Consider the following 57,671-nt stretch of genomic DNA (forward strand, 5'->3'; position numbering starts at 1 on the left):
GTGCGTGTGCTTCCGCTGCCCGGTGCTATAACGAAGTGCATCGAAGCGGGGTTTTCGCCGTCGCACGTCATCGGCATGCAGGGGCCCTTCACCCGCGAGCTCAATGAGGCGATGCTTCGGCAGGTGGGCGCCCAGTGGCTTGTGACCAAGGACTCGGGAACCGTAGGCGGCATGGCCGAGAAGATCGCCTCCGCGCGCGACGTGGGAGTGCGCTGTATCGTGGTCGCCCGTCCCGCCGAGGGAGGCGGGGCCCTTTCGCTTCGGGAAGTGGAAGACGCGCTCTTACGGGAGTTCGCGCGCTAGGCGCTCGCCGCGCCTGCGCGCCCTCCCGCCCGCGAGGAGGAGCGCCCCGAGCAAGCTCGACCCGTACAAGCCCGTCATCCGCCAATAGCTCGAGGACGACGCCCTGGAACTGGCGCAAACAGCCCTTCAATAAGTTGCGGTGAAATAGTGTCTGTTTGCTGCTAGATAGCATATTTAGTCCCTAATTCACCGCAACTTGTTGGTGGTGGCTTACTGGTAGCGTAGGCACTCCACCGGGTTGAGCTTTGCCGCGCGTCGAGCGGGGTAGAAGCCAAAGATTACGCCGATGCCGACCGATACGGCAAACGCGATCAACACTGTCGTAATGGAGAAGCTTGGCGTGATCGTCCCGGTAGCTCCAAACTCGCTCATGATGCCCGAGCTTGCGGCAAAGAACGTGAGTCCCCATGCCAGCAGATAGCCAATCAGGACACCCAGCAGACCGCCGGTGATGCACAATGCCGAAGACTCGGCCAAAAACTGCGCGGTGATATCGCGACGACTGGCGCCCAGAGCACGGCGAATACCGATCTCGCGGATGCGCTCAGTCACGTTGGTGAGCATCATATTCATAATGCCGATACCGCCGACAAGCAGCGAGATGCTGGCGACAGCGCCCATGATGAGCGAGAACGCGCCCATAAAGGAGTTGAGTGCATCGATGGCGCTTTTCATGGAGGTCGCCGATACACTGTCGTACTCATCATCCTCCGCGATGCCCTTCATTGCGCGCACCTTGGACTCGATGGTCTTACAAAGCTCGTCCATGTCTGTGCCCTCGGCGGCAAGAGCCGTCACGCTGGGGAATGAAGGATTTTCGTCGCCAAACAGGCCTGAGATGGTTTCGCGCGGCATATACAGCGTGAGCGAGCCCATGGAGTCGTTGCCGCCATCAATCACACCTACAATCTGCACCTCGCCGTTGGACACCTTGATGGTTTTCCCCAGCGCATCCTGTTCGTTGCCGTAAAGCTGATCGGCGCCGCCGCGGCTGATGAGCGCCACGCGCGAGCCTGATTGGGACTCGGCCTGGGAATAGGTGCGCCCCGCAACGAGCTTGCTGGCCCCCACGGCGTCGAGCATGTCGCTATCGACACCCTGTGCCATGACGGTATAGCTTTTATCGCCGGTCTTATACTCGGTATACGCGCTGTCGACAATGGCGATCTGCTCTATCTGCGGCACCAGTTTTTGAAGCTTCTCGATGTCCGACTCGGTGAGTTCTTGCGACGAATAGATTTGCACCATGCGTGCCGCATTGAGGCCCAGACTGTTGACCAGGCTGTTTTGGATGCCGCCGATGAGCGAAGTCATGGCGATAACCGAGGCGATGCCGATGACAATGCCCAGGATGGTGAGCAGGCTGCGCCCCTTGTTGGCTTCGAGCGAGTGAAGGGCTTCCTGGATGAGATCGCGGGCGCTCATGCCATCTCTCCTTTCGGCGGGTTGGCGGAGGCGGAAATCCTGGGCAGGCTATCCACGGCGCTGCGCAGGGTCCGCGGTGCATGTGGAATATACGCGCCATCGTGAATGCGACCGTCGCGGATGGTCACGGCACGGTCGGCCTCGGCGGCGATGCCGGGGTCGTGTGTGATAAGCACGATGGTTTTGCCGCGCTTCTGGAGCTTATGGAAGGTTTCCATCACAAGCGCTCCGGTAGCGGAGTCCAGGTTTCCCGTCGGCTCGTCGGCCAGAATGATGGGCGGGTCATTGACGAGGGCGCGCGCGATTGCGACGCGCTGCATCTGGCCGCCCGAGAGCTCGGATATGCGGTGGTCCCAGTGGTCGACGGGCAGCGTGACAGCCTGCAGCGCGTGCACGGCGCGCATTTCGCGCTGGCTACGGGGCACATTGGTGTAGGCCAGCGGCAGCATCACATTTTCGATAACCGACAGGCGCGGCAGCAGGTTGAAGCTCTGAAAGACAAAGCCAATGCTCAGGGCGCGAACTTCGGTGAGCTCCTCATCATCGAGCTCGGCCACGTTGAGCCCTTGCAGGTAGTAGTCGCCCGCCGTCGGCTTATCCAGACAGCCTAGGATGTTCATGAGCGTCGACTTGCCCGAGCCCGAGGGGCCGGTGATAGCGACGAATTCGCCGGGATTTACCGCCAGGCTCACGTTGTGCAGGATGTGGGCGCACCCCGCCTCGCTCTCAAAGATGCGGTGCACGTTGCGGATGTCGATAACGGGACGCATTACATGCCCTCGTCGGCAGACATACTGCCCGAATCCGCACCGTAGCCGCCGTCAGCCGTTGCGTCCGCTCCGGTGTCCATGACGAGGGTGTCGCCATCGCGCAGCTTGGTAACCGGCACGTTGGGGTTGATCTCGTTGCCCTGGTCGTCGCGCTTGACCTGTGTCTTGCCGACTACGGCTTCGTTGTCGTTTTGCGTCACGACAGTCACCTTCACGCGACGGGTTTGCTTGCCCTCGTCATCGGTCGCCACGTTGACGTAATAATGTTCGCCGTCTTCGGTCATGAGCGCCATCGTCGGCACCATCACCACGTCGTCGAGCTGCTCGGTCACCACCGATACCTCGGCCGTCATGCCCGGCTTCAGGCGCGCGTCGGGCGCCTCAATGAGAATGTCGACGTTAAAGGTTACGCTGCCGCCGCCACCGTTGGCGGCGTCGGAGTTTGCCACCGACGCGATAGCCGTGACGGTGCCCTGGCTCACGATATCGGGAAACGCAGGATACGTGACGTTGGCGCTCTGCCCAACGGCGATCTTGGCGATGTCCTTTTCGCCTACCTGCACGGTCACCTTCATCTTGGATAGGTCGGCGATTTGCATGCACTGCTTGCCGCCGCTCGTATCGCTTTCGCCCATGATCATGCCGCCTGTTACCGTGGCGCCCACCCTGGCGTTGAGCTCCACGATGCTACCCGAGCTCGGGGCCGTGACCGTACGGCTGGCTGCCTTGGCGTTCGCCTGATCGAGGTTTGCCTGGGCCGATGCGAGGCTGCGCTGCGCGGCCGATACGGCGTTCGTGTCCGCTGATGCGTCGGAGACGCCAGCCGCTGCGGAAGTTCCATCGACGTCCGTTGTTGGGGTGGCCTGCGCGGCAGCTGCGGCTTTCTTCGCGTTAGCGAGGTCTTCTTGAGCGGCAGCAACTGCACGCTGCGCCTCGGCAACGTTGCGATCGAGCTCGTCATTTTTAATGGTCATAAGCACGTCGCCCTCGCTGACGGATTGGCCTGCCTGCACGTTGATCGAATCGACCGTACCGTCGACAGAAGGGGAGACCACCGAGGACGAAATGGGTTTGAGCTGCCCTTTCGCCTCGACCGATGTGGTAAACGTGCCCTCGGTCACCATGTCGGTCACAGGCCCGCTAGCGCCCTGAGGCTGCGCATTGATAACCAGGGTTGCGACAATGGCAATGAGCGCGATGGCACCTACGACGCCGGCGGCAATACCGCGTCGAATCAGCTTTTTGCGTCGACGTTCGGCACGTTTTGCCTTGAGCTTGGCATATGCCTCTTCATCGGAAATCTCGGTTGTATCGCTTGTGCTGCCATTTTGCTGTGTGGCGTGCACGTCTGTTATGAGGGGAATCGTTTCGGTGGCACCCTCGGGCGCTCGCTCGGTATCATTTGATCCCGAGCTGATGGTGGGGACATTCGACATGGCGTCTCCTTTATAGAAAGTTCCTCAATAAGTATATGCGCCCGTCGCGTGAGGCGGGCGCATATGGCGGATTCTTTCGGAACTGTTAGATTGGAGCGTCAGTTTCCCGTTGTGTGAAGGCGTGTTTTCCTACGAGTGGACAACCACGCACAGGCCGACTTTGATGCAATCGTGCAGTGCCTTGGCGTCGGCCAGGCGCAGGTTGATGCAACCGTGGCTACCGCACCATTTGTACGACTCGGCGTTATCGAAGCTCTTGTCGTTTTGCCATGTAGCGTCGTGGAAGCCGATCATATTGCCCTCGAACGGCATCCAGTAGCTCACCGGGCTCTCGTATTTGGGCTTACCGGTCTCGGGGTCCTTGGCTCCGATCAGGGTGCTGCCGCCGTCGTTGCTGTTGATTTGCCACACGCCCTCGGGGGTGGCGTCTTCGCCCGGTTTGCCGGAAATAAAGTTGGCCTCCCACACGATATTGCCGCTCTCGTCGTAGTAGCGCGCGTGCTGCTCGGACAGGTCGACGTCGATATACGCCTTCCAGTCGGGCTCTCCCTTTGCGGTAAAGGTGTCGGCCTTCTGGGAGTACTTGATCTCGATTTCACCGGTCTGCTTGTTGTTAATGGCGTCTTCGACCTGCTTGGCGAGCGAGCTGCTGTCGATGGACCAACCAAAGTCACCGCCTTCGACGGCGCACTGCTTGCCATCGGCGCGCGTCCACCAGCGAGTGGAGCCCACGGTATTAAAGCCGTTGGCGAGCTCGGCTGCCCAGCTACTGATCTGCGACGTATCGAGCGTGGGGTTGGCCGGATCGGCAAAGCTGATCCACTGCAACACGGAGCTGCCATCAACCTTTCCGGCATCCTCGCCGTTGAGCTTAAGGGTCACGTTGACGCCCAGGAATTTGTTGGCGGCATCACATGCAGCCTGAATCTGATCATCGGTCAGCGTTCCATTGAGCGGCTCATAGGCATCGTTGCCAAGCTTGGAAAGATCTACGGTTTCGGCCAGCGAGGCAAGCTCGAGCTCGGCATATTTAATGACATGCTCGCGGTTGAGTTTTTCGTTGGAGCGCGCCTTCTCGACGGTAAACTTGCCGGCCTGTTCGTCATAGGAGCTATTGGCCTCGAACGTGCCCGAACGGCCCTCGTTAAACTCGTCGATGGCGGCGCCCAGATCCTTCTCAAACTGCTTTTGGTTAAAGGTGTCGGAGAGCATGGACAGGTCGACGTCTTGATCAAGATCGACTTCGTTGGAGGTGGCGGTTGTTTTGGTCTTGCCGCTTAAGGATTCCACAAGGCGGACCGGCCATACAAAGGCTTCGTTGTGGCTGATGATTTCTTTTGCGGCAGCTTCGCCGTCGACGATGGGCTCATCGGACTCGGGCTGATAGGTCCAGCTAAAGTCATCGCCTGTCACGGTGAGCTTATAGTGCTTCCATGCCGAGTTCACCTTGGTAGCGGCAGACGAAGCGTTGGAGAACGAGACGTCGACGCCGGCGATGGTGGTGTTGGGGTAGGCTAGCTGGGAAAACGCTACGACGCCTACGATATAGACGATGACAATAAGACCCAGGACGACAAAGAGCGTCGTCTTTTTGCCCGACTTATTGTTCTCGGCGGGTTTGCGCGCGGGGCCACGATCGCCTCGAGTATGCGTGGGGGGCTGCTTGGGCGCATTGCCGTTTGCCTGGCGCTGCTGACGTTGTTGACGCTGCTGTCGCTGTTGGTTCGGGCGTTGGGAAGCGTTTGCTGCACTACGCTGCTGACCGTGGGTCGGCGCGATAGGACGCGGCGACTGAACGCCGCCGGTGTGCCTGCTCGGCTGCTGCGGATCGGGAATCAGTTGAGTTCGATCGTTTTGCGACATCGTATGCATATCCTTCGATTTTCGCCTTGCGGTTCATCGTGTTTTTACTGGGCTTGCATTATAGCGATTGCCCTGCTGTTTGTGGTACGGAAACGGTGGCATTCAAAAGAGGTGGGACATTTGTCCCACCTTTGAGTCGTTCTTTGTCACTATCCACACACACCGCATTTTGCACAGGCCGAAAGTGCGGCCGGAGCCTGCGCGATGCCGCCCTTTGCCGTCTCTCGCAGTGTGGCCGGCAACGCGTGACCCACCGAGAGCATGACATGTGCCATCTGGTCAAACGGCACCAGGCTCTTAATGCCTGCGAGGGCGAGTTGTGCCGAGCTAAAGGCCGCTGCCACGCCGATGGCGTTGCGGTTTTGGCAGGGCACCTCCACGAGGCCACCGACGGGGTCACAAACGAGGCCCAGCAGGTTACTCAGCGCGATGGAGCTGGCGTCGAGCGCCTGCTCGGGCGTGCCGCCGAGCATCTGCACCAGCGCGGCGGCTGCCATGGCGGCGGCGCTTCCCACCTCGGCCTGGCATCCGCCCTCGGCGCCGGCGACGCAGGCACTCGTGGTGAGGTTGAGGCCGATGGCGGCTGCGCAGTAGAGCGCGTCCATGACTTGCTCGTCGTCGAGCTGCAGGCGATCGGCGAGCGCCAACACGCAGCCGGGCACGACACCCGCGGAGCCTGCCGTGGGGGCGGCGACGATCACTCCCATCGTGGCGGAGCGCTCAAGCACGGCCATCGCGCGGGCCACGGCGTCGGTCTGAACGGGGCCCATCAGGCTTGCACTCAAATCGTTGCGGCCGGTGGCTTCGACAAGCTTGGCCTCGCCGCCGATAAGCCCGCCGAGCGAACGCTGCGGATTGGCGATGGGGGCCGTGGTCTCCTCGCGCATGACGTCGAGCACGCGGCGCATAGCAGCGACGGCGTGGGCCTCGCCGGTCAGACGCGCCTCGCGAACGGCCATGACGGCGCCAATGCTGAGCCCCAGTTCCTCGCACGCATCGAGCAGCTGCTCGCCGTCGTCGAAGATTTCCTTGGCCGAGACGCCGGGAGAGAGCGACGAGGCAGAACCGGGGAGCTCGATAAAGGTCGCGTAATCGACATTGTCGAGCTTGCGCAGCATGGGGACGACGGTGTCGTCGGGCGCGCCGTCGGTCTCAAAGACGGAGTAGGCCTGGCCGCCCACTTCGGTGCGGTAGGTGCGGCAGAAAGCGATGTTTACGTGGGCGTAGGCGAGCAGGTTGGTGAGCGCGGCGAGTACACCGGGGACGTCCTTGTGTGCCACGAAGAGCGTGGAATACATGCCCGAGATGTCGACGCCGACGCCGTTAATGCGGCTGATACGCATCTTGCCGCCACCCAGACTCTCGCCGCGGACCTGTGCCGTGGCGCCCGTGTCGTCGACCATGTCGATGTCGACGGTGTTGGGGTGGATGGAGGCGTCGTCGCCCTTGATGTCAAAGTGATATTCGAGGCCCTGCTCGCGTGCGAGGTCGAAGGCCTGCTTGATGTTCTCGTCATCGGTGTCGAGGCCCAGGATGCCCGCGACGAGCGCACGATCGGTGCCGTGGCCGCGGTAGGTGTGGGCGATGGAGTTCCACAGGCCAAAGGTGACTTTGGTGATGCGGCCTTCCAGCAGGCTGGCGGCAACTTGGGCGCAGCGCAGGGCGCCGGCGGTGTGCGATGAACTGGGGCCGACCATGACGGGGCCCAAGATCTCGAATGCCGAGGTCGTAGCTAGTGTTTGCGGCTTGCCTGCCATGGATGCTCCTTATCTATCCCGTCGTCCCGAGGGGCGGGGCATAAGGTCGCCTGCTCGGACAGTCCTGCTCGCACGGAGAGCACATTAAGTGCTCTCCGGCTCGTGCGGAACTCGCGATCGACCTTATGCCCCGCCCCTCGGGACTAAGGATACATGGTTGGGGTTGCTAGATGGCAAAATTCATTAGCTAGGGACGCAGCGTAGGCTCATATCGAAGCATCTTCACCACCGGATTAATAAAAAAGAAGTACCGGTTGGAGCCGGTACTTCTTTTGGTGCGTCGATATTTGGTTGTAGCTTTTGCCGTTGGCTTACAGGCCGCAGGCTGCTTTGAGTTCTTCGACTCGGTCGGTTTTCTCCCAGGTGAAGTCGGCGTCTTCTCGGCCGAAGTGACCGTAGGCTGCCGTCTTTTCGTAGATGGGGCGACGCAGGTCTAGGTCGCGGATGATTGCACCTGGGCGCAGGTCGAAGGTCTTCTCTACGGCCTCGACGATCTTGTCCTCGGCAACATGCGCGGTACCGAAGGTGTCGACCATGATTGAGAGGGGCTTGGAAACGCCGATGGCGTAGGCAAGCTCGACTTCGCAGCGGTCGGCCAGGCCGGCGGCGACCACGTTCTTGGCGACCCAGCGCGCGGCATACGCGGCGGAGCGGTCGACCTTGGTGCAGTCCTTGCCACTAAAGGCACCGCCGCCGTGACGGCCGTAGCCGCCGTAGGTGTCGACGATGATCTTGCGGCCGGTGAGGCCCGTGTCGCCCATGGGGCCGCCCACGACAAAGCGACCGGTGGGGTTCACGTAGATGTCCGCGTTATCCCACGGCATGTTCTCAGCGGCCATGACCGGGGTGATGACGTGCTCGATGAGGTCGGCCTTGATCTTGCCCATGTCCTCGATCTCGGCGGCGTGCTGCGTGGAGATGACGATGGTCGTGACCTCGACGGGCTTGCCTTCCTCATAGCGCACGGTGACCTGGGTCTTGCCGTCGGGACGCAGATAGGCGAGGGTACCGTCGTGACGCACGGCGGCCAAGCGCTCGGCCAGGCGGCTTGCCAGGTAGTGTGGCATGGGCATAAGGGTCTTGGTCTCGTTGGAGGCATAACCGAACATCATGCCCTGGTCGCCGGCACCGATCAGGTCGATCGGGTCGGTGGTAGCGCCGGTCTGGGTCTCGAAGGACTCGTCAACGCCCTGCGCGATATCGGGCGACTGCTCATGGATGAGGCTCATGACGCCGCAGGTGTCGCAGTCAAAACCGAACTTGGCACGGTTGTAGCCAATGCGGCGGATAACGCCACGGGCGATCTCCTGCACGTCGACGTAGGCCTGAGTGCGGATCTCGCCGGCGACGATGACGGTGCCGGTGGTCACGAGGGTCTCGCAGGCGCAGCGGACGTTCTCCACGTTGGCAGGCACGCCGTTGGGGGCGATGTAGCCCTGCTCCTGCAGCTCTATTTCTTTGGCGAGGATTGCATCGAGGACGGCGTCGCTGATCTGGTCAGCGATCTTATCGGGATGGCCTTCGGTCACCGACTCCGACGTAAAAACAAAGGACCCGTGTTGGGGCGGGATGGAACGAAGTTCTTCTGACATGATAGTCCTTTCAAAAACGTGTCCCGGCGACCGTTACCATTCCGCTGGGCTCTCTATGCAAGGGCACATCATAGCGCGTAAATCAAAGATTCACACCCTTTCCGCACCTACTCATTGGGGACAGACTTAAATGACTACCCTTACCTAAGTGCCGACAGGTTGCCCAAAGACTGGTCATTTAAGTCTGTCCCCAATGAGTAGGTCGGTGCCCTTTGTGCGGAGGTTGCTTTGATGCTTTATACTGGTGCGGTTAGACATCCATCCTGCAATCGAGGAGATTTCCATGGCATCAGACGTTCGCGTCCGCTTTGCACCCTCACCGACGGGCAAGCTGCACATCGGCGGCGCCCGCACCGCTATCTATAACTGGGCTTTCGCCCGCGCAAACGGCGGCACGTTCATCCTGCGCATCGACGACACCGACCCCACCCGCTCCACCGACGAGAACACGCAGATCATCCTGCGCGCCATGCGTTGGCTGGGCCTGGACTGGGACGAGGGTCCCGAGGTGGGCGGCGACTTTGGCCCCTACGCCCAGACCGAGCGCCTGGACCTGTACAAGCAGGCCGCCCAGAAGCTTTGGGACGAGGGCAAGGCCTATCCCTGCTTCTGCACCAAGGAGCAGCTCGACGCCGATCGCAAGGCCGCGCAGGAGCGCAAGGACCCCTTCCAGGGCTATCAGCGCCGCTGCCGCGATCTTGATCCCGAGGAGGCCCGCCGCCGCATCGAGGCCGGCGAGTCCTACGTCCTGCGCATCAAGGTGCCCGAGGACCGCGGCGACGTCGTCATCCACGACGCCGTCCACGGTGAGGTGACCTTCGACGCCAAGGAGCTCGACGACTTTGTCATCTTCCGCTCCGATGGCACGCCCACGTACAACTTCGCGACCGTCGTCGACGACGCCATGATGAAGATCACCCATGTCATCCGCGGCGACGACCACCTGTCCAACACCCCGCGTCAGGTCATGGTCTACGAGGCCCTCGGCGCGCCCGTGCCCACGTTCGCCCACATCTCCATGATCTTGGGCGCCGACGGCAAGAAGCTCTCCAAGCGCCACGGCGCCACCTCCGTGGAGGAGTACCGCGACGCCGGCTACCTGTCCGATGCCTTCGTCAACTATCTGGCTCTGCTGGGCTGGTCACTCGACGGCGAGACCACGATCATCCCGCGTGATGTCCTGGCCAGCAAGTTCTCGCTCGACCGCATCTCCAAGAACCCGGCGACCTTCGACCCCAAGAAGCTCGATTGGGTCAACGCCGAGTACATCAACAGCATGTCCGACGCGCAGTTTGCCGACGAGATCATGGTCCCCGAGCTGCACGAGGCTGGTCTCATAGAGGGCAATGTTGAGTACGGTGAGGACTGGATCGACGCACTCGCTGCCATCGTCAAGCCTCGCACCAAGATGCCGGCCGACGCCGTTACCGTCGCCGCCCCCATCTTCGCTACGGCCGAGACGCTTGAGTATGACGAGAAGTCCGTCAACAAGGGCCTGGCCAAGGAGGGCATGGGTGCCATTCTGGACGCCGCCAAGGCCGCACTCGAGGGTGTGTCCGAGTGGACCGCCGCCAACGTTGACGCCGCCCTTGAGCCTCTGCCCGAGCAGCTGGACCTCAAGAAGCGCGTGGTGTTCCAGGCTGTGCGTGTCGCCGTCTGCGGCAACATGGTGAGCCCTCCGTTGGGCGAGACCATGGCGCTCGTCGGCCGCGACGACTGCCTGGCGCGCATCGACCGCGCCCGCACGATGGCACTGTAATCGCTGCGCAAACGTATGTATCCGAGCCCCGTTCACCTCGAGCGGGGCTCTTGTTTCTGTAGACGTATGGGATAGGAGGTGCTGGGGCCATGGCCGAGCAACTTTCGCTGTTTGGTTCGCCAGAACCGGAGGAAGCTCCGAAGTCCGCGGCTCCTGCCGCCGCCCCGGCGCAGCCCGAGCCCGCACCCGAACCCGTCGCCGCCTATGCGAGCGTAGTCCTCGACATCCCGACGCGTGCACTGTCCGAGCCGTTTGCTTACGGCATTCCGCAGTCACTCGCCAACGATGGTCAGATCGGCTCCACCGTCCTAGTTCATTTTGGCAACCGTGCGGCCGCGGGCTACATCGTCGACATCGCGCCCGAGCTGGCCGACCTGCAAGGTTACGACGCTCTCGATCCCGCGCGTATCAAGCCTATCGAGGCTATCCTCAGCAAGCCGCTCTTTACCGCAGAGGCCGCCCGTATCGCACGCTGGATGAGCCGCGAGTACGTCGCAACGCTTTCCGAGTGCCTGCGTCTGTTCTTGCCCCCGGGTGGAAGTCCGCGCGTGGTCAAGGGCGATGTTGGCGTGTGGACCGTTGAGCGCCCCGCCGTTAAACCCATCCAAAACCGCTGGGTCATGCTTACGCCCGAGGGCTTCGACTATACGCCGCCCAAGACCGCCGTTCGCCAGCGTCAGCTCATCGAGGCGCTCCAGTGCGGACCGGTCACGACGCGCGACCTCAACCTTCTCTATAACAGCATGTCGGCGACCATCAAGGCGCTCGAAAAGCGCGGCGTCGTGGTAGTAGAGGAGCGCCGTGCTTGGCGTGGCTGCAGCGAGCAGACCACGCTGTCCTCGGCAAGCGGTAAGGCGCCGGTCTCCCTTACCAACGGCCAGCAACAGGCACTCGCGCAGATTGAGCGCGCCCGTCTGGACGCTCATGGAGACGTGGTGCTGGTCGACGGCGTCACCGGCTCCGGCAAAACCGAGGTTTACCTTTCGGCGATTGAGCGCGTGCTGGCGGCCGGCCGTTCGGCCTGCGTGCTCGTGCCCGAGATCTCGCTGACGGCCCAGACCGTCGGCCGCTTTCGCTCGCGCTTTGGCGAGACGGTCGCCGTGTTCCATTCACGCCTTTCGGCCGGCGAGCGTCTGGACCAGTGGGATATGGTCGCCAGCGGTGCGGCCCGCGTGGTCGTCGGCGCCCGCTCGGCGCTCTTTTGCCCGCTCAGCGACTTGGGCCTCATCATCATCGACGAGGAGCACGAGACCAGCTACAAGCAGGGCTCCAGCCCGCGCTACCACGCGCGCGAGGTGGCGGCCGAGATGGCGCGGCGTTACCGCTGCCCGCTCGTCTTGGGCTCCGCCACGCCCTCGGCCGAGGCCCTCGACCGCTGCCGCCGTGGCACGTATAACGGTGCCACCTGGACGCGCGTCGAGATGCCCGAGCGCCCGGGACACGCCGTGCTGCCCACGGTCCGCATTGCCGACCTGCGCCGGGAGTTCTCGCACGGCAGCCGCTCCATGTTCTCAAAACCCTTGATGGAGGGCTTGGAGCGTGTGGTCGAGCGCCGCGAGAAGGCCGTGCTGCTGCATAACCGCCGTGGCTTTGCGCCGTTCCTGATGTGCCGCGAGTGCGGCTGCGTCCCCACCTGCAACCACTGCTCCACCGCGCTTACGTATCACGAGCGCACGCACACGCTGCAGTGCCACACATGCGGTTCGTCTTGGCGCGTGCAGCCGTATCCCGCGCCTACGAGCCGTTGCCCCAAATGTGGCAGTCGCTACCTGGCAAAAATGGGCCTGGGCACGCAGCAGATTGAGGACGCACTGCACCAGATGCTTCCCGAGGATGTCGCCATTATTCGCATGGATGCCGATTCCACGCGCGGCAAGGATGCGCACAAAAAGCTGCTCGAGCAATTCGATGCGGCCGATTGCGCGGTGCTGCTGGGCACCCAAATGATCGCAAAGGGCCTCGACTTTCCCGAGGTCACACTCGTGGGCGTGGTCAATGCCGACTTTGCGCTCAAGCTGCCCGATTTTAGAGCAGGGGAGCGCGCCTACGATCTGCTGGAGCAGGTTGCCGGCCGCGCCGGCCGCGGCGATCGCCCCGGTGAGGTTATCATCCAGACCTACCTGCCCGATGACCCGGTCATTCGCGCCGTCGCCGAGCACGACCGTTCGATCTTTACCGACTACGACCTGGATCAGCGCCGCGACGCGCTGTACCCGCCGTTTGTTCGCCTGGTCAACATTTTGGTGTGGTCGGCGAACCGAGACGACGCGCAGGACTACATCGAACGCATCGCGAAGCCCCTCAAGCGCCGCTGGCATGCCGCCGCGCCCGACTTTTTGCGGGCGGGGAGCGCCGTGCCCCAGGTGCTTGGTCCGGCTTCGTGTGTAATCGAGAGAGCCAAGGACCGTTACCGCTTCCATCTGCTTGTAAAGTCGCCGGTAGGGTACCATGTCTCTGATGATATCGACGCCTGCCTCAATGAGGTGGGCTCTGTGCGCGGCGTGAGCGTGAGCGTTGACGTCGACGCCTATGATTTGATGTAACAACCCGAAAGGATGGCCATGGAAGCCAACGGAATCGTACTGTCGCCCGACCCTCGTCTGCGCCAGGAGTGCGCCGTCATCGAGGAGATCACCCCGGCGATCGAGGCGCTTGCCGAGAAGATGAAGAAGATGATGTTCGACAACGGCGGTTGCGGCCTGGCCGCCCCGCAGATCGGTGAGCTCATTCAACTCGTAACCATTGATTGCGATTACAGCGACAAGAACGACTATGACCCGTACGTGCTCATCAACCCTGTCATTGTTGAGCAGAGCGACCATCTGGCGCCGTTTAGCGAGGGGTGCCTTTCTATCCCTGGCATTAGCTGCGAGATCGAGCGTCCCGATCACGTTGTCGTCGAGGCGTATGACCTGGATGCCAACCTGATTCGCTATGAGGCCACGGGCGATCTGTTCTGCGTGTGCCTGCAGCACGAGATCGATCACCTGCACGGCAATACCATGTTCGAGCGACTGAAGCCGATGCAGCGGATCAAGGCGGTCAAGGAGTACCAGGACGCCCTGGCCCGCGGCGCTCGACCGGGCGAGACGGAGTAGGTTTGTCCGTCCCCGGGGCACCCGCCTATATCGTCCCGCGCGCAGTTTCGCAGCGCAGCGAGAATGTTTGAGCACGGGATGATATAGGCGGGTGCCCCGGGGACTACGTTGACGCTGCTTGTCTCGCCCGGGTGCCGTTGGGCCAGGGAGGGGCGTCTTCGCTGATAATTGCTTTGCTGAAAGAGCTGCTTTTATGGCGGCTCTTTCTTTGGTTTTGGGTATATTTGTTCTTGTTGAATTGTTATTGCGGATGGGCTGGTGACTTGGCTTTCCGCTGTTATTTGTAGCCGTCTCGGCTCGTTATTGAGAGGAGACTAACTTTTATGCGTATTGTGTTTATGGGTACGCCTTATTTTGCTGTGCCTTCGCTTACTTCGCTTGTTGAGGCTGGCAATGAGATTGCGCTTGTTGTTACTCGTCCTGATGCTGTTCGCGGGCGTGGTAAGAAGCTGGAGCCGTCTCCTGTTAAGGCTAAAGCGCTTGAGCTGGGGTTGCCGGTTGTTGAGGCTAATCGTATGACGCCTGAGGTCGTTGAGGCGCTCCAGGCTGCCCAGGCCGATATTTTCTGTGTGGCTGCCTATGGCTGCATTTTGCCTGATGAGGTGCTGCATATGGCTCCGCTTGGTATTGTGAATGTTCATGCTTCGCTCCTGCCGCGTTGGCGTGGGGCTGCTCCTATTCAGCGTGCCATTCTTGCTGGTGATGAGGTTGCTGGCGTTTCCATTATGCGCATTGGACATGGCGTGGATACTGGTGCTTATTGTGCGCAGGCCTCGACCTCGGTTGCCGGTAAGCATGCTGAGGCGCTGACCATGGAGCTTGGTGAGCTTGGCGGCAAACTGCTTGCCGATACGCTTCCTTCGCTTGCCGATGGCACCGCCGTGTGGACTGAGCAGGATGAGTCGCTCGTCACTCATGCTGCCAAGATTTCCAAGCTGGAGATGCGTCTGGATCCGCAGATGGCTGCACTCGATTGCGTGCGTCATGTGCTCGCTTCGTCCGATACCGCGCCTGCTCGTTGCGTGATTGCCGGCAAGACCGTGCGTGTGCTCGATGCTGCGTCGGCTGATGTGTCGCTTGGCGAGGGCGCTGTTGCCGTTCAAGCCAAGCGCGTCTACCTTGGTCTTTCCGATGGCCCGGTTGAGTTGCTCGAGGTTAAGCCCGATGGCAAGCGTGCTATGGCCGCTTCTGCTTGGGCTGCCGGCCTGCAGGGTGCCGACCTTTCGTGGGGTGTTTTGTCATGAGCAAGCTGTCTCCCGCGCGCAAGCTTGCGCTCGATGTGCTGATGGAGGCCGATCGCCGCGGCATGTATGCGCGCGACGTGCTGTCCTCTCGCGCATCGGCCAAGGCTATTGACCAGCGCGATTCCGCTTTTGCAGCTCGCTTGGCGCTTGGTGTGGCCGCCACGCAGGGTATTTTGGACGAACTGCTCGATCAATTTCTCGATAAGCCTAAAAAGGTTGCGCCGCGTGTTCGCATGGCGCTTCGTATCTCGGCCTTCGAGATGCTCTATCTGCATACGCCTGGTCGCGTTGCGGTGAGTCAGGGCGTTGAGCTGGTGCGCAGCGGAGCTAAGTCTGCCGCCGGTTTGGCCAATGCCGTGCTGCATAAGGTCGCGGACAACGTTGAGGACTTTGCCACGGCGTCCGATGTAGATGAGTCTGAGCGACGCCTGGTTCGTCTGTCGCGCCTGATGGGACTGCCGCGTTGGCTGTGCGCTCGCATTATGGCATCGTTCGACACTCCAGAGGGTGCGCTTAACTTTGCCGGCAATCTGGCCCCCGCGCCACTGGCCCTGCATGAGAACGCCTTTGCGACCAAGCCTGATCCGTATATCTCGCAGCTCGTCGCGCCTGTCTTCCCGGGCTGCCATGCCCCGGTTGATGCCCAGGTTACCGTTGCTTCGGGTGTGTTTGAGCGTGCTGCCGCGGTGGCATCTGATCTCAACGCGCAGCTTATCGCCACGGCAGCCACGCGCCCTGGAAGCTGCCTTGAGATTGGTGCCGGTCGTGGCACCAAGACCTATGTGATGATGTGTCAGGCCAAGCGTGCGGGCTATGAACGTCAGCATACGGCGCTTGACCTGCATGATCGTAAATGTGATCAGAATCTCGCGCGCCTGCATAAGGCGGGTATTACGGGTGTTCGCACGGTCTCGGGCGATGCTTGCGAGCTTGATGAGGTGCTCACATCGTTTGATGCCATGCTCGGCGAGCCGGTTAAGTTCGACACGGTCTTTATCGATGCGCCGTGCTCGGGCACCGGCACCATGCGTCGTCATCCCGAGATTCCGTGGCGTCTGACCGAAAAGGATGTGACGGTTGAGCTGCCCAAACTGCAGCTGTCGATGCTCAAGGAAGCCGCCGCGCGCGTGGCTGCCGGCGGCGAGCTCATCTATGCGACGTGCTCCGTCTTCGACGAGGAGAACACGCAGGTGGTGGACGCGTTCCTTGCTTCTCCCGAGGGTGCCGGCTTTAGCGTGGCACCGCTTTCCGATGCACAGATTCTGCAACTCCCCGAGTTCGATCAGGCCAAGAAGCTCGTATCCGTACGCCAGAACGATCGAGGCCTCTTCCAAAGCGTGCCGGTAAACGCCGACTCCTACGACGGCCACTTCTGCGCCAGACTGGTCCACAAGTAACGACTAAGTTGCGGTGAAATAGGGATTGAAAAGCCGCTTCTGCCCGCCAAACAGTCCTTATTTCACCGCAACTCACAAGGAAACCTGGGTAGCTTAATTAACTACCCATAGAGCAAAGAAATAGCCCCGCGATCGGTTTTGGTCGCGGGGCTGCTTGGTTCCTAGTGGCTATGCGGGCAGTTGGCGCAGCAGCCACTGGTGGCGTTGGTACTGGAGCCGCCGCTTCGTTGATCGGTGTTGTAGAAACCGCTGCCCTCAAATTTAATGCCGCTGGCCGAGAACGTCTTGGCCGCCGGGGCACCGCAGCTGGGGCACACGACCTCGGGAGTCTCGGACATGGGATGCTCAACCTCAAACACGTTGCCGCAGCTCGAGCACTTGTATTCGTAGCGCGCCATAATACTTCCTTTTCAGCACAAAGCGGGCAGATTACTCTGCCCGCATAAATTCAAACGTCTGTAACTGTACCCTATATCGGGGGTTTTATCACGCTTCACCCCAGAATCTATGGTTGTTGCGCAGGAGCTGTGCGGTTTTGTTCTCGGCGGCTGCAATGTCCGCCTCGTCAGCCTGCCAGGTCCAGTTGCCCGTGGCCACGCCCGGAACGTTCATGCGCGCGTCGTCGCTAAGCCCCAGGACATCCTGCAGTGGCATCATCACCAGGGGAGCGTCGCTTGCCAGCGCGTCGCTCATCAGCTTGGCCGCCACCTCAACACCGATCGGTTCATCGCCGCCCGCAAAGGTACGGGTGCACCAACCGGCCAGCGTCGACGTATCGTGCGTCGAGGTGTACAGAATCTTGCCGGGCGTGGGATGCACACCGCAACGAACGTCGTAGTCGCTAAACTCCAGCACGTCCATGCCGGGGAAACCGCAGGTCGATGCCATGGCACGAACACCGGGCGTCAGATAGCCCAAGTCCTCAGCGATAAAGTTGAGCGGACCCAGTTCGTCATAGGCGGTCTGGAACAGGTCCTTGCCCGGGCCCGCCAGCCAGCGGCCGTCGGCGCATGCCTTGCCCGCGGGAATGCTGTAATAGCTGTGGAATCCCAGGAAGTGATCCAGACGCACGCGGTCGTAGAGCGAGAACGCGCGGCGCAGGCGATCCATCCACCAACTATAGCCGTTCTGCTTCATGTGGTCCCAGCGGAACGTCGGGTTGCCCCACATCTGGCCCTCGGGCGCAAAGTTGTCGGGCGGCGCGCCGGAAATCTCAATCGCCTTGCCGGTATCGGACAGCCAGAAGTTCTCGGGTTCGCTCCACGCGTCTGCCGAATCGTCGGACACGTACATAGGAATATCGCCGATGACCTCGATGCCCTTCTTGTGCGCATAGTTCATGAGCTCACACCAAGCGAGGTCAAAGCGGTACTGCATGTACGCCTGAAGCTCGGCCTCGTTGTGGAAGCGCTTGTCGTCGATTAGATGCTCGTTGTAGCGAGCGACATCTGCCGGCCAATTGTGGCGAGACTCGCCCTCAAAGTACTTTTTGACGGCCATGTAGACGCAGTACTTCTCGAGCCAATCGGCATTGCGATGTTTAAACGCGGTGTACAGCGGATCGGCATCCTCGCCTCCGCGGGCCTTCCAGGTCTCAAAGTCGGCTGCCAGCTCCTCGTGGCTTTCGGGCAGCAGGTCGATATTGCCTGCAAAGGCCGAAGGACCGGCGTAAGGGGAGCGGAAGAAGTCCGTGGGGTTGACGGGGAGAACCTGCCAGTAGCGCATGCCCATGGCGGCCAGATGGTCGATAAAACGACGCGTGGGCGCGCCGATCGTACCGGGCTCGCCGTCGTCGGTCGGCACTGATGTGATATGGCATACAACACCCGCACCGTGATCGAGCGGCTCCTGCAGGCGCTGCTCGGCGTGGTGATAGATGATCGACGAACCGAGCGGGTACAGGTCGAGCGTGACCGTGCCGTTGTGGATCTCGCACTCATGACCGCTGATCACGTCACTTGCGCATTCGTCGAGCGCCGGAATCGTCACACGATGCGAGTTGCGCAGGCTGCGGTTGATGATGACGGTCGCGGACTCGCCGTCTTTACCGGTACGGTTGTAGGCCAGCACCTCGTCATTGAGCGCAAAGGCCTTGATTTCACCGTCGATCATAAACGGCAGCGCGCGGCGCACAGCAGATGCGTTCTTGACGATTGCGAACGTATCGAAGTCGTGCAGGTCTTCCTTGGTCGGCAAGGTGCGGCGATTACCCGGATCGGTCAGGCCCTCAAGGCCGTACTCGTCGCCATAGTAAATCGAAGGCACACCGGGGAACGTCATCTGCATGAGCGTCGCGAGCCAAAAACGGCTCTTGGCCAGGCCCATCGCGTTCTCGTCCAGGCGCCATTTGCTGCGCTCGCACTCGGGCAGCTGCGACTCGTCGGGGCCGCCGCCGAGCACCGAGATGATGCGCGGACGGTCGTGGCTCGACAGCAGGTTGAGCGCGCAAGACAGGGCCTCACGCGGATAGTTCTCGCGTAGGGTCTCGATATCCTCGGCTGCCTGGTAGGCATTTTTGTAGCCCATCAAAAATCCAATGACCATGTCGCGGAAGGGGTAATCCATGGCCGAGTCGAGCTCGGAGCCTTGTAGATAGCGACGCAGATGGCCGTAGCTGATCTTGTTGGAGGCATCTTCCCAGACCTCGCCGAGCAGCAGCGCGTCGGGCTTCTCGGCGAGCACGGCCTTTTTGATCTCGGTCAGGAAGTCATCGGAAAGCTCGTCGGCCACATCGAGGCGCCAGCCATGGGCACCGGCGCGCAGCCATTTGCGGATGATACCGTCCTTGCCCAGAATCCGCTCGCGTACCAGTTCGGAGCTCTCATTGATGGCGGGCATATTGCCCACGCCCCACCAGCAGTCGTACGAGCCGTCCTCGTGGAAATAAAACGCATCACGCCACGGAGAGTCCTCGCTCTGCCACGCGCCGACACCGGGATAGTTGCCGTAGCGGTTAAAGTAGATCGAATCGTCGCCCGTGTGGTTGAACACACCGTCCAGAATGATGGAAATGCCCAGCTTCTCGGCCGCCTCGCACAGCTCAGTAAAGTCCTGCTCGGTGCCCAGAATCGGATCGATCTTGGTGTAATCGGCGGTGTCGTAGCGGTGGTTGCTCGCGGCTTCAAAAATGGGGTTGAGGTAGATGGCTGTAAAGCCCAGTTCGGCGATGCGAGGCAGGTCATTCTGGATACCCTTGAGCGAGCCGCCGTAGAAGTCCCAGGTCTTGATGGAGCCGTCCTCGGCGCGCTCGTACACAGGCGGCTCGTTCCAGTCCTCGACCATGCGGCGCTGAATGCCCTTACGCGGTTTTTCGACCTCGGCCAGCGTGCGCTCGCGCCAGTGCTCGTCGCGGGCATAGCGATCGGGGAAGATCTGGTAGACCATACCGCGCTCGTACCAGGTGGGACGGTTCTCACGGTGTTTGTAGACGGTGACCTGGAATGACGGTACCTCGGCGTAGTCGTAGGTTACGCCTTCTCCGCCGGTGCGGCCCTGTGGCGCGCCCAGGCGAACCTCGGGCTGGCCTTCGATATTGCAGATAAAGCTGTACCAGATAAGACAGGGCTCGGTACACTCCAGCTCGGCGGTAAATATGCCGTCGCCCTCGTGCGTCATGGGATACCGAGACTCACCTATCTCATCGACCCAGGTGCGCAGCGTAAGCGTTGCCTGCGCGGGATCGGCATCCTCCAGAATCACGGAGAGCGAAAGGGTAGTTCCTGTGGTCACAGCGCCAAACGGAGTGCGAAACTGCGGCAGACGGCTGTTGTGTATCAATCTCATAGTACGGTCCAGTTCAATTGAATCATGGCCTGCTGGCCATGGGCTTTACGCACAGGATATAAGTATATCTGTTGTACACAGGCTGTATAAACAACATCCGTTTACCATCGGCGAACGGTTGTCCTAGAAAATCGTTTTACCATCCAAATTATCGCGATATCCGAAATAGCCTAGACTGATACTATTTTTAGCCAAACAAAAGTACTTCGGTTTACTACGACGAATTGAATGATCTTAACCACGGTCATTTTGGTAATATTAAAACCGCAGGTAGAAGCGTTGCCAATTTTTTAGATTACTCGCTGTGGTCGGCCGGAGCCATTTTGTCGTAGTAAACCGGTCCTCTATTTAATGCATAAGTTCAACCAAGAAGAGGGCGCCTTATTGGGGCGCCCTCTTTTGCGTTGAGGATTTAGTTTTAATCGCCCGGACTAGCGGCGCTTGCGGGTGGCCGTTGCCTTGCGGACGGACGTCTTCTTGGTCGGAGCCTTTGGAGCGGTCTTGACCTCAGCGGCCTTCGGCGTCGGCTTGGTCTTTACCTCGGCCTTGAGCTCCTCTTTGGCAGCAGCGGGCTTAGTCTCTGCCTTGGGAGTCGTGGTCTTTGCCGTGGTCTTCTTGGCCGTCGTCGTGCGCTTTCGCGTGGTGGTCTTGGCGGCGGGCTTGGCCTCGACGGTTGCCTCCGCCTTGGACTCGGCGGTCGTCTCCTCGACCTTGACGGCTGGCTTTGCGGCTGCCTTCGTGGTCGTCGACTTCGTTGCCGTGGTCTTCTTGGCTGCCGTTGTCTTCTTGGCGGTCGTGGTCTTGGACGCCGTCGACTTCTTGGCAGTTGTCTTGGCCGGTGCCTTTGCCGCAGGCTTAGCCTCAGCGACCTCGGTCTTTACCTCGGGAGCAGACTCGGCTTCGGCGGCCTTCTTGGCAGCGGCGGTCGCGCGCTTGCGCGTGGTCGTTGCCTTGGCAGCAGTCGTCTTTGCTGCGGCGGTCTTGGTGGCAGCAGCCTTGGTCGTCGTAGCCTTCTTAGCGGTCATCTTGCGGGTCGTGGTCTTCTTAGCTGCGGGCTTTGCAGCGGGCTTGACCTCGACCTCTGCCTCAGGAGCAACCTCAGCCTTCACCTCAGGCTCGGCCTTTGCGGGCTCAGCCTCAATCGGCTTCTCCTCGGCCTTGGGCTCCTCAGCAGCAACCGGCTCCTCGACAGCTGCTGCAGCCTCCACAGCCGCCGGCCTCTCAATCTCCGGATGCATAAAGAAGTACAGGTCCAGATACTTGTCGGCCGAACGCGTCCAGCTAAAGTCCTGGCTCATGGCCTGCGTGACCAGCTGGTTCCAGGCTTCGCGGTTATCCCAGAACAGACGCGCCGCGCGGAATACGGCATCGCCCATCTCATCGCCGTTAAAGTTGCTAAACGAGAATCCCGTACCCTCGCCGGTAAACTCGTTGTACGGGATCACGGTGTCCTTCAGGCCGCCGGTCTCACGCACGATGGGCAGGGTACCGTAGCGCATGGCGATGATCTGCGACAGGCCGCAGGGCTCAAACTTCGAAGGCATCAGGAACATGTCGGCAGCAGCATACATGCGCTGCGACAGCGCCGGATCGAACTCGATGCGTGCGGCCATGGTGCCGGGATACTTGTCCTGGAAATATCGCAGGCCGTCCTCGTAGTCGCGGTCGCCGGTGCCCAGCACCGCCACCTGCACGCCGCCGGCCAGGATGCGGTCGAGCGCGTACATGACCAGGTCCATGCCCTTCTGGCGTGTCAGACGCGTGACCATCACCATGAGCGGGCGGTCGTCGCGAACCTCGAGCCCCAGCTCTTCCTGAAGCTTAGCCTTGCACACGGCCTTGCCGGAACGGTCATCAACCGTGTAGTTGGCGGCAATGCGCTTATCGGTCGCCGGGTCAAAGACCGCGACGTCGATGCCATTCAAAATGCCCTGCAGCGCGTACGAACGCTCGCGCAGAACGCCGTCCAGGCCTTCACCAAATTCGGGCGTCTGGATCTCGTTGGCATAGGTAGGGCTCACCGTGGTGATGGCGTCGGCATAGCGCAGCGCGCCCAGCATGTAGTTGACGCTGCAGGCGTCGCAACGCAGCTGCGAGGCGGCCGCCGGAATATGCGCCACACCCAGGATGTCCTCCATCACGGTGTCGCTAAACTGGCCCTGGAACGCCACATTGTGGATCGAGAATACGGTCTTCACACGGTCGTACAGTGGCAGGCCCTGGTAGAACTCGCGTAAAAACACGGGCGCCAGCGCCGTCTGCCAGTCGTTGCAGTGCAGGATGTCGCACTCAAAGCCTGCCGGCAGGTGCTGCAGGCTCTCGGTGATGGCCTTGGAGAAGAACGCAAAGCGCTCGCCGTCGTCAAAGAAGCCGTACGGATAGTCGCGCGCAAAGTAGCGCTCGTTGTCGATGAACATATAGGTGACGCCGTCGTGCTCGAGCTTCTCGAGACCGCAGTACTCGTTGCGCCAGCCCAGGCTCACGTAAAAATCGGAGAAGTGCTCCATCTGGGACTTGTACTCGTCCTTGATGGTGGCGTATTTGGGCACCATCACGATGACTTCGGCGCCGGCGCGCACAAGCGCCGCAGGTAGCGAGCCCGCCACGTCACCCAGGCCACCGGTCTTAACAAACGGTGCGCACTCGGCCGAGGCAAACACGATCTGCATCTTTTTGCTGGAATCAGCCATATTGTCTCCCATGTTGCAATTCGAGAATAGCCGCCTGGCGCTAACCGGGCGGCTATTCTGCAGTTTACGAGCGATGTTGCGGTGCCAACGTTAACGTACGATGGTGGTGTCGGAAGTTAACGGAGCCTTGCCCAGCACCAGGATGTTCTCGGGCGTACCGCGAAGCTCGGTGTTGGTGGGAACCACGTTGTTCTTGTCCAGAATGGCATTCTCAACTCGGGCGCCGCTCTTGATGATGCAGCTCTGGTTGATGATCGAGTTGGTCACCGAAGCGCCCTCCTCGACCACAACGCCGCGCGACAGGATCGAATTGCGCACGGTGCCCTTGATGATGCAGCCGGCCGAGATGATCGAGTTGCACGCGTGGCTGCCGGTCGCATAGCGCGAAGGCGGCACGTCGTGAGCCTTGGTCAGGATCGGGCGCTCAGGATCGAAGAGCTGGTCGGCCACGGTCTGGTCGAGCAGGTCCATGCTGCGGCGATACAGCGACTTCTCGCTAAACACGCCCACGACCTCGCCCTTATACTCGTAGCTGCACACGTCGATGTTGCCAAAGTCGCCCTGGAGTGCCTCGAGCAGGTCCAGATAGTCGGCGGCCTGGTAGTGGTCGATGATCTCGAGCAGCGTCTCGCGGTTGACGATGCAGCAGTCCATAGAGGCGTTGTCGCCGTACACGACGCCGGCGCTCACGCCCGTCAGGCGGCCGTTCTCGTTAATCTCGAGTTTGGTCTCGTCATCGACGTTATGCGTGGCCTTGCAGTACACCACGGTCATCTGGGCACCGGAGTTCTCGTGCGCGTCGATGATGGTGTTGAGGTCCATGTTAAAGATGATGTTGGTGCCCATCATCACGACATAGGGCTTGTCCGAGCGCTGGAACAGCGTCTTGTTGGAGATGATGTCGCGCAGCAGGAAGCGCATGCCGCCCTTGGTGGTGCCATACGCGTTGCCGGGCACCATGAACAGGCCGCCCTTCTTGCGGTCCAGGCCCCAGTCCTTGCCCGAGCCCACGTGGTCGATCAGCGAGCGATAGTTGCCCGGCATGACGACGCCGACGGTCTTAATGCCGGCATTCATCATGTTGGACAGCGGGAAGTCGATCAGGCGGTAGCGGCCCAAAAACGGAACGGACGCGATGGGGCGGTCCTTGAGCAGCACGCTGCCGTAGGTCGAAGAGTAGTTAGCGGTGATATAACCGATGGCCTTGCGATTGATCATCGGATCATTCCCCCTTCCCGATAACGACGTCATTTCCAACGACGGCCGTATCCTTGGTGGTATCGACAGAGCCGAGCTTCACGCCCTCTTCGACCGTGGAGTTCTCGCCCAAAATGGCGCGGCAGATGTGCGCGCCGCTCTTAACGTGCGCACCCGGCAGCAGCACGGAGTCCTCGACCACGGCGCGCTCCTCGATGATGACATCGGTCGAAATGATCGAGTGGCGAGCGGTGCCGTAGATCTTGCAGCCGTTGGAGACCAGGCAGTCGTCCAAGCGGCCGTCCGGGCCAATGTAGTGCGGCGGACGCGTGGTGATGTTGGACATGATGGGGAAGTGCTTGTCAAACAGATCGAACTCGGGGTTGTTGCCCAGCAGGTCCATCGAGGTCTCGTGGAAGCTGGCGATGGTGCCGACGTCCTTCCAAAAGCCGTGGAACTCGTAGCTGTACAGGCGCTTGCCCTCGCCGAGCAGCTTGGGGATGATGTCCTTGCCAAAGTCGTGGCTCGAGCGCTGGTCCAGAGCGTCCTCCTCGAGCGCCTCGATCAGCACGTCGGCCGAGAAGATGTAGATGCCCATGGACGCGAGGTTCGAATCGGGCTTATCGGGCTTCTCGGTGAACTTGGTGATGCGGCCGTCCTCGGGGTCGGTGGTCAGGATGCCAAAGCGGCTGGCCTCCTCCCACGGCACGGGCATAACGCTCACCGTGAGGTCTGCGTTGTTCTCAATGTGCGTCTTGAGCATCTTGCGGTAGTCCATGCGATACAGGTGATCGCCCGAAAGAATCAGGACGTACTTGGGGTCGTTGGCCTTGATGTAGTCGAGGTTCTGCGTAATGGCGTCGGCCGTGCCCGCATACCAGGCGCCACCGGTCTGCGTCTCGTACGGCGGCAGGATCGACACGCCGCCGTCACGGCTGTCCAGATCCCAGGCCTCGCCGGAGCCCACATAGGCATGCAGCAGGTAGGGACGGTACTGCGTCAGAACGCCCACCGTGTCGATGCCCGAGTTGGAGCAGTTGGACAGCGAAAAGTCGATAATGCGGAACTTGCCACCAAAGCTAACCGCCGGTTTAGCGATCTTTTGGGTGAGTGCCCCCAATCGGCTGCCCTGTCCTCCTGCGAGGAGCATCGCGATGCATTCTTTCTTACTCATCGATTTCTCCTTCTGTCATCGATGTTCTTAAACCCATTAGCGACGGGCGCAGCGCAACGTTGCGCCCGTCGAGTAATGCCGTGCTGGCATAAGGGAGCTCGCGCGCCTTTACGCGTGCCAGATCTCGTCGCGATACTCGCGAATGGTGCGGTCGCTCGAGAACCAGCCGGAGGAGGCGGTGTTGAGCAGCGCCTTGCGGTTCCAGGTCTCCTGGTCGCCGTAGCTGTTCGTGAGCGCCTCCCAGGCGTCGACGTAGCTGCGGAAATCGGCCATGACCAGATCGGGGTCGTTGTTGTTCATGAGCTCGTTGTAGATGCTCTCGAAGTTGCCCGAAAGACCCGCAAAGGTGTTGTCCTTGAGCTCGTCCATCACGCGGCCCAGACGCTCGCGATCGTTGTTGAGCGTATCCCACGCAAAGTAGCTGTTGGATGCCCAAAGCTGCTCGACCTCGGGAGCGGTCAGGCCAAAGATGGCCTCGTTCTCGCGGCCGGCCAGGTCGGCGATCTCGATGTTGGCGCCGTCGAGGGTGCCCAGCGTAATGGCGCCGTTCATCATGAGCTTCATGTTGGACGTGCCCGAGGCCTCCTTTCCGGCCGTGGAAATCTGCTCCGAGATCTCGGCGGCGGGGTAGATGAGCTGGGCGTTGCTCACGCGGAAGTTGGGGATAAAGCAGACCTTCATGACCTCGTTGACGCGCGCATCGTTGTTGATAACCTCGGCAACGGAGTTAATGAGGCGGATGGTCTCCTTGGCAAAGGTGTAGCTCGAGGCAGCCTTGCCGCTAAAGATGAAGGTCGTCGGCGTCACGTGGAAGTTGGGATCGGCGATGCGACGGTTGTAGATGTCCATCACCTTCATGATGTTCATGAGCTGACGCTTGTAGGCATGGAAGCGCTTAACCTGAACATCGAAGACGGTGTTGGGGTCAATGACCAGACCGGTCTCGGCCTTGACGTAGGCGGCCAGGCGCTCCTTGTTGGCGCGCTTGGAGGCACCCACGGCCTTCAGGAACTCGGTGTCGTTCTGGAACTCCTTAAGCTTCTCCAGCTCAAAGGCGTCCTTGAGCCAGCCGTCGCCAATGGCATCGGTGACGAGCTTGGCGTAGGTGGGGTTGGCCTCGGCAAAGAAGCGACGGTGCGAGATGCCGTTGGTCTTGTTGTTGAACTTCTCGGGCGTGAGGGCATAGAAGTCCTTGAGCACGATGTTCTTGATGATGTCGGAGTGGATCTTGGCCACGCCGTTGACGCTATGGCTGCAGATCACAGACAGGTTGGCCATACGAATCTCGCCGTCCCACAGGATGGCGGTCTGGCGCAGACGCTCCTGCCAGCCCTCCTGCGTGGTGTCGAAGGACTCGTGCCAACGACGGCTGATCTCGTCGATGATCTGGTACACGCGGGGGAGGAGCTTGGAGAACGTACCGATGGGCCACTTCTCCAGAGCCTCGGGCAGGATGGTGTGGTTGGTGTAGCTCACGACCTGCGTCACGATGTTCCAGGCGTCATCCCACTCGAGCTTCTTCTCGTCGATGAGGATACGCATGAGCTCGGGGCCGCACATGGCGGGGTGGGTGTCGTTGGTATGGATGGCAACAAACTGCGGCAGCAGCTCCCAGTTCTCGCCGTGCTCCTTCTCAAAGGTGTCGAGCAGGCTGTAGATGCCGGCCGAGACAAACAGGTACTCCTGCTTCAGACGCAACAGACGGCCGTGCTCGCCGGCGTCGTTGGGGTAGAGGATGGCGCTGATGGCCTCGGCCTCGGCGCGCTCGGCGTCGGCCAGGGCGTAGTCGCCGCGGTTGAAGGCCTCAAGGTCAAAGTGCTCCTCGACCGGCTCGGCGGCCCAGACGCGCAGCTTGTTGACGGTTTCGCCGGCATAGCCCACCACGGGGATATCATAAGGAACGGCCAGGATGTCCTGCGTGTCCACCGTGCGGTAGAACGTGCGGCCGTTCTCCTCAAAGCCCTCGACGTGGCCACCAAACTTAATGGTCACGGCCTTGTCCTGACGGCGGACCTCCCAGGGATAGCCGTGGGTTAGCCACTCGTCGGTGGCCTCGACCTGGCTGCCGTTGACGATCTCCTGCTTAAACAGGCCGTAGCGGTAGCGCATGCCGTTGCCGTAGCCGGCAATGCCCTCGGCTGCCATGGAATCCAGGAAGCATGCGGCCAGACGGCCCAGGCCACCGTTGCCCAGAGCCGGATCGGGCTCCTGGTTCTCGATGACGGAAAGGTCGAAGCCCATGTCGTCGAGCGCCTCGGCGACCATGTCGCGCACGCCAAAGTTGAGCAGGTAGTTGTCGAGCAGGCGGCCAATCAAAAACTCGATCGAGAAGTAGTACACGCGCTTCTTGCCCTCGGCGGTGGCGCGGGCGTCGCTCTTGGTGGCAACGGTGCGCGCCTTCTCGGCCACGAGCTTGGCCAGGGCGTTAAAGCGGTCGAGGTCGCTGGCGGCCTCGACGCTCTTGCCGCTGATGCTCATGACGGCATCGCGATAGAGCTCGGTAAACTCCTGCTTGTTGTCGAAGATCTTATTCATACGTTCCTTTCCCCCGGGGATGTTTCTCCCGGAACGGTTATGACTTGTATCCTACGCCTCGGCGAGGCGGGTAATTACAGCTATAACGGCTTTGTTACGCATCCTTGGCAGACGTCTTAACAGAAGCAGACTTAGCCTTGGTAGCGGCCTTTTTTGCAGCCGGCTTCTTGGTTGCGGTAGCCTTAGCAGTGGGCTTTGCGGCAGCCTTAGTCTTGGCCTTGGCGGTCGTGGCCTTCGCCTTGGCCGGAGCCTTTTTAGCGGCCGCAGGCTTGGGCTTTACCGTGGACGTGCGCTTCTTGGGCGCAACCTTGGGAGCCTCAACCACCGGCGGCTTGTAGCTGCTGGGACCGCGGCGCTTAAGCACCACGCCTGCCAGCCCGGGCACCTTCATCTCGATGGAGTCCATCTGCCCGTTCCAGGGATAGGGCTCGCTCGAGCAGGTGTAGGGCTCCTCGCCGGCGAATCCGCTGCCACCGAACTCGGGACGGTCGGAGTCAAAGATGACCTCCCAGTCGCCCTCGCGCGGCACGCCCACGCGGAAGCTCTCGTAGCTCGCCGGATCAAAGTTGATCAGGATCACCAGGTCGTCGTCGACGTCCTCGCCCTGGCGCACAAAGCTCACGATGGACTGCTTGGAGTTGTCCGCGTCGATCCAGGTAAAGCCGTCGTCGGTGTAGCCGCGCTCGTACAGGGCGGGCTCGGCGGTGTACAGGTGGTTGAGCGCCTTGATAAACGCCTGATGATGTGCATGGGTCTCGTACTGCTCGGTCAGGAACCACTGGATGGACTCGTAGTAGCGCCACTCAATAAACTGGCCGATCTCGTTGCCCATAAAGTTGAGCTTGGCACCGGGGTGCGTCATCTGGTAGAAAGCCAGCGTGCGCAGACCGGCAAACTGGCGCCACCAGTCGCCCGGCATGCGGCCGATGAGCGAGCACTTGCCATGCACGACCTCGTCGTGGCTCAGCGGGCAAATAAAGTTCTCGGTAAAGGCGTACATGATGGAGAACGTGAGCAGCCCGTGGTTGCCGGGGCGCCACGGAAAATCGGTCTGCATGTAGTGCAGGGTGTCGTTCATCCAGCCCATGTCCCACTTGTAGTGGAAGCCCAGGCCGCCGTCCTGCGGCGGATAGGTCACGAGCGGCCACGCGGTGGACTCCTCGGCCATCATCATCACGTCGGGGTAGTGCGCCTCCACGGCGCAGTTGACCTGGCGGATAAACGCGCTGGCGTCCAGGTCCTCCTCAGTACCGTACTTGTTGAACTTCTTTTGCCCCGGATCGTCGATGCCAAAGTTGAGGTACAGCATACTAGACACGCCGTCCATGCGAATGCCGTCCACGTGGAAGTTTTCGATCCAATACAGCACGTTGGAGACCAGGAAGGAGCGGACCTCGCCGCGGGCGAAGTCAAACTTGTGCGTGCCCCAGTTGGGGTGAATCTCGTGCTCAAACAGCATGTGGCCGTTAAAGGTGGCAAGGCCGTGGGAGTCGGCACAAAAACCGCCGGGCACCCAGTCCATGATCACGCCGATGCCCGCCTCATGGCACGCATCGATAAAGTGCATGAGCTGCTGTGGGTTGCCGTAGCGCGATGTGGCGGCAAAGTAGCCGGTTGTCTGGTAGCCCCAGGAGCCATCGAAGGGATGCTCCATAAGCGGCATGACCTCGATATGCGTGTAGCCCATGTCGCGCACGTAGTCCACGAGCTCCACCGACAGGTCGTCATAGGTGTAGAACTCGCCGCGCTGCGCGGGGAAGGGATCCATGGGGCCGGGGTAGTTACCGTACTCGTCCGGCTCGCCCTGTGGCGCGTCACCGTGGCGCTTCCACGAGCCAATATGCACCTCGTAGATGTTGAGCGGCTGCGACATGTGGTTGTGGCCGGCGCGGCGCTTGAGCCACGCGGCGTCGTTCCACTTGTAGCCATCCAGGGTCCACAGCACGCTGGCGGTACCCGGAGGGCACTCGGCCTTAAAGGCATACGGGTCGGCCTTGTAGAGCTTTTCGCCCTCGTTGGTCTCGATGAGGTATTTATAGAGCTGACCTTGCTCTGCGCCAGGAATAAAGCCTTCCCAAATGGCGCTCGTATGCACGGGCACCAGCGGGTTGGCTTGTTCATCCCAATTGTTGAATTCACCGATAACGTGGACGCTCTTAACGTCGGGCGCCCAAACGCAAAAACGCCAGCCGCGCGTGCGCTGCTGCGTGTCGGGATGTGCGCCCATCTTTTCCCAGCTGCGCTCCCACGTACCGATGCCAAACAGGTAGACATCGTCCTTGGTGAGCTCCGGTGCATGCGGGGCGGCTTTACGGGTAGCAGGCTTTTTGGTTGCTGGCTTTAGCTTTGTATCGCTCACGTTTGATCCCATCATGACGCGGCAGCGTATTGCCTTGGTGACTAAATGCGAAAGGTCCAAGGCTGCACGAATCGATGGGACGGCAAAGTTTCAGTGATTCGTTCCACCTCGCGTGCTCGGTGAAACTTTCGGCACAAATTAAGATAGCACCTGTACGTTACTTTTATGAACGAAAGAGGATTTGCGGTGGCGTTTAATCGGTAAGCGCTATGTTTATACCACTTGCAGAATTGCCGTGGTAAAACTCTTGACAGTTTTACCAATTAGCGTTTCTAGATTGTTAGGTTGACGTTTGGTAAAACGTTTTTAGCAGGTTGTTTACCATTTGACATCGAAAGGCTCGTTTATGAACCACATCGCTGCCCCAAGTGTTGCTTTTATTTTCGATTGCGACGGCACGCTGGTTAATAGCACCCCCGTTTGGGCCTATGCCCAGCCCGAGTTATTGCACCGCCACGGCATTGACGTGACGGTCGACGATTTTGCCCAGTTTGAGCATTTGTCGCTCGAGGACGAGTGCCAGGCCTACCACGACATCTGGGGCATTGGCGAAAATGGCGAAGAGCTCTACCGCGAGCTGAGCGACATTCTGATCGATGGCTACTCCAAGGTGCCACCGCGCGAGGGCTTGCTTACATTTTTGAAGCAGGCGAAGGAGGCCGGTATTGCCATGTGCGTTGCCACTTCCACGCCGGCCGAGCTGGTTACGTCTGCGCTTGCGGGCGCCGGGCTCGATGACTACATGGAGTTTGTTACCACGACGGGCGAGGCGGGACGCTCCAAGCAGTTCCCCGATGTGTACGAGCTGGCGCTGCGCCGCTTGGAGGAGCGCCACGGGTGCAGGTTTGAGCGCGCTTGGGTGTTTGAGGACGCGGTCTTTGGCCTTAAGAGCTCAGGGGTCGCCGGCTTTAAGCGTGTAGGTATTTATGATCCGCACGGCCGCATGAAGCGCGACGACGTGCGCGCCAACTGCGATATCTTTATCGATAGCTATGAGGACCTGGACCTAGCCCGCGTGCTTTCGTTTGAGGGATAGGCGAGGGTCATGGCTTGTAAGGTATTAGTGGTCTGCGGCTCGCCCGTTGTGGCGAGCGCGGATCTGCTGCGTCAACTGGCGGGGGAGTGTGACCACGTTGTCGCCGTGGACCGCGGGCTCGACGCTCTTATGGGTGCGGAGCTAGACTGCGACGTATATGTGGGAGATGCCGACACGGTGAGCGACGCCGGGCGCGCGTTGGTCGATGCTGCCGAAGCCTTTGAAGTTGAACGCCATGACCCGTATAAGGACTATACCGATCTGGCGTTGGCGCTCGATTCCGTCCGCCGTCGCTGGCCGGATGCCGAAGTGGTTGCGACCTGCGCCACCGGCGGCCGCCCGGATATGGCACTTTCCGTGCTGGGGTTGCTCGCAGGCTACGAGGATGCCCCCATCTGGATCGCCGAGGACAGGGTGGTCGCCCGCATACTTCACGCAGGCGAGTCGTGGACCATCGAGGGCTCCGAAGGCAAAACGTTCTCCATCATCGCCATAGCCCCTGGAACGGTAGTAAGCGAACACGGCCTAGAGTGGGAGCTAGATCATAGCCCCCTGGGCCTGTTAGCCGACACCGGCATCTCTAATGTCGTCCGGAAAACGGCCAAGATTCAAGTCCACCAAGGCGTCGCAATCGGTTATTTGCTGCATTAGGGTTCTATCAGGACGGTGGGCGATTAGAAAAACCCGTAAGTGCGAGAATCAATTGCAAAAAACTTCTTGCACTACCAAGAATCTTCCCCTATAGTATCTCCACGTCATGGGGGCGTAGCTCAGCTGGGAGAGCGCTTGACTGGCAGTCAAGAGGTCAGGGGTTCGATTCCCCTCGTCTCCACCTTCGTGAATGCAAAGCCTTCGGGAAACCGAAGGCTTTTTTCATATGCAACCAGCACGCAAACCAAAGTGACGCCACACCAACACCCGCACCGCAAAAAGTTGCGCAACTTACTTCCCACTTCTGTACATAGTTTGTTAGCCCAACTCAATTCCTTTTTGCATTTCACGCCGTCAGCGTTGCGGCTTGGGCGGTGCATGCCAACAGCCGCACACGCATAAACCTGCGTTAATGTGAACAAGTTTGCAATATAACGCCCTTAAGCACTGCTAATGAACGATATGTTGTCGTGCACGTCCTAAATCGGTTTCCAGCCGCCTTGTGCTAGGATACCTAACGTTACATGGGTTCAACTGTGCTCACGGCTCCAGCAAGCTGCTAAGTACAGGGTCGATCAGCATCCGGCCGTAACGGCGGTGCCAGAAAAACCACGAGCTCCAATAGCGTCGTCATACGTATCGCATCGAATGACTTTGTTCTTGTCTATGTGCAAGCTATTTTCGATCTGATATTTCATGACAATTCGCAGTAGTCCTACAGCTGTTTGCGTGCGGTCCAGTTTTGTTCCCGCTTGACTGGTTCGCACGCAGCCAGCTGGAGTCGCGGTCATTTTGCGATACACGTCCGCGTCTCTAGCAACTGCACTCATACATACCGTTCACGGTGGGGCAGAGCCACGTGCTTGTCTAACTGGGCTCAGGGTTTGAATATGGAGCGCCTTCGCGCACAAGCGCCCTGGCGAAGCCATACCCAAACCCCGTGAGCCACACATAAGACAGCAAGGGGGTGGTGCTCGTGTGGTATGTGATTCACCCGCCGCCGTTTAGCTTACCAAGTTTTTCCTTGTAAGCTTCTATAACCAGGCCAAAAGAATCTTTGCCGCTGGGACCGAAGAGGCCCCAATCAAACACCTCAGCACCAACCTGCTCGATTCGTTCCGTCAGCCGTTCCTTAAGCTTTGCGTCATCCGTTTCGCGGAGCTTCGCATACAAAGCGTCCGCCTCCTGGGTTTCTTGAGATATTGCTTGGGTTACCTCGACTCCCAGGTCATGGAGTTCATCCCAAAGGTCGGGTTTGTCCCTATGCGACAGGTTTCTATACGTTGCTTCATCAAGGAATTGAAGCACGAGACGGGCGTATACCTCCCAGATATCGAATGGCATATGGGAGGGCAGCACGCCTTCGTAACTTGTCGTTGTTCCCTTATTGTCCATGTTCAAATTGTACAACCTCGTCAATCGCGATTTTCCCCGCTCATTAGCATCGACAGGAGAGCGTCTCTAAGCGAGGAAAGTGCTTGCATTTCAATCCTGTTGTCGAGAATGGTATCGAACAGAGGCATCAAGTTCTCGCAAAGTGCCGAAATGGCACCGGAATTATGGGGTATCTCCAACTGTAGTTTTTCAAGGCGCTCAGGTTAGACTGGGCAGTTCCCTGTGCAATGCCAATCATATGTTCCTTAAAGGCAGTTTGCCAGAACCAGAAAAAAATCCTGTCAGCGTGTCTTTCCTGACAGAAACGAGCACGGCAACTCGATGATTAAGTAAACAGTCAGGTTCCGCAACAATTCCGACCCTACCAACACTGCCCATGAGCGAAAGCACGATATCTCCTAGCATGAGTCTGCAATACGATTTTATGCGGCCAGGAATGTTCACGATACGATTGGCGTCAGAACAGTCAACGTTGCCGTCCCGCACGTTCTTGATTGTCTGAACTTTATAGTTGCCGTCATCTGAATAAGTGCCGCTATTGAAAGCGTAACCGTTCCCAAAGTCGACCAGTTTATGCAGTGATATAGCAGCGTCGCATTCCGATAGATACCTATCGAGTAACCGTCTTTCTCCGTACCGCCTGTAGCGGGCGGTACGGAGAAAGACGGTTACTCACGATCTGCCCACATGTTCCTGCGTTCTATGTTTGCCTGCGTCACCGCAGCCCATGCTGAATAAAGTGTTGCGACGATTTTGCCCAAAGCTTATCAGGCTGTTAAGACGCGGTTGTTTTGGTGCTTACACTAAATTCATAAAAGTCGTATCATTTCATTAGTTTATTCATCTTTAGGAGGAAGAATGCCAACCAACAGCCAGATTCTGATAGACGGATTCATTTCGGACGAATTCTCTAAGCAGACTGAATATAGTTCTAAAGGGGACTACTTTGAACTGTTGGCTTCTTCTCGATACATGGCTCCATACGACCTTGACGACGATGAGATAGCGGAAGGGCTCATTGGAGGGTCGCGAGACGGGGGCTGCGATGCTATTTACATCTTCGCCAACAATTATTTCTTGAGTGAGGATGTCCAGATTCAAAACTACATCAATCGTGGATCAAGGGTTGAAATTGTTATTCTTCAGACTAAGGTTTCAAAATCATTCAAAGAAGACGCGTTCTTGAAGTGGAAGGACACCTGCAATGACCTTCTGACATTCGATAAAAACTTAAATGATTTCGACGATAAATATTCTGATCGCGTTATCGATACTTTTGGAAGAATAAGAGAAGCGATTCAAGCGGCGGCGATGGCCGGAAACGAAATCCGAATGAAGTTCGTGTACATCGCGAATGCGGATTCACCATCGGACGGCGTTAAGATTCAGAAAGAGCAGCTTCCCGCTGCCATTGACGAAATCGTCGGCGTAAGCCGATTTAGTTCTTCGTGTGTTTTAGTTGGAGCAGACGAATTGATGCGCATCTGGTCGCCTCCCGCAGAGAGTGGGCTTGTTATGCGCTTTTCGGGGTCCTATGCATCAGTTCCTCAGAGAACGGATGTCTTTGGCCTGGTGTCTTTGTCGGATTACTACCGCTTCCTCACTGACGACCAAGGACAGCTCCGTAGCTATCTTTTTGAGGCGAACGTCAGAGATTACGAGGGAAATGTTTCAGTCAACAAAGGAATCAGGGAAACGTTGGAGCATCCTAGCGAAGACGATTTCTGGTGGCTCAACAACGGGGTAACGATACTGGCTTCTGAAGCCTACCAAATAGCAGGAGCAGAAGTGAAAATGGAAGAGCCTCGCATCGTTAATGGACTTCAAACGTCGTATGAAATATATAAATTTATGGAGTCTCGCACAGAAGACGCCGAAGATTCCAGAAATGTGATGGTAAAAATCCTTGTGCCGGGAAGCGATGAGACCAGAAACAGAGTGATACTGGCGACGAACAACCAAACTCAGGTGAAAAAGACATCGCTTCGCGCTACTGACCAAATCCATATCCAGATAGAACTCTACATGAAAAGAAATGGACTGTATTACGAAAGGCGGAAGAACTATTACAAAAACCAGGGGAGGAAGAGAGAAGAGATCGTAACCCTCTCCTTTCTTGCGCAATGCATGATGTCGATACTTCTCGGCAGGCCGGATCAGGCAAGGGCAAGGCCGTCGACACTTTTGTCTGACGAAGTTCAATATAAGAAAATATTTGGGCAGGATGGCAACCTTGAGGCTTACTACAGAGCCGCTAGTCTCGGAAAACAGGTTTGCCTGAAGTTTCCACAAATTAAGAGAGACTTAGAGGGTTCCCAAATAAGCGACATAAGATTTTACGTGATAATGGGCGTTGCTTCCATGTTGTCCAATAAAGATAGCCTGACATTTGGTGACATAGAGAATCTCGACCTTGACAAGCTTTCAGATGAAATTATTCAAACTGTTGCGGACATGGTGATGGATGTTTATCTGGCCCTTGGCGGAACATCCAAAGCTGCTAAGTCTTACGCCATGGCAAGTAAGGTCAAGGAAAAGATTTCACTACTGTTGCCTTAGGGCAATCCAGGGCTGTTCTCTAGAATGCCATCAGCAGAGAGGTCCTTTTTGCAAAGGGCCTCTCTATTTTCGTTCGGTTCCGAACAGTTTGACGATCACTAATCAGCTCGCGTCGTCAACCGCTTCGCTTTCAGCCCCTACCTTGATGCAGGCGTAGGCGACGAGCGTGCACAGCCCCATACCCATTCCAATCAGGTGCAACAGGAAGGCCATTTTCTCGCCTTACTTTTCGCCTTCGTACGGCTTTTCGGGGGCGAGCCCGTCTGGACGGCGTGCCATGAGCACGGCGCCACCCTGACGGTGGCCGGCGCCCACGAGACAACCGAGGCTATGTACAGGGCGCAGGGGCAGTAGACCACTGTATGCGGATGAAGTGCGCTGCACAGCGCCGGCACTTGGCCCCAGGGAACATCTCGGCGAGCGAGCCGACCATGCCGACGGCCTTGTCGCCGGTGAACATGCGCACGCCGCGAAGCCCTCGTAGCTCGCAATCGAGCTGGCATATGCAGTCCGCTGGTAGTATTTGCAAACTGGCTGATCAGGTAATTCTCACAATGCGCGTTTTATGCTGGCGGCGGGTTGCGGATATCCCAGTCATTGCAAAAACAATTTCCAAAACATGTGTTCTATTTGAAACTACATGAAGGAAGATCACTATAGAATGCAAGCTACAATAGCAAACGAGTATTGGACTCGAGTCTAGCGGAGGATTATGGGGTTCCAAGATATCCTTGCTGCGATTGATATCATCACGGGGCCTGACCCGGCCCTTTCTATCCTGGCGGTTTCGATTGTCGTCGCGCCGGCGTTGCTGTGGTTGTGTAAGCAGGCTTTGGCGCGGTTTTACAAGGCTGATATCTTTGTTGTGGCACTGGCGTTCGTCGCATTGTTTGCATCGGTTAGGCTTAGCCTTTTATGGTTGACGGGTGTGGCATCGGTCTTTCTCGCGGTGTGTCTGCTCGCTCTTCCCGCCAACTATTTTTGGTGTGCGCAGCGGCTAGATGACATAGTGGGCAAGGCTGATCCCTCTCTTCCCGATTGCGACTACGTAGCTGCCTTCAGGCTGATGAACTCGGTTGACCGTGATCGACTGTCCAGAAGGCAGCTCGCCTGCCTCGACAAGGACAGGATTTTCTGCAACATCTACTTGGGAAACAACGGCGTTGCAAAAAGGATGCTTGAGGACGAAAACTTAGAACCGGCTTTCAGGCATTTCGCCCTCCATATTATCGCGGACTCCGCTTGCGATCGTGCTGGGTCGCAAGCGGAACTCGAAAGCGCCTTGGCCGAGATATCCGACAAGACAGACCCTTTCATCAAAGTCCAGCTTTGGCACAACCGCGCGGTTGGCTATATCGTGAACGGTCAGTTCAAAGTCGCCGACGACGAGTTCAAGAAGACGTATCGTGAAGCCAAGCGTCTGGGCGTTCGGAATAAGTCGTTCCTCTTGCTACTGTTTGAGAATGCAACATTGAATAAAACGAAAATCGGCTTGCCTGATGGCGGCATTGAAGAAGGGTGGGGGTTGATTGAGGAATGCGAAAAGGCGCTTGCGCCGATTGGCCCCAACGATTTTGGGCAGCTCTTCAATCTGCGGCTTCTTTTCATGAGGCAGATAGGGGCAAGCATCGAGGACAGGAACAAGTTGTATTTGGCCGAGGTCGAAAGCACCCTCAGCAATGCCTCCCTTTCCGAGCAACAGCGCGTCGTCGCTATGGCGAGCTTGGGAAGAATCGCGTGGGCCGACGGGCTCGACCCCGCCCCCGTGCTCAATTTCTTCGAAGGATGCGATCGGTTTTTGTGCGTGAGCGACCCCGATGCACGTTACTATGCCCATATGAACCTGAGGGCGATGCTTTCGGGCTTGGCGGTGGATGACCGCTCCCTAAATACTTTGGCTGAGAGCGTAATGCGGTATTTCAAGGATGGGGACGCGGAGCATGATTTGGATGTGATGGAGGATGGCCTTCCTCCCGAGGCGATTCTGCGGCGCTCCCAAGTGCTGCGAGAACGCGCTGCCCTAGCCTTAATGGTGGGAGAGAACGTTGAGCGCGCCGTGTCGTACACTGATGAGGCTATAGGCCTCCTTGAGGGAAGCTTGCAGGTTATGGCGGCGCTCGAGTGTCGATGGCAGCTTGCCCGGCTGACACTGTACGACAAACCCGAGGTGGCAAAAATGCAGCTCTCGATTGCCGAAGAGCGCCTCGCTACGCTCAACAAGCAACCGTCCCTCGGATATCCCTATCTCGAGATGAGCCTGTGCTACGCCTTGCTTGGTATGCGTGCCGAGTGCAGAGGCGCGTATGAAAGGGCCGCCGGCTTCGAGACTCCGATGAGCCATTACGCGCCCGGCATTCGGATTAACATTACCGCCGCCGCCTTCTGTGCCAGGTTCTACATGCTTACGGAAATGCTTGGAAATCCCGAAGAGGTTTGCCCCTTGCTTAAAACTCGAGAGGGCAGGGCGTGGCTGTCTCGCTATCCGAAGGTTTCTTCCCTGTCGAAAACGCTTCTTTGCGGGAAGTTTCTTGGGTATGGGGATGTCGTGCCCGCCATGACGAGGCTATTCTTGGACGAGGCAGGGAAGCTATATGCCGAAACGTGGCTCGTCGTCCAAGAGATCGGGCTCGCGTTCGATCTTGATTCCAGAAAGCCCGGCGAAGAGTATGGGCTGGTTGTCGAGATCCAAAGGCACCCGCTGGTTGCCGATGACGATGCCCTTGCGAGGGTCGCTGTGCAGCACGGGTATACTGTGCTTGGTGCGAGGTTGGACCTGTGCAACGAAGACCTCCTCGGGGTCGATGACGCAGCCGCCGTATTCGATGTGCTGGATGCCTTGGGCATATTGGCCGAAGGACGCGTGCCCACATTGGAAGACATCATGAAGAGTTACCTCGAAAGCTGTGTCGACGTTCCTGCCGGCGGTTGGGGTACCTTTGCCGAGAGGTAGCTTCGTCCTGCCACGCTTCACAAAACGTTTCACAAACTTCTCGTTGCTGGCCAAGTTCTCAACACGTAGCGCTGCAATGGCCCTGCCTGATTTATCCTTCTAGCCCCCTGGGACTGCGGTGGAAATCCTGGGCCAAAAGAGAACCGGTAGGATCATTCGGATGTACAGCGCAGGGTAAAGGGCGAAGACCATCGAAACGTTCGCCGGGTTGGGTGTCAGCACGGCTGACACCATAGCAGAGCTCAGCTACCCCAGCCGCGTCACGCTCCACAACTTCGCAGTGCTGAGACAAGCCCTTCTGGGAAATCGGCACATTCTAACCATGGTGGTTAGAATGGTTAGAAATGAATCGAATCGAGGGGAGTGGTCGCGGCTCCCTTTTGCTATGCCTGCCTGGACGGAAGGCGTAGTGGGCAATTACCTCAGAGACACATCGTTACGCCAATTCGTATCGCAAGGTGCGACCTCCGCCGTGCCTTGCGATTTGCCCCTTATCCACCATCTCTTTCAATATGCGGCCGGCCGTGGACTGGCCGATCCCGAGCAACGTCTGCGCTTCCCTTCGGGTGATTGAGGGGTGCTCTGCCAAGAACTGCAGGATCTCGTCCTCTCGGGAATGGGAAGCAGCGGGTGCCTCCTTGCTGTTTGCCGCAGGCGTTTCCGCTGCCGTTGCTGCGAAGTTCATGTTGGGCAGGACGATTTTAAATGCGTTGTTCGTGGCCATGATTTGCGGCTGAGAGGCCGCACCCGCGTAGGCCCCCATGATCTTCCTCATCCCCGTGCCGTATGCCTCGATGAGCTGCAGGCGGTAGAAGACGTTGGCGAGATGCGGGTTCCGGCAGGCAGAGACGCCCATCATCAAATCCTCCAGCTCCAAGCCGGGCAGAAGGCCGCCGACTGACACGAACTCGATCCTGTCGTCGTAGACGCTGATCAGCGTGCTGGCGTGGAAGGAGTAGTCCCTGTGCACGAGCGAGTTCAGCAAGGCCTCGCGCACGGCGACCTCCGGGTAGTCCCGGGTGTCGACGCGCAGCAGCTTTTGGAAAGTGGCATGGGTCTGATTGTGGAAGTCGATGTAGTCGTAGACCTCGTCGAGCTGCTGCATGAGGGACCCGGAGAACTCCCGGCGATCCTTGAACACACTCTGGTCCGTCCCCTCGAAAACGGCCGCTTTTACGGTATGCGGGCACTGGTCGGACAGGAGCAGGCCGAGGTTTGTGTAGAGACCGTCCGATGAGGCTATCTTCAGGGTCTGCATCTGCGGCGCGCCGAAGGGGATCTTTCGTGTCTCGAATTCCCCTTTCGTCGACTCGAAGGTGAGCGCTTGGTCGAGGGAGCGCATGTCCTCGAAGCTGTCGCCGTCGGTCTCCTTGATCATCTGCCGGATGGCAGCATCGGTCGCCGGGACGGAGGAGTAACCCTGCCGCACGTAGACACCCTCGGGGCGCAGGCCCTTCTTCGCTAGGTAGTAGGGGCGGTTCGTGCCGCGCTGGACCTTGACGGCCACGACCGCCTTCCCGTCGCAGTCGAGCGTTTTATAGCTGACGAACATGGTGACGTCCGGCTTCACGGCGTCTCGCACCATGTTGGAGACCTGCAGGGCGCACGCATCCGCGTCCTCGACGCCCGGCACGGCGCCGTCGTCGGCGACGCCAACGTAGACCGTGCCGCCGCCGCAATTCGCAAAGGCGACGATCTCCTTCTTGATGCCGTCCTGCGCAACGGCCTTCAGCTCGACTGTCTCTGTTTCCTGGAATTTCATGCTGTCCGCCTTCCGATTCTATTCTACCCATATTCTAACCATTTTGCTAACCATGATGGTTAGCAAAATGGTTAGAAATGACGACTTTACCGTGTCGCTCGTTGGGATTGTGCCAAGGACGTTCGCCATGCCGGACGAAAGCGCGTCCAGTTCTCTAGTCGAACGAGACGAGCTCAAGGAGAACCTGCTTCTTGCAAAGTAGATTTTGAGCGTTGCGCCCTGTTGCATGGCGTTATAAGGCACCTGGATCGCTGCCAGAATGCCCATATTTCGAAAGTGCGGGGAAAAATAAGCAACCCCCGACCACAACCCGATTTTTGCGAACAAAACTGCAGGTCGCTGAAGCGTAAAACCAGGGTCTGGTCGCCAGATCTCGGTTTTCCCCGCACTTCCGGAATCGCAAAACGGAAGTCCGCGGCAAATTCCCAAACCCCCGAGCACACCGCCCTTTTCAAGCAAAGAAATCGCAAGTAGAGGCTTTGCCGACTTCTCTCGTGCATGGCATGCTCTGATTTTGCCGCATACTACCGGATACAGCCCCTCTCTAGGGCCTGTGGAACGGGCGCATGGCAATTGCCTTCCATTCAATCGGTAAGTAAAATTGAGACATGATTACGCTTGTCGACATATCCGCTGCTGTTTCTCGTGTGCTGTCTCGTTACGACGTCCGCGAGGCATATCTATTTGGCTCCTTCGCCCGTGGCGAGCAAACGCCAGATAGCGATATCGATTTGCGTCTAGTCTGCGGTGAAACAATGACGTTCGGCACACTATACGAACTCTCCCTTGAGCTCGAAAAAGAGCTCGGGCGAGATGTTGAGATTGTCACCAACCCTCCCGAGCATATGCGTCCTGCATTCCGCAAGAGCATTGAAAAGGATGAGGTGCGTCTCTTTAAGGCGGCGTAAACGGGACGAGGAGCTTTTCCGGAGTATCCATGGAACGATATTAGGGGCTTTCGAAACTTCGTAGCACATGGATATCGAGAAGTAGTTCGATCCCTCGCCTGGAAAGTTATCGTCGATGATATTCCCGAGCCAGAGGAAGCGTTGCGTATTTTCAGGCAGCGCCAGAGCTGATACATCCAGAGGCCGGGCGGGTTTACTGACTGCATTTAACATGTTCCCTCGGCTTTGGATACTAAAACTCATAAACTTGTGAAGGGCGAGGCGCGCGTGGCGCGCGGCCACGGCCCGCCTTTCCGGTGCCATTCCGACCGCTCTACGGAACGCCCGCCACGATAGCCGCCCATCTACTACGTTTGGCCGGCATCCCCCGACCATTCCGTTTTCGTTAATAATAAAACCGCAGGTAGACGGCCTGCGGTTTTTGCGAAATCCGGGATATGGTCGGCTGGTCGGGGTTAAACGTAGTAGATGGGCCGGTTTCGTGGCGTTGCGTCTCCGGAAGCCGCGAAATTCGCCTTGGTACAAATTCCGGTACGAAGAATGTCGATTCGAGCGTCCGCAACCGTTGCGGCCGGTAACGTCGATACCCAAAAAATGCGTTATGACCCTCGGAAACCGTTCATTCCGTTAAGTTGCGTCGCCTTGCGATCACGGCCCCTGTCTAGTTAAGATTCGAAAGAGGGTGTCTTTGGATGCGCCGCTTTAATTACTAAAGATATAGCAGCTATAGTGTGCCTTAACTCGTCCGTTAACCAATTGCTCTTGGCTCGGAAGCATCAACATGGCGCTCGAAGGCACCTCAAATCGCTGACAAAATGCCTATATTTCGGAAGTACGGGGAAAATTAAGCAAACCCCGAGCACAACCCGATTTTCCCAACAAAACCGCAGGTGGAGGCTTTGACGTATCCCGGCGTGGTCGACAAGTCTGGAATTTGCCGCATACTTTCGGATTCGACATTCTTAGAAGCCGGTATGAACTTGGAATCGGTTACATTCGCCCTCTCGATCTTTCAGTACAAGTATCGCTCTAACGATAGTATGTTAGACTATCGTTAGAGCGATACCCGTTAGGAGGCTCACATGGAGCTGTGGCATGGTTCCCAGAAGATTGTTGAGGTTCCCCAGTTTGGCCTGGGAAAAGTCCATAACGATTATGGGCAGGGGTTCTATTGCACGGAAAGCCTTGACCTTGCAAAGGAATGGGCATGCTCGGGAGATGCTGATGGCTTTACAAATCGATACGAACTCGATATGGCAGACCTCAAGTTGCTCGACTTACTATCGCCGCATTATTCAGTTCTGCATTGGATAGCGTTGCTCGTTGAGCATCGTTCTTTTCGCAAGGACACCGCCATCGCCGTGGGGGCATGCGAATATCTCCACGATTATTTTCTGCCCGACACCGACGCTTGCGATGTGATTAGAGGATGGCGTGCGGATGACTCATACTTTAGTTATGCCAGGGCGTTTGTAAACAATACGATCACCGTCGAGCAGCTGGGTCGTGCCATGAAGCTTGGCAACCTGGGGGAGCAGATTGTGCTCAAAAGCGAGCGCGCTTTTAAGAGCGTTCGTTTTGCTGGATTTGAACGTGCGCCTCAAGCTCAGTACGGCCCATTGGCCAAGGAGCGAGATGAAGCGGCAAGGGGGCAGTATCGGGAGCTACTTTCCGAGAATCCGTTTGAGGGAATCCGCATCTTCGACATCGTTCGAGAGGGGATGACAGTAGATGACCTGCGCATACAGTGAGATGTATCTCGAGGACGCCATGAGAACGCTGGGCGAGGCAGTCGATTTTGCCCTCTGTGACCAAGGCTTGAATCCAGCCGAGCTGACGGCGATCCTATCGAACGCTCTTGAGATAAAACAGTTTGAGCGCGGAATGCCACGTGTTATCTGCGGCATGTCGGGCGACGAACTTGCGCGCGAAATTATCGCCCGTGCGGGGCTAAAGCCCGCCGAATGCAGGGAGATCTATCCATTCGACCGTTCCCCGCAATACTGGGCGGGCTGGGTTTTGGCCTATACGCAATGGGCAAGCTGCCTGGGCTTTAGCGACCTATTCGAAGTTGCTCCGTTCGATTGGGTCATTGGATCATACCATCCGCTCCACGAAGCCCTCGAAGACAAATTTGCTGGAATTATCATCGAAAAATGGAACAAGGCTCAAGCAGACAAAAAGGGCCTCAAGGCAGCACGTAAGGCGGCCGGACTAACGCAAAAACAGCTCGCCACCCAATCGGGAGTTAAACTTCGCGCTATACAGCTCTACGAGCAGAACCAACTCGACCTGCGCCGTGCATCGGTCTCCTCGACACTGGCGCTCGCAAACACCCTAAACTGCGCTATCGAGGACCTCGTCTGGCAACCAGTTGATCTAGAGTACAACTCGAAACCCTGTTCATCCGAGAATATCAAGAATGAGAGTATTGCTGTTTAACTTTCCTTTACGTACGTATTTAAAGGGAACTATAATACGTATTAGAGACAGATTTTAAGGGAGGTTGCTATGGTTGCCGTGATAGACAAGAAACTCGTTTTCGGACGCGAACAGGTACTGACCTCGACGCAGGCAAGCAAAAATTTTGGCGAAGCGAGGCGTCGCGCTCGAAGGGAGCCGCAATTTGTCTCAGACAGGAACGATGGCATCGATACTGTTATCGTCGGCTTCGAGGAATTCGAGGCGATGGCGGTTGAACTCGAACAGCTCCGAGAGGAGCGCCTACACGCCATAGCAGCTGCAAGGCTCGCACGGGGCGACGCTGGTTCGAATCGCAAGGGCATCCCGTTCTCCGATACCGTGGGACGTGAGAGGTTCGAGGCCATGCTAGAAGCCGAGGCGACCGATCCCATTTCCGATGAGGAGCTGTTCGAGTGAACGTGGCTAGGTTTAAGGTCGAGTTTTACGACAAGACCGCCGAGAAAGAGTATCTGTCACTCGATGGTTCAGTTCGCGCTATGGTGGACAAAGGTATTGCGCGTCTTGCACTTCGGGCCGATGAAATTGGCAAGCCACTTTCGGGCCTTCTTGCAGGTTGTCGGGAACTTAAGTTTCGCACAGATGGCATTCGCGTAATTTATCGCATCCGCGATGGGCGCGTCGAAGTAGTTCAAATCATCGCAATAGGTGCAAGGGACAAGGGCAAGGTTTTCGACCTGGCATCTAAACGCTTGGACAGCGATGACTGATTGCCTCAAGAAAAATCTATTTACGTTGCATGGTCGAAATGCTCGGGTTAAACGCTCGGATTCAGCCAGCAGAAGGACGGCGCGATGAAAACGTTAGATTCAACGACACGGCCTGATAGTTATTGCTACAACTATCCTGAAAGCATGACTTTTGACGACTGTACAGTACATGCAACCGACCCTATCGCGCCGAAAGCACCCCGCACGTTACCCGATGATCCGGACAGCACCACTTTGATCGACGAGGCCGTTCGGCTGACCATTGCGGACATGCCCAACGCGCTCAGGCTCTTGGAGAACTCATGATGGCGGCTGTTGGAGGGCAAGGGATTCCCGTCGCGCCGCTCGTGCTCGACGATGCCGAATCGCTCGAAGTCATGGCCGCGGCCGTGATGCGCCTTCACAGCACGCTGATGACGGTCGGGCGCTGCTATACGACCGACGCCACGGGCGACCGGGCCGCGCATGAGCTTGGACGCGTCGAGTCTGTGCTTGCGGGTGCATTCTGTACGATATTCGGCCAATCGCCGGCCGATCGATTCGCGGACATCTTTGACCAGGCCACCTACGTGGCCGAGCACATGGTCAAGGACCACATCTTCGAGGACGGCAACAAGCGCACCAGCCTTGTCTTTGCGTTGTCCGTCTTAAGGCTCGCCGGCGCTCCGGTCGTGCTGTCCGACGCCCCCGAGCCCAAAGACAACCAGTACTACGCCTGGATCCAGGACCTCGTTTCCGGAAGCCACGCGACCAGCGAACTCGCCGAAGAGCTTCGCCGCGGTTGCCTTGCGGACACGATCGACCCGTCGCGCGTATAGAATCTAAGCATCCGCACGCCGGTTATTGAATGGATTGGACGCCACATGGAAATCCCCAGCACCCTGTGCAGCAATGTCTACGACTTTGCGTTTTGCCCCGAGCCCTGCTACGACCGTCTGGCCGACCTCGCCGATCCCGAGGACTGGGGTCCCAGCAACCGCATCCTCAAAAACTACCTGTCGTTCTCGTTTAGCCGCGCGGTGTTTTTGACCGAGCGCGACGTGGACCAGACCGCTCCGTCCAACCTGCCACTGGTGTTCGACGACGACCGCTGCCTGTTCAACACCGGCCTGTACACACGCCGCTACGAGACCATCTACGGCCTGTTTGAGCCCAACACCAAGTCCGATGCGCGCCAACGCTGGTTTTTGAAGGGTTTCTTTAAGGAAAGCGACCCCATGCTGGTCTCATTTGAGTACTTACCGTGCCGCGTGCGCTTTGCCGAGGACCCCTCCGAGCTGGTCTTTGACTACCGCCTGCCCATCCGTTCCAACATCGACCACATTCTGGGCGACGAGGAGAACCTGACTCGAATTCCCGCCAGCCTGATGGGGGAGGGCAACTCGCTGCTGCTGCGCCGCGCCTTTGAGGGCGCCGTCGTCGAGGCCGCCCGCCGCGCCGCCGCCAACTACACGCTCGCGGTGCCGCAGTTCTACGGCGGTCGGATCCAGCTGCTCCTGCCGCTGTGCCTGACCGGCGACAAGCCCGAGCTGGCGCTGACCATCCAGCGCGAGGACGGCTTCTACGCCGCGCGCACCTGCCTCACGCTCGACATGGCCTACAACAACGCGCGTCTTATCTGCCGTCCCGAGACCTCGTGGATTAAACGATAAAGGACTGTTTAGCTGCTGGTTTGTCGGCTATCCATATTGCGGTGGCGCGGTTTGCGCCCACGAATTTAAAATCGGCGGCAAAAAGTTCTTGGTAAACCACGCGCGGCTATGATAGTATCTCTTTTGCCGAAAGGCGACGGGCGATTGGCTCAGGGGTAGAGCATATCCTTCACACGGATGGGGTCACAAGTTCGAATCTTGTATCGCCCACCATCAAAAGCACAGGTCAGGGGTATTAAGCCTCTGGCCTTTTTCTTTTTGACACCAAGTGTGACACCAAAATCCAATCGAAGTTCTCAAAAGCGTTGTTTGTAGCACGTCTCTCCCGTGCTGACGTCATCACCGGTTTTGCATAAAGCCCATGCGTTCTTTCATTGAATTTGCCATGCGATCTGTTAGCAAATGTGGAGACATGAACCTTTAGCCCACGACCTGTGCCAGCGAGTTATGTGCCTCGCGGCTGCCTTTCATTCGAGCGCGTCAAGTTTTTGGTCAGCGTTTGGTCAGCTTCCGGTACTTACCCGCGTGATGACCCCATAGATAATCGGCCTCACCCGCATTCCGCACAGCCTGCGGCCAACCCCAGGGGAGACCAACATGGACGAGATCGTCTGCGCAAACACCGCATTCCGCTACTGGCGCTGCCCACCCCAGGTACGCGACCTCTACCCGCGCCTGCCAAGTTCCGAAGACGGCTGGCGAGTCCTGGCCCAATCACCCTTCGTAACCGATGTTCTTAAGACCCCGATTATTACCACAACAGTGCCCGGTGGCGTTAACTACCATTCAGGATTACGGACAACAATCCACTGTGATGATGCTTCGGGGGTGGGCAGCACACTGGAAACCGCGATGAACTTTAGGATTACCAATCCACTTGCGACGCTATTTACCATGGCGCGCTTTGTGTCTCCAACCGATCTTGTCCTTGCCATGTACGAATTCTGCGGGTGGTTCTCGGTCTTTGAGCCCACCGCCGCAGCAGAAGCGGAACTAGACAAAGGCAAAGACGCTGCTGAGAATGCAACCACCGAATCCCTCTTTGACCTCGATGAAAGCCAAGACGAACCACAATGGAAACGCGTTTATGCGCGCATAAAAGTCAAAGAACAGGTAAATGCGAAGGGGCCCAACGGACAAAATAAAACGAAAGAGGTAACAAAGCTAAAGGGCACTTCGCTCTGGATGAGGAAGCCGCTCATCGAATTACGTGAGCTTCACGAGTACGCCAGTAAGATGAAAAGACGAAAGTGGGGTATGAAGTTTTACAACGCCGCGCAGATGGTGACGGGTATAGCAGCCTCTCCGCTTGAAGTTGCAGGAATTCTATTGCTATCGCTCCCTCGCTCTTGCGGTGGTGCCGGCTTTCGAAACGTTTACGTCAACGACCTTACGCCGCTTACCGCATCGGCGCAGAACATTGCAGGGCAAAAAGTTTGCTACGGGGATATCGTGATCGTAAATCCAACCATAATGAAGCCAGGCATTGTGGAGATTCAGGGGGAGGTCATTCACGGATCAGGCGCCGTGCTCGACCACGATGCCAAACGCATGACAGCCCTGCAAAGCATGGGGTATGACGTCTTTCTGGTTACGCATGACATGCTTAACGATGCAGAGCAGCTTGACGCGATCGTCCGAAGTCTTTGCTTGCGCTTGAAATTGCGCTATAGGTGCAAAACTAAGGCGCAAAAGACGACGGAAATGGAGTTACGAGCCAACGTGCTGTGCAATTGGCTGGAAATCGGTCGTTAGGCAGGTGCCCCGCACACTTCCGGGCGCCCTCGGTCGGCTGCCTGCGATGCTCCCGCCACGAAACCTGCCCATCTACTACGTTTTACCCCGACCCCTCGACCATACCCCGTATTCCGCGAAAACCGCAGGACGTCTACCTGCGGTTTTCATTTCGGCCATATCGGCGTGGTCGGGGGATGATGCCCAAACGTAGTAGATGGGCCGGTTTCGTGGCGGGAGGTCCCCGGGGGCGGTCGAATGGGCCCGTCAAGGCGCACGGCCGCCGCGCGGGCGGCCCCCGAGGCGGCCGGAGGACCCAAACAACTCGGGCGGCGGCGTGGCCGCCGCCCGCGGGGCGCGCCCCGCGGGCCTTTTCGGGCGATTCGGGCCCGATCGGGCGCACCCGCGCCGCGCCGCAGAAAGTTTTTCCAAAATTGTCCTTGCATCGCCGTCCGAGTTCCCGTATAGTATTTCTTCGCACGGGGGCGTAGCTCAGCTGGGAGAGCGCTTGACTGGCAGTCAAGAGGTCAGGGGTTCGATCCCCCTCGTCTCCACCCGAGCATTGAATGAGGCTCCAACGCAAGTTGGGGCCTTTTTTCATATCAGCCAAATGCTACTTCGCTCGACGGTAACGAGAAAGATCGTCCGTTGAATGAGCATCCATCGCATGGTAGTATTTTTCGTCGTGTCGAACTGTCAAGATCGTCTTTACTGAGACTGTGCGACTTCATCACTTATAAGGGCTCTTGGCGCAACGGTTAGCGCAGGGGACTCATAATCCCTGGGTTCTGGGTTCGAATCCCGGAGGGCCCACCAGGTTTTTCAACAGGCCAGGCAACATGTCTGGCCTGTTCGCTTATCAAAGACAACAATATTTGCCCGCTATCGGCTGGTGTGCCCACATTCAGGCGCCGCCCCCGGAAAGTTTTTCCAAAATTGTCCTTGCATCGGCGGGGTAGTTCCCGTATAGTACTTCTTCGCACGGGGGCGTAGCTCAGCTGGGAGAGCGCTTGACTGGCAGTCAAGAGGTCAGGGGTTCGATCCCCCTCGTCTCCACCCGAGCATTGAATGAGGCTCCAACGTAAGTTGGGGCCTTTTTTCATATAGGAACACAAGGTCAAAGGCGGCACCATGATCCTCCTGGTCGACAAGATCGAAAAAAGCTTCGGCGCGCGCGTCCTCTTTAGCGGCGCGTCCTTCCAGATCAACCCCGGCGAGCGCTTCGCGCTCGTGGGCCCCAACGGCGCCGGCAAAACCACCATGCTCAAAATCATCATGGGCATCGACAGCCCCGACGCCGGCCAGGTCCAGTACGCCAAAGACTGCCAGGTGGGCTACCTAGAGCAGGAAACCAACCTGGAGCACAAGGACACCGCCATCCTCGCCGAGGTCATGGCGGCCGCCAAGGAAATTCGCCGCATGGGCGAACGCGCCAACGAGCTGCAGGCTCAGATCACCGAGCTCTCCGAGCAGGGCAAGGACGTCGACGCACTCCTCAACGAGTACGGCCAGGTCCAGGACCGCTTTGAGCACCTGGGCGGCTACGAGCTCGAGAGCAACGCTCGCAAGATCCTGTCCGGCCTGGGCTTTAAGGTCGCCGACTTTGAGCGCTCGTGCTCCGAGTTCTCGGGCGGCTGGCAGATGCGCATCGCACTTGCTAAGCTCTTCCTGCGCCACCCCGACCTGCTGCTGCTCGACGAGCCCACCAACCACCTGGACCTCGAGAGCGTCCAGTGGTTGCGCGGCTTTATCGCCAACTACGACGGCGCCGTCCTCATCGTCAGCCACGACCGAGCCTTTATGGACGCCTGCGTCGACCACGTGGCCGCGCTCGAGAACCGCCGCGTGACCACCTACACCGGCAACTACAGCAGCTACCTTAAACAGCGCGAGGACAACCTGGAGCAGATGCGCGCCAAGCGTGCCGCTCAGGAGCGCGACATCGCCCACATGCAGGTCTTCGTCGACAAGTTCCGCTACAAGCCCACCAAGGCCGCCCAGGCGCAGGAGCGCATCCGAAAGATCGAGCAGATCAAAAAGGAGCTCGTCATCCTGCCCGAGGGCCACAAGCACATCGACTTTAAGTTCCCCGATCCGCCGCGCTCCGGCGACATGGTCGTGGGCCTGGAGGGCGTCTCCAAGTCCTACGGCAAAAAGCACATCTACAGCGACATCGACCTCAAGCTCTACCGCGGCGAGCATGTGGCGCTCGTCGGCCCCAACGGCGCCGGCAAGTCTACCCTCATGAAGATCCTCGCCGGTCTGGAGCCGCCAACTACCGGCACGCGGGATCTGGGCACCAACGTGGGCGTGGCCTACTACGCCCAGCACGCGCTCGAGGGCATGACCGAGTCCAACACCGTCCTGCAAGAGATCGACACCGTCACGCCCAAGTGGACCGTGCCGCAGCAGCGCAGCCTGCTGGGCGCCTTCCTATTTAGCGACGACGACTCCATCGAGAAGCAGGTTCGCGTCCTCTCCGGAGGCGAAAAGGCGCGTCTGGCCCTGGCCAAAATGCTCGTGGCCCCCGAGGCGCTCCTGTGCCTGGACGAGCCCACCAACCACCTGGACATCGACTCGGTGGACATGCTCGAGAACGCCCTGCAAAACTTCCCCGGAACCATCGTGCTGATCAGCCACGACGAGCACCTGGTGCGCGCCGTGGCCAACCGCATCATCGACATCCGCGACGGCAAGGTCACGGTCTACGACGGCGACTACGACTACTACCTCTACAAGCGCGAGGACCTCGCAGCCCGCGCCGCCGCCGAGGCGGCAGGAGAGAGCACGCCCGCCGTATCCAAGCCCGCCAAAACCTGCTCCGCCCAAGCCGACACCCACGCCGCCGCACCCAAGCCTGCCGAGGGCAAAAAGACCAAGGAGCAAAAGCGTGCCGAGGCCCAGGCCCGTGCTGCGCTCAACAAAAAGCTCAAGGGCGTGCGCAACCAGCTCAAGAAAATCGAGACGGAGCTTGACAAAAAGCGTGCCCGCTATGACGAGCTTATGGAATTGATGGCCAGCGAAGAGCTTTATGCCGATCAGGATAAGTTCAACGCCGCGCTGGGGGAATATAACGGCCTTAAGCAAGAGCTTCCCAAGCTCGAGGACGAATGGCTGGAGCTTTCCACCCAGATCGAAGAGGAGACCGCGCGTGAACTCTCGTAAGGCCGCTGCCGTGGCGATGAGCATCATCGCCATCGCGTGTCGCATCTGCGGCATCTTTATGAGCGCGATGACCGTGCTGCTGTGCTTTAGCGGCCTCACCGCCAAGCTGCAGATCGTCGGCTTTGTCGTTGAGCTTTCGCGCGCGCTGCCGAGTGCCATCGCCGGCTACGGCGTCATCACCTCGCCCTTTGGTGGCGTGTTCCGTCTGGATTACGCCATCGTCGCTGTGATCCTGTTTGTAATTGACTACCTGCTCACGCGCGCCTCGCGCCGCGTCCGCTAGGGGAGCGCCATGTCCAGCAGCTACTTCATGAACCTGCTCGCGAGCGCCATCGCCGTCATCATTGGCATCGTGATCCACGAGAGTGCACACGCCGCCGCGGCCTGGGCGCTCGGCGACAAGACGGCCCGATCGCGCGGGCGCGTGTCACTCAACCCGCTCAACCATATCGACCCGTTTGGCACCATCATCCTGCCGCTGCTTATGCTCGCGGCCGGCGGTCCGGTATTTGCCTTCGCCAAGCCGGTGCCCGTCTACCTCAACAACCTCAAGGACCCCAAGCGCGACGAGCTCCTGGTGAGCGTGGCCGGCCCCGCATCGAACATCGCGCTCGCCTGTCTTGCCGCGGTCCTCATGCGCCTAGCCTATGGCAGCCTCTACACCAGCATGTCCTTTGCCCTGGCGTCGCAAATCATGAACTTCGGCGCCACCTTTATCGTGGTCAACCTGTCACTCGCGTTCTTTAACCTTATCCCGGTCCCGCCGCTCGACGGCTCGTCGATCATCGTGCCGTTCCTCAAGGGCAAGGCGCTCGCCAACTACTACCGTCTGCAGCAATACGCCATGCCCATCCTCATCATCGTGCTGTATCTGCTGCCCATGTGGACTGGCATCGACGTGATCGGCCGCTATTTCGACGTTACCGTGTATCCGCTGGCAGAGCAGCTCCTTTCCTTCGCAATCGCCGGCATCTAGGGTAAACTTACAGGTCGACCGTGCAAAACGGTCGCAACATGCACCCAAACCGCGCCGCGAAGGCGCCGTCAAAGGAGGTCGAAGATGTCGTATCGCGTGTCGACGCAGGTCTACAGCGGACCGTTCGACCTGCTGCTGCAGCTGGTAACCCGCCAAAAAGTTGATATCGGCGCTATCTCCATCAGTGAGGTGGCCGAGCAATACCTGGCCGAGGCCGAGCGCATCGAGGCGCTGGACCTGGACGTGGCGAGCGACTTTTTGCTGGTCGCGGCAACCCTGTTGGACATTAAGGCCGCCTCGCTGGTTCCGCAGGAAGCCCCGCGCAAAGCCGATGATGACGATGACGAGTGCGACGAAGACCTCGAGGAGCGCAGCGCGCTCGATGGCGACGCCCTGCGCGAGGTCCTGATTCAGCGCTTGATCGCCTACAAGCAGTTTAAGGGCGCGGCTGCGGCCCTTGGTGCCCGCATGCAGGCCGAAAGCCGTATGCACCCCCGCGTGGCCGGCCCCGACCCCGAGTTCCTAGGCCTTATGCCCGACTACCTTGCCGGCATCACCTTGCGCGGTCTCGCCGTCATCTGCTCCGACTTGGACGGCAAGCGCCAGACCTTCCTGCTGGAGGCCGAGCACGTGGCGCCGCATCGCGTGCCGCTCGACCTGACTGTGGCCTCGGTCGACCGCTTTACCATGGCGCACCAAACCTGCACCTTCCGCGAGCTGCTGGACGGCGATGCCACCACCGAGCAGCTCGTCGTCACCTTCTTGGCCATGCTGGAGCTTGCCAAGCGCGGCTCGCTTACGCTGAGTCAGGACGAGATCTTCGGAACCATCTGCATCAACCGAGTCGAGGGAGCCGAGGCATACGTGCCCGGCGAGGGCCCCGAGCTCACCGAATAGGAGCCGCAACCATGTCAACCCTTTCCACGCTGGAGGCAAACAGCCTCAAAGGCGCTCTCGAGGCGCTGCTGCTGGTGTCGAGCGACCCGGTGAGTGCGCCCGCGCTGGCCGGCGCACTGGATATCGCCCCCGGCGAGTGCGCGTCGCTTTTGGCCGAACTCAAGGTTGAGTACGAGGAGGCCAACCGCGGCTTTCAGCTGCGCGAGGTCGCCGGCGGCTGGCGCCTGTTTACGCACCCCGCCTACCACGACGTGGTCGAGGCCTATGTGTTGAGCTGGGATACGCAAAAGCTGTCGCAGGCGGCGCTCGAGACCTTGGCCGTCATCGCATACCACCAGCCCGTGACGCGCGAGGTGGTCAAGGGCATTCGCGGCGTCAATTCCGACGGCGTCATCGCGTCACTCGTGGACAAGGGTCTGGTGCGCGAGCTCGGCCGCGACCCCCAGCGCGGTCAGGCCATCATCTACGGCACGACCAACGCCTTCTTGGAAAAGTTCGGTCTGCGCTCCACCCGAGACCTGCCCGACCTGGAGCAGTTTGCCCCCGACGAGCAGTCGCGTCAGTTTATCCGCGAGCGCCTGAGCGGCCGCAGTATTCAGTCCACGCTCGAGGAGCAGGCCGAGGACCTGGACGAAGAGCGCGAACTGCTCGATACCGATGTTGAAGATGTTGAGGCAGTCGAGGACTTTGAGACCCTGGTCGTCGACGAGACCTCGGAGGATATGCATGACGAGGACTAACGAAGTAGGGGAGACGCGCGCCATGGGCAACGCAGTGCCCGCAACCGACGCCCAGCCTGTCTACCCGCACACCATGCGCCTGCAGCGCTTTTTGGCGCGCGCGGGCATTGCGAGCCGCCGCGGGTCGGAGGACCTGATGACCGCCGGACGCGTGACCGTCAACGGTCAGGTCGCGACCGAGCTGGGCACCAAGGTCGACGTCGACCGCGACCATATCGAGGTCGACGGCATGCCCGTCAAGCTCGACCAGGGCGCCGTGTACTTGATGCTCTACAAGCCGACCGGCTACCTCACCACCATGAGCGACCCGCAGGAGCGCCCCTGCGTGGCCGACCTGGTACCGCGCAACCGCTTTCCGGGGCTCTTCCCGGTGGGCCGCCTGGACCGCGACACCACGGGCCTTTTGCTCTTTACCACCGACGGTGATCTGTCGCAGGACCTGCTGCACCCCAGCAAGCACGTCTACAAGACCTATCAGGCGCTCGTGGACGGCCACCTGACCGATCGCGACTTAGAACCGCTCCGCCGCGGCATCGAGCTCGACGACGGCCTGTGCCAGCCGGCGATCTGCCGCGTCATTACCGCGCGCGAGGCCGAGGCCGTGGCTCCGCAAGGCGTCAAGCCCGGCACCACCGCCGTGGAGGTCATCATCCGCGAGGGTCGCAAGAATCAGGTCAAGCGCATGCTGAGCAAGATCCACCACCCGGTGATCCGCCTGCACCGCTGTAACTTTGCCGGCCTGGAGCTCAAGGACGTGGCCAAGGGCTCGTGGCGCGAGCTCACCGAGCGCGAGGTACAGATCCTCAAAAGCGGCGGCATCCCGCCCAAGCAGGCGAGCGCCACGTGCAACGGCGGCAAGCCCCAAGACACGCCCGCCAGCCGCACGCGTCACCACGGCAGCCACGGCTCCGCACCCAAGCGTAACACCTACCGCGAGCGCTACACGGGCTAGGCAACCCGCCGCGCCCCAACGCCCGCGAACCATACCAGCACGTCACCCATCGAAAGGAAGCATTGCATGATCGTCGCCATCGACGGCCCCGCCGGTTCCGGCAAGTCCACCATCGCCAAGGAGATCGCCCGCCAGCTGGGCTTTAACAAGCTCGACACGGGCGCCATGTATCGCGCCGTCACCTTCGCCGCGCTCGACCGTGGCATCGATTTGGACGACGAGGCGGCCATCGACGCCCTCGCCGAGCAGATCGAGATCCGCTTTACCAACGGCACCGGCGAGGACACGCGCCTGACCATTGACGGCCAGGACGCTTCGGCCGCCATCCGCACCCCGCAGGTCGACGCCAACGTGTCCAAGGTCTCGGCCTATCCGGGCGTGCGCGCCGCCATGCTCATCCACCAGCGCCGCGCCGCCGAGGACCGCGATATCGTGGCCGAGGGTCGCGACATCGGTACCGTCGTGTTCCCCAACGCGCAAGTCAAGGTCTTCCTGACTGCCGACCCGCGTGAGCGCGCCCGCCGCCGCGTGCTGCAGCGCCACCAGTACGACGCCCAGCCGCTCACGTCCGAGCAGCTCGAAGCCGAGGTCGACGAGACCCTCGACGCCCTTAAGCAGCGCGACAAGCTCGACAGCAGCCGCGAGGTCGCCCCGCTCGTGCCCGCCGAGGACGCCGTGCACGTCGACTCCACCGCCCACACCATCGACGAGGTCGTCTCGATAATCGAGGACCTCATCAACCAAAGGAGGTAGCCCATGCGCCTGTTTAAGCAGACGCCCGAGGACTATTACAACGCCCCCTACGCCGAGTTCCCGGCGCTCATCCGCGGCACCGTCGTCGTGGTCATGGCAATCCTTTGGGCCTTCTCCAAGCTCATGTGGCGCTGGAAGGTCGAGAATGCCGACCTGCTGTTTGAGCGCCAGGAAGGCCGCGGCAGCGTGGTCATCTGCAACCACACCTCGATGGCCGAGCTCTTGGCCGTGGAGACGGCGCTGTTCTTTGGGGGCCGCCGCATTCGTCCCATCTTTAAATCCGAGTTCGCCAAGAGCAAGATTGTGCGCTGGGCCTTTAGCCGCGTTGGCGGCATCCCCGTGGAGCGTGGTACTGCCGATATGAAGTGCCTGCGCGCCGCCCAGCATGCGCTGCAGCGCGGTGAGGACGTTCTGATCTTCCCCGAGGGCACGCGCATCCGCTCGCGCGAGATCAAGCCCGAGGTCCACGGCGGCTTTGCGCTCATCGCTCAGATGGGCAAGGCGCCCGTCAACCCGCTCGCCATCTGCGGCTGGTCCGACATCACGCCCGCGGGCAAAAAGATCATGCGTCCCAAGAAGTGCTGGATCCGCGCCGGCAAGGCCGTCTCGCTTTCCGACGCACCGGCTGGGCTTAAGCGCACGGAGCGCCTGGAATGGTTTGAGGCCGAGGCCATGAACCGCGTCTACGCTATGCGAGACGAGCTGTGCGCCGAGCATCCGGGCAGGTTCTAGCCATGAGCGAGAACGTGACGAACACCGCCGCGGCTACGTCCGACCAGGCAACCGCGCCCACCATCGAGATCGCCGCCCACGCCGGCACTTGCTACGGCGTACAGCGTGCGCTCGACATGGCGCTGGCCGCCGCGCCGCAGGCAGGGGAGAGCACTCAGGTCCATACCTTGGGTCCGCTCATCCATAACCCCATCGTGGTACGCGAGCTCGCTGAGGCAGGCGTTGGCTTGGCCGAGAACCTGGACGAGGCATCATCGGGTACCGTGATCATCCGCGCCCACGGCGTGGTGCCGCAGGTCATCGATGCTGCCCGCAAGCGCGGCCTCAACGTGGTCGACGCCACCTGCCCTTACGTCAAGAAGGTCCACGTGGCCGCCGAGCGCCTGGTGCGCGAGGGCTATCGCGTACTCGTCGTGGGTGAGCCGGGCCATCCCGAGGTCGAGGGCATTCTGGGTCACGCCGGCGATGATGCGCAGGTCGTGAGCTGTGCCGCCGACGCCAACGCCTTGTCGCTCAAGGGCAAGGTAGGCCTGGTTGTGCAGACCACCCAGACCGCGCAGAACCTCGCCGAGGTCGTGGCAGCTATCACCCCGCACGTGCAGGAGCTGCGTGTGATCAACACCATCTGCGCCGCCACGAGTGAGCGCCAGCAGGCAGCCGCCGCACTTGCCAACCGCTGCGACTGCATGGTCGTGGTGGGCGGCAAGAACTCGGGCAACACCCGCCGCCTGGCGCAGATTTGCGCAGACGCCTGCGAGCGCACGTATCACATCGAGGAAGCTTCCGAGCTCCAGGCCGCGTGGTTTGCCAACGCGCGCCACATCGGCATCACTGCCGGAGCCTCCACCCCGCAAGAACACATCGAGCGCGCCGTTGCGCGCATCAAGGAGCTTTGCCGCTAACCATGGACCAGACCGTACCCGCATACGCCGCCGAGGTGGCCGATTACGGGCGCAGCCGCGACCCCGAGCCGGGTGAGGGCGCGCTCGTTAAGAACGTGCGTCCCGAGTCGCCCGCATGGGATGTGGGTATCGAGCCGGGCATGCGCGTGCTTACGGTCAACGGCGAGCAGCTGACTGATATGATCGTGTGGCTCTGGGAGGCCGACGACGACACCGTCGAGTTGGAGGTATTCGATCCGCGCGACGGCACCGTCACCCCTGTAGAGCTCGACCGCTTTCCCGGCGAGGACTGGGGCCTGGACTTCGATGGCCCCATCTTTGATGGCATGCGTAC

At 59.4% G+C, this 57,671-nt stretch carries 43 protein-coding genes and 5 tRNA genes (2 of these 48 running past the window's edge); 33 read left to right on the forward strand and 15 right to left on the reverse strand.

The window, feature by feature from the left end; translation table 11 throughout:
• Positions 1 to 303: the end of a precorrin-6A reductase gene (gene cobK, locus AAA021_RS05655; RefSeq protein ID WP_349088357.1), read on the forward strand. 471 nt of this gene lie to the left of the window's left edge; 303 of the gene's 774 nt are visible here — the last part of the coding sequence; its start codon lies off the left edge, out of view; its stop codon occupies positions 301 to 303.
• A 210-nt stretch (positions 304 to 513) separates the two neighbouring features.
• Here the strand turns inward: cobK and AAA021_RS05660 are convergent, their stop codons facing one another.
• From AAA021_RS05660 to metK, 6 genes are all read right to left on the reverse strand, one after another.
• A complete protein-coding gene (locus AAA021_RS05660; protein ID WP_349088358.1) occupies positions 514 to 1,728 on the reverse strand; it encodes an ABC transporter permease in 1,215 nt (404 codons plus the stop codon).
• The gene (locus AAA021_RS05665) at positions 1,725 to 2,498 is read right to left on the reverse strand and encodes an ABC transporter ATP-binding protein (protein ID WP_195363999.1); all 774 of its coding nucleotides are present in this window, start codon (positions 2,496 to 2,498) and stop codon (positions 1,725 to 1,727) included. Before AAA021_RS05665 ends, AAA021_RS05660 begins: the two co-directional genes overlap by 4 nt.
• The gene (locus AAA021_RS05670; RefSeq protein ID WP_349088359.1) at positions 2,498 to 3,934 is read right to left on the reverse strand and encodes an efflux RND transporter periplasmic adaptor subunit; all 1,437 of its coding nucleotides are present in this window, start codon (positions 3,932 to 3,934) and stop codon (positions 2,498 to 2,500) included. Before AAA021_RS05670 ends, AAA021_RS05665 begins: the two co-directional genes overlap by 1 nt.
• 129 nt (positions 3,935 to 4,063) lie before the next feature.
• Positions 4,064 to 5,797, reverse strand: a complete 1,734-nt coding sequence (locus AAA021_RS05675; protein ID WP_349088360.1) for a L,D-transpeptidase — start codon at positions 5,795 to 5,797, stop codon at positions 4,064 to 4,066.
• A gap of 149 nt (positions 5,798 to 5,946) precedes the next feature.
• The gene (gene sdaAA, locus AAA021_RS05680) at positions 5,947 to 7,554 is read right to left on the reverse strand and encodes an L-serine ammonia-lyase, iron-sulfur-dependent, subunit alpha (RefSeq protein WP_349088362.1); all 1,608 of its coding nucleotides are present in this window, start codon (positions 7,552 to 7,554) and stop codon (positions 5,947 to 5,949) included.
• A 311-nt stretch (positions 7,555 to 7,865) separates the two neighbouring features.
• On the reverse strand, positions 7,866 to 9,146 hold the full coding sequence (metK, locus tag AAA021_RS05685) for a methionine adenosyltransferase (protein ID WP_022094972.1): 1,281 nt from the start codon (positions 9,144 to 9,146) through the stop codon (positions 7,866 to 7,868).
• A gap of 283 nt (positions 9,147 to 9,429) precedes the next feature.
• Here metK and gltX point away from each other — a divergent pair, with 283 nt between their 5' ends.
• From gltX to AAA021_RS05710, 5 genes are all read left to right on the forward strand, one after another.
• Entirely contained in the window at positions 9,430 to 10,905 is a 1,476-nt protein-coding gene (gene gltX, locus AAA021_RS05690; protein WP_349088363.1) for a glutamate--tRNA ligase, read from the forward strand.
• Positions 10,906 to 10,994: 89 nt separating this feature from the next.
• Positions 10,995 to 13,448 (forward strand): primosomal protein N', encoded by a 2,454-nt coding sequence (gene priA, locus AAA021_RS05695; protein WP_349088365.1) that lies wholly within the window; start codon positions 10,995 to 10,997, stop codon positions 13,446 to 13,448.
• An 18-nt stretch (positions 13,449 to 13,466) separates the two neighbouring features.
• On the forward strand, positions 13,467 to 14,003 hold the full coding sequence (gene def / locus AAA021_RS05700) for a peptide deformylase (RefSeq protein ID WP_349088366.1): 537 nt from the start codon (positions 13,467 to 13,469) through the stop codon (positions 14,001 to 14,003).
• A 323-nt stretch (positions 14,004 to 14,326) separates the two neighbouring features.
• On the forward strand, positions 14,327 to 15,247 hold the full coding sequence (gene fmt, locus AAA021_RS05705; RefSeq protein WP_349088367.1) for a methionyl-tRNA formyltransferase: 921 nt from the start codon (positions 14,327 to 14,329) through the stop codon (positions 15,245 to 15,247).
• Positions 15,244 to 16,644, forward strand: coding sequence for a transcription antitermination factor NusB (locus tag AAA021_RS05710; protein ID WP_349088368.1), 1,401 nt, complete (start codon positions 15,244 to 15,246; stop codon positions 16,642 to 16,644). Before fmt ends, AAA021_RS05710 begins: the two co-directional genes overlap by 4 nt.
• A 161-nt stretch (positions 16,645 to 16,805) precedes the next feature.
• On the opposite strand, the gene AAA021_RS05715 is transcribed toward AAA021_RS05710, so the two are convergent.
• The 7 genes from AAA021_RS05715 to glgB all read right to left on the reverse strand — a co-directional run bounded on the left by AAA021_RS05715 (position 16,806) and on the right by glgB (position 30,397).
• Entirely contained in the window at positions 16,806 to 17,042 is a 237-nt protein-coding gene (locus AAA021_RS05715) for an FmdB family zinc ribbon protein (RefSeq protein ID WP_349088369.1), read from the reverse strand.
• An 88-nt stretch (positions 17,043 to 17,130) separates the two neighbouring features.
• Complete coding sequence (locus tag AAA021_RS05720; protein WP_349088370.1) at positions 17,131 to 20,427, reverse strand: 4-alpha-glucanotransferase; 3,297 nt, start codon at positions 20,425 to 20,427, stop codon at positions 17,131 to 17,133.
• A 431-nt stretch (positions 20,428 to 20,858) separates the two neighbouring features.
• Complete coding sequence (gene glgA, locus AAA021_RS05725) at positions 20,859 to 23,117, reverse strand: glycogen synthase GlgA (protein ID WP_349088372.1); 2,259 nt, start codon at positions 23,115 to 23,117, stop codon at positions 20,859 to 20,861.
• 90 nt (positions 23,118 to 23,207) lie between these two features.
• On the reverse strand, positions 23,208 to 24,335 hold the full coding sequence (glgD, locus tag AAA021_RS05730; protein WP_138112505.1) for a glucose-1-phosphate adenylyltransferase subunit GlgD: 1,128 nt from the start codon (positions 24,333 to 24,335) through the stop codon (positions 23,208 to 23,210).
• A 4-nt stretch (positions 24,336 to 24,339) separates the two neighbouring features.
• Positions 24,340 to 25,488, reverse strand: a complete 1,149-nt coding sequence (locus AAA021_RS05735) for a glucose-1-phosphate adenylyltransferase (protein ID WP_118080613.1) — start codon at positions 25,486 to 25,488, stop codon at positions 24,340 to 24,342.
• 108 nt (positions 25,489 to 25,596) lie between these two features.
• Positions 25,597 to 28,023, reverse strand: a complete 2,427-nt coding sequence (locus tag AAA021_RS05740; protein ID WP_349088374.1) for a glycogen/starch/alpha-glucan phosphorylase — start codon at positions 28,021 to 28,023, stop codon at positions 25,597 to 25,599.
• 94 nt (positions 28,024 to 28,117) lie between these two features.
• Positions 28,118 to 30,397, reverse strand: a complete 2,280-nt coding sequence (glgB, locus tag AAA021_RS05745; protein WP_349088375.1) for a 1,4-alpha-glucan branching protein GlgB — start codon at positions 30,395 to 30,397, stop codon at positions 28,118 to 28,120.
• A gap of 331 nt (positions 30,398 to 30,728) precedes the next feature.
• Between glgB and AAA021_RS05750 the strand changes: the two genes are divergently transcribed.
• From AAA021_RS05750 to AAA021_RS05760, 3 genes are all read left to right on the forward strand, one after another.
• Positions 30,729 to 31,418: an HAD family phosphatase gene (locus AAA021_RS05750; protein ID WP_349088376.1), complete on the forward strand. Its 690-nt coding sequence runs from the start codon at positions 30,729 to 30,731 to the stop codon at positions 31,416 to 31,418.
• A gap of 9 nt (positions 31,419 to 31,427) precedes the next feature.
• A complete protein-coding gene (locus tag AAA021_RS05755) occupies positions 31,428 to 32,069 on the forward strand; it encodes a thiamine diphosphokinase (RefSeq protein ID WP_349088377.1) in 642 nt (213 codons plus the stop codon).
• A 108-nt stretch (positions 32,070 to 32,177) separates the two neighbouring features.
• Positions 32,178 to 32,250: transfer RNA gene (locus AAA021_RS05760), tRNA-Ala, on the forward strand.
• Between the two features lie 809 nt (positions 32,251 to 33,059).
• On the opposite strand, the gene AAA021_RS05765 is transcribed toward AAA021_RS05760, so the two are convergent.
• On the reverse strand, positions 33,060 to 33,464 hold the full coding sequence (locus AAA021_RS05765; protein ID WP_349088378.1) for a hypothetical protein: 405 nt from the start codon (positions 33,462 to 33,464) through the stop codon (positions 33,060 to 33,062).
• Positions 33,465 to 34,322: 858 nt separating this feature from the next.
• Here AAA021_RS05765 and AAA021_RS05770 point away from each other — a divergent pair.
• Positions 34,323 to 36,023 carry an AIPR family protein gene (locus tag AAA021_RS05770; protein WP_117747021.1) on the forward strand — a complete coding sequence of 567 codons (1,701 nt, stop codon included), beginning with the start codon at positions 34,323 to 34,325 and terminating at the stop codon, positions 36,021 to 36,023.
• Positions 36,024 to 36,735: 712 nt separating this feature from the next.
• Complete coding sequence (locus tag AAA021_RS05775) at positions 36,736 to 38,973, forward strand: hypothetical protein (RefSeq protein WP_349088379.1); 2,238 nt, start codon at positions 36,736 to 36,738, stop codon at positions 38,971 to 38,973.
• Between the two features lie 436 nt (positions 38,974 to 39,409).
• Here the strand turns inward: AAA021_RS05775 and AAA021_RS05780 are convergent, their stop codons facing one another.
• A complete protein-coding gene (locus AAA021_RS05780; protein ID WP_349088380.1) occupies positions 39,410 to 40,735 on the reverse strand; it encodes an RNA-binding domain-containing protein in 1,326 nt (441 codons plus the stop codon).
• A 608-nt stretch (positions 40,736 to 41,343) separates the two neighbouring features.
• Between AAA021_RS05780 and AAA021_RS05785 the strand changes: the two genes are divergently transcribed.
• The 22 genes from AAA021_RS05785 to AAA021_RS05890 all read left to right on the forward strand — a co-directional run.
• Positions 41,344 to 41,643, forward strand: coding sequence for a nucleotidyltransferase domain-containing protein (locus AAA021_RS05785; protein WP_316370611.1), 300 nt, complete (start codon positions 41,344 to 41,346; stop codon positions 41,641 to 41,643).
• 1,082 nt (positions 41,644 to 42,725) lie between these two features.
• Positions 42,726 to 43,394 (forward strand): DUF3990 domain-containing protein, encoded by a 669-nt coding sequence (locus AAA021_RS05790; protein WP_349088381.1) that lies wholly within the window; start codon positions 42,726 to 42,728, stop codon positions 43,392 to 43,394.
• Entirely contained in the window at positions 43,375 to 44,085 is a 711-nt protein-coding gene (locus AAA021_RS05795) for a helix-turn-helix transcriptional regulator (RefSeq protein WP_349088382.1), read from the forward strand. Before AAA021_RS05790 ends, AAA021_RS05795 begins: the two co-directional genes overlap by 20 nt.
• 69 nt (positions 44,086 to 44,154) lie before the next feature.
• On the forward strand, positions 44,155 to 44,523 hold the full coding sequence (locus tag AAA021_RS05800) for a hypothetical protein (protein WP_349088384.1): 369 nt from the start codon (positions 44,155 to 44,157) through the stop codon (positions 44,521 to 44,523).
• Positions 44,524 to 44,525: 2 nt separating this feature from the next.
• Positions 44,526 to 44,834: a hypothetical protein gene (locus AAA021_RS05805; protein ID WP_316370834.1), complete on the forward strand. Its 309-nt coding sequence runs from the start codon at positions 44,526 to 44,528 to the stop codon at positions 44,832 to 44,834.
• A 305-nt stretch (positions 44,835 to 45,139) separates the two neighbouring features.
• Positions 45,140 to 45,652, forward strand: coding sequence for a Fic family protein (locus AAA021_RS05810; protein WP_349088385.1), 513 nt, complete (start codon positions 45,140 to 45,142; stop codon positions 45,650 to 45,652).
• Between the two features lie 45 nt (positions 45,653 to 45,697).
• Positions 45,698 to 46,486: a DUF3825 domain-containing protein gene (locus AAA021_RS05815; RefSeq protein ID WP_349088386.1), complete on the forward strand. Its 789-nt coding sequence runs from the start codon at positions 45,698 to 45,700 to the stop codon at positions 46,484 to 46,486.
• Between the two features lie 138 nt (positions 46,487 to 46,624).
• Positions 46,625 to 46,699, forward strand: a tRNA-Val gene (locus AAA021_RS05820).
• Between the two features lie 384 nt (positions 46,700 to 47,083).
• On the forward strand, positions 47,084 to 48,241 hold the full coding sequence (locus AAA021_RS05825; protein WP_349088387.1) for a hypothetical protein: 1,158 nt from the start codon (positions 47,084 to 47,086) through the stop codon (positions 48,239 to 48,241).
• Positions 48,242 to 48,701: 460 nt separating this feature from the next.
• Positions 48,702 to 48,774, forward strand: a tRNA-Ala gene (locus AAA021_RS05830).
• Between the two features lie 186 nt (positions 48,775 to 48,960).
• Positions 48,961 to 49,036: transfer RNA gene (locus tag AAA021_RS05835), tRNA-Ile, on the forward strand.
• Positions 49,037 to 49,203: 167 nt separating this feature from the next.
• Positions 49,204 to 49,276 (forward strand) — tRNA-Ala (locus tag AAA021_RS05840).
• A 75-nt stretch (positions 49,277 to 49,351) separates the two neighbouring features.
• Positions 49,352 to 51,385 carry an ABC-F family ATP-binding cassette domain-containing protein gene (locus AAA021_RS05845; protein ID WP_349088388.1) on the forward strand — a complete coding sequence of 678 codons (2,034 nt, stop codon included), beginning with the start codon at positions 49,352 to 49,354 and terminating at the stop codon, positions 51,383 to 51,385.
• Positions 51,372 to 51,668: a hypothetical protein gene (locus AAA021_RS05850; RefSeq protein ID WP_168170409.1), complete on the forward strand. Its 297-nt coding sequence runs from the start codon at positions 51,372 to 51,374 to the stop codon at positions 51,666 to 51,668. The genes AAA021_RS05845 and AAA021_RS05850 overlap by 14 nt, the downstream gene beginning before the upstream one ends.
• 9 nt (positions 51,669 to 51,677) lie before the next feature.
• Positions 51,678 to 52,361: a site-2 protease family protein gene (locus tag AAA021_RS05855; protein WP_349088389.1), complete on the forward strand. Its 684-nt coding sequence runs from the start codon at positions 51,678 to 51,680 to the stop codon at positions 52,359 to 52,361.
• An 84-nt stretch (positions 52,362 to 52,445) separates the two neighbouring features.
• The gene (locus AAA021_RS05860; protein ID WP_349088390.1) at positions 52,446 to 53,258 is read left to right on the forward strand and encodes a segregation/condensation protein A; all 813 of its coding nucleotides are present in this window, start codon (positions 52,446 to 52,448) and stop codon (positions 53,256 to 53,258) included.
• 11 nt (positions 53,259 to 53,269) lie between these two features.
• Complete coding sequence (scpB, locus tag AAA021_RS05865) at positions 53,270 to 53,998, forward strand: SMC-Scp complex subunit ScpB (protein ID WP_271760410.1); 729 nt, start codon at positions 53,270 to 53,272, stop codon at positions 53,996 to 53,998.
• A gap of 22 nt (positions 53,999 to 54,020) precedes the next feature.
• Positions 54,021 to 54,950, forward strand: a complete 930-nt coding sequence (locus tag AAA021_RS05870; protein WP_349088415.1) for a pseudouridine synthase — start codon at positions 54,021 to 54,023, stop codon at positions 54,948 to 54,950.
• Positions 54,951 to 55,016: 66 nt separating this feature from the next.
• Positions 55,017 to 55,703, forward strand: a complete 687-nt coding sequence (cmk, locus tag AAA021_RS05875; protein WP_349088391.1) for a (d)CMP kinase — start codon at positions 55,017 to 55,019, stop codon at positions 55,701 to 55,703.
• 3 nt (positions 55,704 to 55,706) lie between these two features.
• The gene (locus AAA021_RS05880) at positions 55,707 to 56,435 is read left to right on the forward strand and encodes a lysophospholipid acyltransferase family protein (protein ID WP_349088393.1); all 729 of its coding nucleotides are present in this window, start codon (positions 55,707 to 55,709) and stop codon (positions 56,433 to 56,435) included.
• A gap of 2 nt (positions 56,436 to 56,437) precedes the next feature.
• Positions 56,438 to 57,337 (forward strand): 4-hydroxy-3-methylbut-2-enyl diphosphate reductase, encoded by a 900-nt coding sequence (locus tag AAA021_RS05885; RefSeq protein ID WP_349088394.1) that lies wholly within the window; start codon positions 56,438 to 56,440, stop codon positions 57,335 to 57,337.
• A 2-nt stretch (positions 57,338 to 57,339) separates the two neighbouring features.
• Positions 57,340 to 57,671 carry the start of a DUF512 domain-containing protein gene (locus AAA021_RS05890; RefSeq protein WP_349088396.1) on the forward strand. Its footprint extends 1,111 nt past the window's final position, so 332 of the gene's 1,443 nt are visible here — the first part of the coding sequence; its start codon is at positions 57,340 to 57,342; its stop codon lies off the right edge, out of view.

This window comes from Collinsella sp. CLA-JM-H32 (genome assembly GCF_040098165.1).
Classification (GTDB): domain Bacteria; phylum Actinomycetota; class Coriobacteriia; order Coriobacteriales; family Coriobacteriaceae; genus Collinsella.

What these genes read in the sequence shown, in the direction of transcription:
- AAA021_RS05810 (WP_349088385.1), top strand. Translation starts at nt 45,140, where the DNA reads ATGGCGGCTGTTGGAGGGCAAGGGATTCCCGTCGCGCCGCTCGTGCTC.
- AAA021_RS05885 (WP_349088394.1), top strand. Translation starts at nt 56,438, where the DNA reads ATGAGCGAGAACGTGACGAACACCGCCGCGGCTACGTCCGACCAGGCA.
- AAA021_RS05880 (WP_349088393.1), top strand. Translation starts at nt 55,707, where the DNA reads ATGCGCCTGTTTAAGCAGACGCCCGAGGACTATTACAACGCCCCCTAC.
- AAA021_RS05665 (WP_195363999.1), bottom strand. Translation starts at nt 2,498, where the DNA reads ATGCGTCCCGTTATCGACATCCGCAACGTGCACCGCATCTTTGAGAGC.
- AAA021_RS05795 (WP_349088382.1), top strand. Translation starts at nt 43,375, where the DNA reads ATGACCTGCGCATACAGTGAGATGTATCTCGAGGACGCCATGAGAACG.
- AAA021_RS05675 (WP_349088360.1), bottom strand. Translation starts at nt 5,797, where the DNA reads ATGTCGCAAAACGATCGAACTCAACTGATTCCCGATCCGCAGCAGCCG.
- AAA021_RS05765 (WP_349088378.1), bottom strand. Translation starts at nt 33,464, where the DNA reads ATGGACAATAAGGGAACAACGACAAGTTACGAAGGCGTGCTGCCCTCC.
- AAA021_RS05755 (WP_349088377.1), top strand. Translation starts at nt 31,428, where the DNA reads ATGGCTTGTAAGGTATTAGTGGTCTGCGGCTCGCCCGTTGTGGCGAGC.
- def (WP_349088366.1), top strand. Translation starts at nt 13,467, where the DNA reads ATGGAAGCCAACGGAATCGTACTGTCGCCCGACCCTCGTCTGCGCCAG.
- AAA021_RS05855 (WP_349088389.1), top strand. Translation starts at nt 51,678, where the DNA reads ATGTCCAGCAGCTACTTCATGAACCTGCTCGCGAGCGCCATCGCCGTC.
- AAA021_RS05825 (WP_349088387.1), top strand. Translation starts at nt 47,084, where the DNA reads ATGGACGAGATCGTCTGCGCAAACACCGCATTCCGCTACTGGCGCTGC.
- priA (WP_349088365.1), top strand. Translation starts at nt 10,995, where the DNA reads ATGGCCGAGCAACTTTCGCTGTTTGGTTCGCCAGAACCGGAGGAAGCT.
- glgD (WP_138112505.1), bottom strand. Translation starts at nt 24,335, where the DNA reads ATGATCAATCGCAAGGCCATCGGTTATATCACCGCTAACTACTCTTCG.
- AAA021_RS05720 (WP_349088370.1), bottom strand. Translation starts at nt 20,427, where the DNA reads ATGAGATTGATACACAACAGCCGTCTGCCGCAGTTTCGCACTCCGTTT.
- metK (WP_022094972.1), bottom strand. Translation starts at nt 9,146, where the DNA reads ATGTCAGAAGAACTTCGTTCCATCCCGCCCCAACACGGGTCCTTTGTT.
- AAA021_RS05860 (WP_349088390.1), top strand. Translation starts at nt 52,446, where the DNA reads ATGTCGTATCGCGTGTCGACGCAGGTCTACAGCGGACCGTTCGACCTG.
- AAA021_RS05870 (WP_349088415.1), top strand. Translation starts at nt 54,021, where the DNA reads ATGGGCAACGCAGTGCCCGCAACCGACGCCCAGCCTGTCTACCCGCAC.
- AAA021_RS05735 (WP_118080613.1), bottom strand. Translation starts at nt 25,488, where the DNA reads ATGAGTAAGAAAGAATGCATCGCGATGCTCCTCGCAGGAGGACAGGGC.
- AAA021_RS05785 (WP_316370611.1), top strand. Translation starts at nt 41,344, where the DNA reads ATGATTACGCTTGTCGACATATCCGCTGCTGTTTCTCGTGTGCTGTCT.
- AAA021_RS05770 (WP_117747021.1), top strand. Translation starts at nt 34,323, where the DNA reads ATGCCAACCAACAGCCAGATTCTGATAGACGGATTCATTTCGGACGAA.
- AAA021_RS05660 (WP_349088358.1), bottom strand. Translation starts at nt 1,728, where the DNA reads ATGAGCGCCCGCGATCTCATCCAGGAAGCCCTTCACTCGCTCGAAGCC.
- AAA021_RS05815 (WP_349088386.1), top strand. Translation starts at nt 45,698, where the DNA reads ATGGAAATCCCCAGCACCCTGTGCAGCAATGTCTACGACTTTGCGTTT.
- scpB (WP_271760410.1), top strand. Translation starts at nt 53,270, where the DNA reads ATGTCAACCCTTTCCACGCTGGAGGCAAACAGCCTCAAAGGCGCTCTC.
- AAA021_RS05710 (WP_349088368.1), top strand. Translation starts at nt 15,244, where the DNA reads ATGAGCAAGCTGTCTCCCGCGCGCAAGCTTGCGCTCGATGTGCTGATG.
- sdaAA (WP_349088362.1), bottom strand. Translation starts at nt 7,554, where the DNA reads ATGGCAGGCAAGCCGCAAACACTAGCTACGACCTCGGCATTCGAGATC.
- cmk (WP_349088391.1), top strand. Translation starts at nt 55,017, where the DNA reads ATGATCGTCGCCATCGACGGCCCCGCCGGTTCCGGCAAGTCCACCATC.
- AAA021_RS05780 (WP_349088380.1), bottom strand. Translation starts at nt 40,735, where the DNA reads ATGAAATTCCAGGAAACAGAGACAGTCGAGCTGAAGGCCGTTGCGCAG.
- AAA021_RS05740 (WP_349088374.1), bottom strand. Translation starts at nt 28,023, where the DNA reads ATGAATAAGATCTTCGACAACAAGCAGGAGTTTACCGAGCTCTATCGC.
- gltX (WP_349088363.1), top strand. Translation starts at nt 9,430, where the DNA reads ATGGCATCAGACGTTCGCGTCCGCTTTGCACCCTCACCGACGGGCAAG.
- glgB (WP_349088375.1), bottom strand. Translation starts at nt 30,397, where the DNA reads ATGATGGGATCAAACGTGAGCGATACAAAGCTAAAGCCAGCAACCAAA.
- AAA021_RS05800 (WP_349088384.1), top strand. Translation starts at nt 44,155, where the DNA reads ATGGTTGCCGTGATAGACAAGAAACTCGTTTTCGGACGCGAACAGGTA.
- fmt (WP_349088367.1), top strand. Translation starts at nt 14,327, where the DNA reads ATGCGTATTGTGTTTATGGGTACGCCTTATTTTGCTGTGCCTTCGCTT.
- AAA021_RS05750 (WP_349088376.1), top strand. Translation starts at nt 30,729, where the DNA reads ATGAACCACATCGCTGCCCCAAGTGTTGCTTTTATTTTCGATTGCGAC.
- AAA021_RS05670 (WP_349088359.1), bottom strand. Translation starts at nt 3,934, where the DNA reads ATGTCGAATGTCCCCACCATCAGCTCGGGATCAAATGATACCGAGCGA.
- AAA021_RS05845 (WP_349088388.1), top strand. Translation starts at nt 49,352, where the DNA reads ATGATCCTCCTGGTCGACAAGATCGAAAAAAGCTTCGGCGCGCGCGTC.
- AAA021_RS05790 (WP_349088381.1), top strand. Translation starts at nt 42,726, where the DNA reads ATGGAGCTGTGGCATGGTTCCCAGAAGATTGTTGAGGTTCCCCAGTTT.
- glgA (WP_349088372.1), bottom strand. Translation starts at nt 23,117, where the DNA reads ATGGCTGATTCCAGCAAAAAGATGCAGATCGTGTTTGCCTCGGCCGAG.
- AAA021_RS05715 (WP_349088369.1), bottom strand. Translation starts at nt 17,042, where the DNA reads ATGGCGCGCTACGAATACAAGTGCTCGAGCTGCGGCAACGTGTTTGAG.
- AAA021_RS05775 (WP_349088379.1), top strand. Translation starts at nt 36,736, where the DNA reads ATGGGGTTCCAAGATATCCTTGCTGCGATTGATATCATCACGGGGCCT.